The following is a 56,167-nucleotide window of genomic DNA, read 5'->3' on the forward strand; positions in this document are numbered from 1 at the left end:
GAGCGGTGACCACCGAGAGGATGACGTTCTGCTCGTGCAGCACCTTGTAATGCTTCAGGCTGTGCATCAGCGCGGTCGGTGCGCTCAAGGGATCGCTGGTTAGGAACACGGCGGTGCCCGAGACCAGCTGCGGCTTCTTCTTCAACAGATTGCCGGCGAGGAAATCGAGCGGGATCTCGTTGCGGCGGGTCTTGTCGAAGAGATAGCGGCTGCCGCGCACCCAGGTCCACATGCCCAGCACGATGGTGAAGGCCACGACCAGCGACGCCCAGCCGCCTTCGAACACCTTGACGATGTTGGAGGCGAAGAAGCCGACGTCGATGAAGGCAAACAGCACGGTCAGCGGGATCGCCACCGAGAGCTTCCACTTCCAGATCCGGGTCATGACGACATAGAGCAGCACCGTCGTCACCAGCATGTTGCCGGTCACCGAGATGCCGTAGGCGGAAGCCAGCTTGCTGGATTCGCCGAAGCCGACCACCAGCATCATGACCACCAGGGCCAGCAGCAGGTTGACGCGCGGCATGTAGATCTGGCCGGACTGCTTTTCCGACGTGTGCAGGATTTCCAGCCGCGGCAGCATGTTGAGCTGCACCGCCTGCCTGGTCAGCGAGAAGGCACCCGAAATCACCGCCTGGCTGGCGATAACCGTCGCGGCGGTCGCCAGCACGACCATGGGAATCAGAGCCCAACCCTCGTTCATCTCGAAGAACGGATGGCCGACGATGCCATTCTTGGCCAGCACGAAGGCGCCCTGTCCGGCATAATTGAGCAGCAGACAGGGAAACACGATCGCCAGCCAGGCAAGTACGATCGGCTTGCGGCCGAAATGACCGAGATCGGCATAGAGCGCTTCTGCACCGGTCACGGCAAGGAAGACGGCGCCGACCGTGACGAAGGCCACGTCCGGCGAATGAATCAGGAAGGCGACGATGTAGTGCGGGCTGATTGCCAGCAGGATTTCTGGATCGTTGATGATGTGTTTCAGGCCGGAAAGGCCGATCGCCAGGAACCAGACCGCGGTCACCGGCCCGAACACCAATCCCACCCCGCCCGTGCCAAAGCGCTGCACCGCGAACACCATGGCGAGGATGACCAGGGTCAGCGGCACCACATAAGGCTGGAAAGCAGGCGTGACGACGTTCATGCCCTCGACCGCCGAAAGCACCGAAATCGCCGGCGTGATGACCGCATCGCCAAAAAACAGCGAGGCGCCGACGATGCCAATGCCCAGAATCACCGCCGAGCGCTTCGGGAAACTGCCGCGTGCCAGCGCCATCAGCGACAGCACGCCGCCTTCGCCGCGGTTGTCGGCGCGCAGCACGAACATGATGTATTTTATCGTAACCGTAATCGTCAGCGACCAGATGATCAGCGACAGCACACCGAGAATATCGCCGCGATCAGCAACGGTGCCGTGTGACGACGCGACCAGCGCTTCTCGAAAGGCATAGATAGGGCTGGTGCCGATATCCCCATAGACCACACCGAGCGCGCCCAGCATCAGCACCTTGGTGCTATGCTGTTCGATTTCCGGATGGCTCGATTGGTCGACGGGTTCTGCCTCACTACCAGCATTGGCAAGGGCCATGTACGACACTCCGATAAACGCGCGGTGCTCTACGCTTGCTGCAATGCAATATCAAGTGCCGTAACGTTATGGCACTCATGTTAGCAGCGCGCGGCTCCCGGTGGGCGACGTCTTGCGATGTCGATCCATGCGACGTTTCGCATGCTCATATCCCGAACCATCGCAAAACAACCAGGCCCGGCGAACTCGTACCTATTAAATGGCGACCTGCGTGCCGATTTCAACGACGCGTCCGGTCGGGATCTGGAAATACTCCGTCGCATCGGCCGCCGTGCGCGCCAGCCCGATGAACAGCCGGTCCTGCCACACCGGCATGCCGGAATTGGGCGAGGCCTTGAGCGAGCGCCGCGACAGGAAGAAGGACGTCGTCATGATGTCGAACTTCCAGCCTTGCTTGCGGCAGATCGCCAGCGCGCGCGGGATGTTGGGCTGCTCCATGTAGCCGAAGGTCAGCGTCACCCGCATGAACAGCTCGTTGACCGTCTCCATCTTCACCCGCTCGCTGTCGGGCACCACCGGCTGCGGTGCGGTGACCACCGAGAGGATGACGTTCTGCTCGTGCAGCACCTTGTAATGCTTCAGGCTGTGCATCAGCGCGGTCGGTGCGCTCAAGGGATCGCTGGTTAGGAACACGGCGGTGCCCGAGACCAGCTGCGGCTTTTTCTTCAACAGGTTGCCGGCGAGGAAATCGAGCGGGATCTCGTTGCGGCGGGTCTTGTCGAAGAGATAGCGGCTGCCGCGTATCCACGTCCACATGATCAGCCCCATCAGGCTCGCAACGGTGATCGAGACCCAGCCGCCTTCAACGATCTTCACGACATTGGCCAGGAAGAAGCCGCTGTCGATAATGCCGAACAGCAAAGTCAGCGCCAGGGCGAGCGCCAGCTTCCATTTCCACATCTTGCGCATCACCACGAACAGCAGGATCGTCGTCATCAGCATTTCGCCGGTCACCGAGATGCCGTAGGCGGAAGCCAGCGAACTCGAACTGCCGAAACCGACCACCAGCAGCATCACGCCCATCGCGATGAGCAGGTTGACGCGCGGCATGTAGATCTGCCCGGACTGCATTTCCGAGGTATGTTGCACCTCGATGCGTGGCAGAAGGTTGAGCTGCACCGCCTGGCGGGTCAGTGAAAAAGCCCCTGAAATGACCGCCTGACTGGCAATGACGGTCGCCGCCGTTGCCAGTCCCACCATCGGCATCAGCGCCCAGTCAGGCAGCATCTGGAAGAACGGATTGGTCGGTTTTCCATCATTGGCGAGCACAAAGGCGCCCTGCCCGAAATAGTTGAGCAGCAGGCAGGGAAACACCACGGAAAACCATGCCAGCACGATCGGCTTGCGTCCGAAATGGCCGAGATCGACATAAAGCGCCTCGGCCCCGGTCACGGCCAGGAACACCGCGCCGACAGTGACGAAGGCGGCGGTGGGTGTGCTGGCCAGATAGGCAACCGCGTAATAGGGATTGATGGCCAGCAGGATCGATGGATCATCCATCAAGTGATAAATGCCCGCGACGCCGATCGCCAGGAACCACAGCGCCGTCACCGGCCCGAACACCGCCGCTACCTTTCCCGTGCCGAAGCGCTGCACCGAGAACAGGATGGCAAGGATGACCAGCGTGATCGGCACGACATAGGCGTCCAGCGCCGGGGTCACCACCGTCAGGCCTTCGACCGCCGACAGCACCGAGATGGCCGGCGTTATGATCGAATCGCCGAAAAACAGCGCCGCGCCGCAAAGTCCGATCACGAGGATCAGTCGGGCGCCTTTGGGATAGGCGCTGCGTGCCAGCGACATCAGCGACAGCGTGCCGCCTTCGCCCTTGTTGTCGGCACGAAGCACGAAGGCGACATATTTGATGGTGACGATGATCGTCAGCGCCCAGACAATCAGCGACAAAACGCCAAGCACGTGAACGCGCGTATCGATGCCGGGCGAAGCGTGAAGCGCCTCGCGAAAGGCGTAGATCGGACTTGTGCCTATATCGCCATAGACGACGCCGAGCGCGCCCAGCATCAGAACCTTGGTGCTGTGCTGCTCAACCTCGGAACGGCTCGATTGCTCGACGGTTTCAGCCTCGCTAACGCGACTGGCAAGGTCCATGGACCACTCCCCGACAAGCGCGCAGTGCCTCACGCATGCTGCGATGCGGTGTCAATTGCACGCTATGGCTGCCATACCTGCAAAGCGAAGCCCTAACCCTACCAGCCGCAGGCTCTGAGAAACCGACCCACCGTGCCGGCCATGCCATACTCCAACGCGTCGGCTGTCAACCCATGTCCGATCGACACTTCGGCCAATGCCGGAACACGCCTTGCCAGCGCGGGCAGATTGGCCACCGTCAGGTCGTGTCCGGCGTTGACCTGGAGGCCGGCGGCTAATGCCGCGTCAGCGGTTTTCCCCAATCTTTCCAATTCTTTGGCCGCCTTACCGGAGTCGGAATAGTGGCTGCCATAAGGGCCGGTATAGAGTTCAATACGATCGGCGCCCGTATCGCGAGCGGCCCCTATGCCGGTGGGATCCGCGTCGGAAAACAGCGAGACCCTGAAACCGCCCTTCTTCAGACGCTTGACAACAGGCATCAGGAACGCCGCATCGGCGATGAAGTTCCAGCCGTGATCGGAGGTTGCCTGTGCCGGATCGTCGGGAACCAGCGTCACCTGTTCGGGCTGATTCTTCTCCACAAGCGCCAGGAAATCCTCACTTGGGTAGCCCTCGATATTGAATTCCGCCTGCGGAAACTCATCGTCGATCAGCGCCCTGATCAGGGGCAGGTCGGAATGCCTTGTGTGACGTTCGTCGGGGCGCGGATGCACTGTCAGCCCATGCGCTCCGGCGGCAAGGGCAAGGCGGCCGACGCCGATCACATCGGGCCATGGCAGGTCGCGCCGGTTGCGCAGCATGGCGATGGCGTTGAGGTTGACGGAAAGCTTGGCGGGCATGGGCTTGGCGTCCGTGAAAACAGTCGATTGAGGCGCGCCACGCTCATTCGTTCCGGCACGGCGCATTTGAAACAGCGCATCTATAGCGTCTTTGACGGGAACAGATAGGGCCTTTCCGGTGTTCCAGAAGACCAACATATTCCGTGAAAGGGAGGCACCACCTTGAATTTCCTCCAATCCGTGCCGGCGATCCGCCGCATCGACACCAGCCGCGACGACCTCCTTGCCTTCGATGTGGTCGGCCATGTCTCGGCCGCCGATGCCGAGAACCTGTTCGGCCTGCTGGAGGCGGCCTATGCGCTCCATCCGAGAATCGACGTCGCCGTGCGCATAGTCGATCACGAGGGCGTCGACTGGGCCGACATCTCCGATGAGACCATCAAGAAGGGTGCCGTCCACGCATTGGAGCATATTGGCCGTTGCGCGGCGATCGGCGCGCCTGACTGGACGCCGAACGCACGACACGCCTTGCCCGCTTCGTCGCCTGTCGAATTCAGGCATTTCAAGATCGAGGAGGAAGCTGCTGCCTGGGAGTGGCTCGCGGCGCGCCCGACGGGCGAAGAGGCGACCGCCGCTCCAGAAAGAAAATGAAACGATTCTCCCGGCTGCCGCCGACCCCTTCTATCTGACGATGGTCAGCCGTTCGGCGGCCCGGGTGATGGCTGTATAAAGCCAGCGCTGGCGCGTTTCCTTGAAGGCCCAGCTTTCGTCGAACAGCACGATCTCGTTCCACTGTGAGCCCTGCGCCTTGTGCACGGTCAGCGCATAGCCGTAGTCGAAATCGTCGAAGCGCTTCTTCTGCTGCCAGGGGATATCGGCATCCGGATCCTCGAACGCCGCCTTGAGCAGCTTGATCTTGGCGACGCCGCGATCCGGATCGTCCTCTTCGGGCGACACCAGAAGGTTGATGCCGGGCTTCACCGTCTCGCGCGACGAGGTCATCACCTTCCAGAGCGAACCGTTGAGCAGGCCCTTGGCGGGATCGTTGCGCAGGCAGACCAGCTTGTCGCCCGCTTGTGGGTAATCGGCATTGAAGCCCTTCAGTTCGCGCAGGCGCTGGTTGTAGCGCCGCCGCGTGCGGTTGGTGCCGACCAGCACCTGGTCCGCTTTCAGCACCAGTTCCTGGTTGACGTCTTCCTTGCCGATCACCTGCGCGGTGCCATAGTCGCCGCGCATGAATTCGCGGCCTTCGCGCACATCGAGCGCCAGCCGCAGGATCGGATTGTCGCGCGCCTGCCGGTGGATTTCGGTCAGCAAAAAGTCCGGCTCATGGTCGGTGAAGAAGCCGCCGCCCGAGATCGGCGGCAACTGGCCGGGATCGCCCAGCACCAGGATCGGCGTGCCGAAACTCATCAGGTCGCGGCCAAGCTGCTCGTCGACCATCGAGCATTCGTCGATGACGACCAGTTTGGCGCGCGAGATCGGGCTTTGCCGGTTGAGCGAAAAGGTCGGCGACATCGAGGTCTTGCCGGTCACCTCGTCGGCCACCGATTCCTCGCCCTTGGGCCGGTAGATCAGCGAATGGATGGTGCGCGCGTTGACCGCGCCCTTGGAGCGCAGCACCTGCGCCGCCTTGCCGGTGAAGGCGGCGAACTGCACCTGGCCGTCGACATGCTCGGCGAAATAGCGCGCCAGCGTCGTCTTGCCGGTGCCGGCATAGCCGAACAGCCGGAACAATTGCGGCTTGCCGGCCTGCAGCCAACGGGCGACCGCTTGCAAGGCCTCGTCCTGTTGTGGTGAAAATTCCATCTGATCGTGTGACCGGATTCGCGAGGCAAAGACAAGATACCCGCCATCATCAACGACACAGCCGATGGCGAACTCCCCTGCGGTTCAGGCTATCAGCCGCAGCCAAGAACGTAAAGGGAACGAAAAGGGTGACCGTGCACCTCAGTTGGCAGCGCGCGGATCGTTCTCCAGCAGGATCGGCTTGCCATGTGGCGTGGCATGAGCGGCGCGTTCCCAGGCCTGCGCCATCGCATCGACATCAGGCTTGGCGGCCAGCCCCTTCGACGCCAGCAGGTTTTCCAGCGCCGCCAGCCAATGCTCGTAATAATCATGGCCGTCCGCCGCGGCACCTGGCTTCTTCACCTCGGCCGATAGGGCATCCGCCCATTCGCCCCACGAAAACAGGCCCTTGTCGTGCAGCGCCACCGTCATGGCGAAGGCTTCGGCCTGCCAGGGTTCGGCAAACACCGGTGCGTCGAGGCCAGCGGGCAAACCGGCGGCGGACCCCTTCGCTTCAGGCCGGCTCAAGATAGCTCTCCCAAGCGTCGATCGAGACGGTCAATGTCGGGTCGGCGCCCTCGCCCCAGATCTCGCTCCCGTCGAAGACCACGGTGTAGACCCATTGCGGGTTCTCGCCTTGCCCGTGAGCGTTGCTGTCGGGAAAGACGAAGCCGTCGCGCACCGCCTCGATCGTGCCCTGCTTGTCGCGCGCATAGCGCGGCAGTCTGGTATGGCCGGTCGGGTTGAAGTTTTTGGTCCGCACCGAATCACCAGCCTTGAAGCGCGGCGCGGTCTCGACCGGCCGGTCGCACGGGCCGCCCTTGGCCAGCACGGCCGGCACATTTTCCGCCTTCAGCACTCTTTTGGGCGTCGCCGCCGGATCGATCGCGTCGCCTGCCCTGAGGTCGCGCTCGCTGACGAAGCCGTGCCGCTTGAGCAGGGTCTCCAGCGCCTTGATCCAGATCTGATAGTAGCTGGAGCCGTAGTAATCGGCCGGATGGAGCGATTCCCGCGCATGCCGGCTCTCGTCGATGTTCCAGGCGCCCATGGCGCCGGCGCACAGCGTCACGCCAAGCGCGCGGCGCTCCCAGTTGGCATGGAAATAAGGCTCGTCCTTCTCCGGGGCGACCGGGCCGAACCCCATCTGTCCGCCAAGATCCTGGGGGCCGTTCATGCGGGCACCCCCTTATCCGGCCCGTGGGCCAGCGCGGTGCCGATCATCGCATCGCGGCTTACCAGCTCGGCCAGCCGCTCTTCGCTCCAGCCCTCGGTGCCTTCCGGCCGCGTCGGCACGACGAGATAGCGCAGTTCCGCCGTCGAATCCCAGACGCGTATCTTCGTCTCGGCGGGCAGGGAGAGCCCGAATTCCTCGAGCACGCCGCGCGGATCGATCACCGCGCGCGACCGATAGGGCGGCGCCTTGTACCAAACCGGCGGCAAGCCAAGCACCGACCACGGGTAACAGGAGCACAGCGTGCAGACGACGAGGTTGTGGGTGTCCCCGGTGTTGAACACCGCCTGCATGTGTTCGCCCTGCCGGCCGGTATAGCTCAGCGACTCGATCGCCGCCGTCGCATCGCGCTTCAGCCACTCGGCAAAAGCGGGATCGTTCCAGGCCTTCGCCACCACCCTGGCGCCGTTGCGTGGACCGATCTTGGTCTCGTAGGTGTCGACGATGACGTCGATCGCGGCTGGATCGATCAGCCCCTTGCGGGTCAGGATAGTTTCGAGCGCCCGAACCCGCGCGGCAAACGGATCGAGTTCGTTGTCGTGATCATGATCGTGGGACATGACGGCAAATTACGGTTCCGACCTGCCCGCCGCAAGCTCCATGGCTTGGGCCAACCGGACCGGAGCTTTGTCCGTCTGCTACTCGGCGGCCGTCTTCTGCGGCTCGCCCGGGATGTCGTCATTGGTGCCGAACAGCGAGGGCTGATCGCCATCTTCGACCACATGCAGCTCGGCTTTGCGCTTCGGCATGAGCCCGGCCAGCCAGCCCGAGAAATTCTCCATGTAGACGTAGATGACCGGCGTCACGAACAAGGTCAGCGCCTGCGATGCGAGCAAGCCGCCGACGACGGCGACGCCCAGCGGCTGGCGCAGTTCCGCGCTGGCGCCGGTGCCGAGCGCGATCGGGAACGTGCCCATGAGTGCTGCCAGCGTCGTCATCATGATCGGCCTGAACCGCATCAGGCAGGCCTTGTGGATGGAGTCCGTGGCCGACATGCCCTCGCGCCGCAGTTCGAGCGCGACATCGACCATCATGATGCCGTTCTTCTTGACGATGCCGATCAGCATCAGGATGCCGATCACCGCGATGACGGACAGATCCATGCCGGCGAAGCGCAAGGCAACGACCGCCCCGAGCACAGCCGACGGCAGGCCGGTCAAGATGGTGAGCGGGTGGATGAAGCTCTCATACAGAATGCCAAGCACGATATAGATGGTCAGGATGGCGCCGCCGACCAGCAGGCCCTGGTTGGCGAGCGAATCCTGGAAGGTCTTGGCCGTGCCGGCGAAGGTGGTCGAGATCGCCGCCGGCATGCCGATCTGCTCCTTGAGCTGGTCGATGCGTTTCACGCTGTCGCCGAGCGAGACGCCCTGCGGCAAATTGTAGGAGACGGTGACGGCCGGAAGCTGGCCGAGCTGGTTGACCGTCAGGGCGCCGGCCGTGCGGTCGACACGGGCGAAAGCGCCGAGCGGGACCAGGCTTCCACTCGCCGTCCGCATCTGGATGGCGAGCATCCTCTCCGGCGACCATTCGATCTTGGGATCAAGTTCGGTGATGACTTCGTAGCTGTCGGCCGAGCCGAAGATCGTCGAAACCTGGTCGGTGCCGAACCCGCCATAAAGCGCGGAGCGCAGCGTGTCGGTGTCGATGCCGAGTTGCGCGGCCTTGTCGCGGTCCACCACCAGCGCCGCCTGCAGAGCGTTGTTCTGCAGGTCGCTGGTGACATCGGCGAAGTTAGCGTGGTCGGCCGCCATCGCGTCATTCATCTTCTGAGCCCAGATATCGGTCAGGCCGGTATCGAGGCCCTGAACCACCAGCTGGTAGGCGCTGGCCGACGAGCGCGAACCCAGCCTCAGATTCTGCACCGGCTGCATGTAGGTTTCGATGCCCGCAACGCCGGCCAGTTGCTTGCGCAGATCCGCAAGCACCTTCTCGATATCGGGACGCTGGTCCTTGCCCTTGAGCTGGACGAAGAGCTGTCCCTGGTTGAGCGCATTGTTGCCGCTGCCCGCCGACCACGCGACATGGTCGACATAGGGTGATTTCGAGAACACGCTGGCCACCTGCCCTTGCAGCTTGGCCATGGCGTCGAACGAAATGTCCTGGCGCGCGATGGTGGTCACCGATATCTGGCCGATATCCTCCTGCGGGAAGAAGCCCTTCGGCGAGACCTCGATCAGCCACACCGAGGCTGCCGCGGTGCCGATGAAGACGAGGAACACAAGGAAGGTGTGCCGCAGGCAGAAGCTCAGGATCCGGTCATAGCCGCGCGTGATGAGATCGCGCTTGTGGCCGGCGCCATGCGCCTCGCGGTCGGCCTTGGTCACCGACAGCAGCCGCGAGCACAGCATCGGCGTCAATGTCAGCGACACGAACATGGAAGCCAGGATGGCGACGGTCACCACGACGGCGAATTCGTTGAAGATGCGACCGATCACGCCACCCATCAGGAGCACCGGGATGAACACCGCCACCAGCGAGATCGAGATCGAAATGATGGTGAAGCCGATCTCGCGTGCGCCCTTCAGCGACGCATCGAAGGCCGACAGCCCGTCCTCCTCCATGTGGCGGAAGATGTTTTCCAGCATCACGATGGCATCGTCGACGACGAGGCCGACGGCGAGCGTCAGGCCCATCAGCGAGATGTTGTCGATGGAAAAGCCGAACAGGAACATCGCTCCGAGCGTGGCGATCAGCGAGATCGGCACTGCCACGGCCGGGATGATGGTGGCCGTGACGCGGCGCAGGAACACGAAGATCACCATGACCACCAGCGCGATAGTCAACAGCAGCGTGAACTGCACGTCGTCGACGGCCTGACGGATCGAGGTCGAGCGGTCGTTGAGCAGCTTGATCTGGGCGGCGGCCGGCATCTGGTCCTGGAAGGACGGCAGCATCGCCTTGACCCTGTCGACGACGTCGACCGTGTTCGCGTCGGGTTGGCGCTGCACCGCCATGATGATGGCGCGGGTGCCGTCGTACCAGCTTGCGGTCGTGGTCGTCTGCACCGAATCGACGACGCGGGTCACCTCGCCCAGTCGCACCGGATGACCGTTCTTGGTGGCGATGATGAGGTTGGAGAAGCCGGCCGCGTTGGTAAGCTGCGTGTTGGCGGTAATGGTCAGCTGCTGCTTGTTGTTCTGCAGCACGCCGAGCGGCGTGTTGCTGTTGGCCGAAGCCACAGCCGCCTGCAGCTGATCGATCGAGATGCCCCGCGCGGCCAGCGCGGTCGGATCGATCTGGATGCGCACGGCGTATTTCTGCTGGCCGAAGATCGAGACCTGGGCCACGCCGTCGATGGTCGACAGCGACGGCGAGATGACGTTTTCGGCGAAGGCGTCGAGGTCGGTCAGCGGAACCGTATCGCTGACCAGCGACATCAGCAGGATCGGCGCGTCGGCCGGATTGACCTTGCGATAGCTCGGCGGCGACGTCATCTGCGGCGGCAGCGATTTCTGCGTGCGCGCGATCGCGGCCTGCACGTCGGCCGCCGCCGCGTCGATGTCGCGGTTGAGGACGAACTGGATGGCGATCGAGGTCTGGCCGAGCGAGTTGGTGGTCGAAATGGAATCGATGCCGGCGATGGTCGCGAACTGCTTGATCAGCGGCGTCGCCACCGATGTCGCCATGGTCTCCGGCGAGGCGCCGGGCAGCGATGCCGAGACGTTGACGACAGGGAATTCGGCGCTCGGCAGTGCCGCGACCGGCAGGAATTTGTAGGCGAACAGCCCGCCCAGCACGAGGGCGAACGACATCAGGAGCGTGGCGACGGGCCTGCGAATGCAGAATTCGGAGATCATTGGGCCGCCCCGCCGGCATTGGTCGCCTGGGCCACTTTGGGCGCGGCCTCCTTGCCTTCATGCACCGCGGCGCCGTCCTTCAGCCGTGTCTGGCCTTCGGTGACAACCTTCTCGCCGCTTTTCAGCCCTTGGCTGATGGCGCTGTTTTCGCCCTCGGTCAGCGCCACCTGCACTGGCCGCATCTGGACGGTGTTGTCCGGCTTGACCACATAGACGAACGGCCCCTTCTGGCTGGGCTGGACCGCGACGGTGGGAACCGAGGTCATCTGCGGCATGATGCCGGCGTCAAGCACGACGTTCACATATTGGCCCGGCCACAAGGAAAGATCCGCATTGGGAATGCTGGCCCGCGTGGCGATCGTGCCCGACGCGGTGTCGACGCTGGAATCGACGAAATCGAGCGTGCCCTTGCCGATCGGCCTCGGGTCGCCGTTTTGGGTCAGCGTCACCGCATTCTGCTGCGGATTGGCAAGCGCCTTGTGCAGCAGCGCGAGGTCGCGTTCCGGCAGATTGAAGTTGACCTGCAGCGGATCCATCTGGGTGATGGTCACCAGCGGCGTCGCCGTGCTGCTGTTGCCATTGCTGACCGTGACGAGATCGCCGACGGCGACGTTGACCGCGCCCAACCTGCCCGAGATTGGCGCGGCAATGGTGGCAAAGCCAAGCTGGACATTGTCGGCGTCGATCGTCGCCTTGTCGGCATCGACGGTCGCCGCCGCCGCCTTCTGCGCGGCAACGGCCTGGTCGTAGGTCTGCTGCGTCCCGGCCTGCTTGGCGACAAGATCCTTGGCGCGCTGAAGATCGGAATTCGAACTGGCAAGCAGCGCCTGGTCCTTGGCAAGCGTGGCCTGGTCCTTGGCCAGCTGCGCTTTCAGGGCGCGGTCATCCAGTGAAAACAGCACGTCACCGGTCTTCACCATCTGTCCGTCCTTGACGTCGATCGACACGATCTGGCTGGAGACGCGGGCGTTGATGTTGACCACGGCCGGAGAGGAAACGAAGCCGATGGCATAGCGGCGGATCGGAAAGTCAGCTGTCGTTGCAGTCGCCGAAACGATAGAGGCCGAACGGGCGCCGCCATTGCCGCCGCTGGCCTGTTTGCCGCCTGCCGGCTTGTCGGCCGCTGGCTTGTCTGTCGCGGCGACCTGCTTTGTGCCGATGAGCTGCTGAGCCTTGTTCAGCGCTTCCGGCGACAAATAGAGCCAGGCCGCGCCCGCACAGGCAATCGCCAGCAATGAAAGAAGGACTTTTCCACGCATCGACAAAAGACCTCTCCGTCCGACACGCCATAGCCAGGTGGTCGTATTCTAGCGCAATTCACGGCTCACTGCCGCGATTTCGCCGAATAGATAGGACGGGCGTTTGTCGGAAAAGGGCCAAAACATGGCATTACGAAGATTTAATGTGCACTGCACAATAGCTGTGCAGCCGGCTATCGTTTAGGGCCGAAGGCCCGATTGGCCCCGAAAATAGCCTCCGAAAGGGTGGAGCGGGCCGTAGCCTAGCGCAGCATCGGCCAAAGCGTCGCCGCCAGCAGCACGCCCATGGCGATGTTGAACCATTTCAGCCGCACCGCATCCGACAGGAAACCACGCAGCGCCGTGCCGAACCCCGCCCACACCGAGACGCTGGGAAGATTGACCACGGTAAAAGCCACGCCAATCAGAATGACGGACAGGAACGGCCGTTCCGGATTGGTGTAGACGGCCATCGCGGTGATGGCCATCACCCAGGCCTTGGGGTTGACCCATTGGAAAGCCGCCGCATCGACGAAGCGCATCGGCCGCGCATTGGTCTCACCCTTGCCGCTGAGCGAGCGCGACATGGCGATCTTCCAGGCCAAGTAGAGTAGGTAGACGGCACCGGCGATCTTCAGCCCGGTGTGCAATGCCGGAAACGCGGTCAGCACCGCGCCCAGGCCGAAGCCGACGGCGAGCAACAGGACGAGAAAGCCGATGCTGATGCCCAGCATGTGCGGCACTGTCCTGGCGATGCCGAAATTGACGCCGGAGGCCAGCAGCATGAGGTTGTTCGGCCCTGGCGTGATCGAGGTCACCAAGGCGTAGACAAGCAGGGCGAGGAATGCGTCGAGGGACATGATATCCTCCCAGATACGTCAGTACTCTTGTCTCTTTCCGACGGCTGCACAAAGGCCAGTGCCGGCCGTTGGTCACGCCAGTCCTGCATTCGTGGAAAATTCGGCTGGGTTACGTCGGTCTACATGCCTTGCGGGCCGCGGTTCATCGCCGCCACGCCGGTGCGGCAGATCTCGACCAGGCCGAGCGGCTTCATGATGGCGATGAACTGGTCGAGCTTGGAGCCCTTGCCGGTGATCTCGAAGATGAAATGCTCGGTATTGGCGTCGATGACGCTGGCGCGGAAAGCGTCGGCGAGTCTCAGCGCCTCGACCCGGGCCTCGCCGGTGCCGGCAACCTTGACCAGCGCGAGTTCCCGCTCCAGCGGCCGCTCCTGGCCGAGCTCGTGCGAGCGGACAGTCAGATCGACCACGCGGTGCACCGGCACGATGCGTTCGAGCTGATGCTTGATCTGCTCCATCACATGCGGCGTGCCGCGCGTCACGATGGTGATGCGCGAGAGATGTTTTTCATGCTCGGTCTCGGAGACGGTCAGGCTTTCGATGTTGTAGCCGCGGCCCGAAAACAGGCCGATGACCCGGGCGAGCACGCCCGGCTCGTTGTCGACCAGCACGGAAAGCGTGTGCGTTTCCGGCTTCTCGGTTTCCTTGGCGATGAAGTAGGCGGAGCCGGTGGGCTGAAGCTGTGCGTTCATGACGTGAATCTCGATTTCAAACTTTTGAGCTAATTCTCTGTTTTAACACGGCTTCCGCCTGCGGTTAAACCAGTTCCCTGCCCTTGGCGTCGATGGCGTTGGCCACCGCTTCATCCGTCGCCTCGTCGGGCAACAGCATCTCGTTATGCGCCTTGCCCGAAGGGATCATCGGGAAGCAGTTGGCGAGTGTCGCCACGCGGCAGTCGAACAGCACCGGCTTCCTGACCGAGATCATCTCCTTGATCGCATCGTCGAGCTCGTCCGGTTTGTCGCAGCGTATGCCGTGGCCGCCATAGGCTTCGGCCAGCTTGACGAAGTCCGGCATCGCCTCGGTATAGGAATGCGACAGCCGGTTGCCGTGCAGCAGCTGCTGCCACTGCCGCACCATGCCCATATACTGGTTGTTGAGGATGAAGATCTTGATCGGCGCGTCATACTGCACCGCCGCACTCATCTCCTGCATCGTCATCTGCACCGAGGCGTCGCCGGCGATATCGACCACCAGCGCGTTCGGATGCGCGATCTGCACGCCGAGCGCGGCCGGCAGGCCGTAGCCCATCGTGCCGAGACCACCCGATGTCATCCAGCGGTTCGGCTTGTCGAAATGATAGTGCTGCGCCGCCCACATCTGGTGCTGGCCGACCTCGGTGGTGATGTAGGTGTCCATGTCCTTGGTCAGCGCGTAAAGCCGCTGGATGGCGTATTGCGGCATGATCACGTCGTTGTTCATCTTGTAGGCGAGTGAATCGCGCGCCCGCCATTTGGCGATCTGCTCCCACCAGGGATAGAGCGCCTTCTTGTCGGCCTTGGCGCTCGCCCGCCACAGCCGCACCAGATCCTCCAGCACCCGGCCGACATCGCCAATGATCGGCACGTCGGTGTGGACGTTCTTGTTGATCGAGGACGGATCGATGTCGATGTGAATCTTCTTCGAATTCGGCGAAAACGCGGTCAGCCGGCCGGTGATGCGGTCGTCGAAGCGCGCGCCGATGCAGATCATCACGTCGCAATCATGCATCGCCATGTTGGCTTCATAGGTACCGTGCATGCCGAGCATGCCCATCCAGTTCTTGCCCGAGGCCGGATAGGCGCCGAGTCCCATCAGCGTCGAGGTGATCGGGAAACCGGTGAGGTCGACCAGTTCGCGCAGCAGGTGGCTCGCTTCCGGACCGGAATTGATGACGCCGCCGCCCGAATAGATGATCGGCTTCTTGGCGCTCGCCATCAGTTCGACCGCGGCCTTGACCTTCTCCAGGTCGCCCTGGACCTTCGGCTGGTAGGAGGTGCGCGGTGCGATCTGCGGCGGGACATAAAAGCCCTTGGCGAACTGCACGTCCTTCGGGATGTCGACCACGACCGGACCGGGACGGCCGGTCGTGGCGACATGGAAGGCCTCGTGGATGGTCGCGGCGAGCTCGTTGACGTCCTTCACAAGCCAGTTGTGCTTGGTGCAGGGCCGCGTGATGCCGACAGTATCGCATTCCTGGAACGCGTCTGAACCGATCAGCGAGGTCGGCACTTGCCCCGTCAGACAGACCAGCGGGATCGAGTCCATCAGTGCGTCCTGCAGCGGCGTCACCGCATTGGTGGCGCCGGGGCCCGATGTCACCAGCATGACGCCGGCCTTGCCGGTCGACCGCGCATAACCCTCGGCGGCGTGGCCGGCGCCCTGCTCGTGGCGCACGAGAATATGTTCGACCTCGTCCTGCTGGAATATCTCGTCATAGATCGGGAGAACCGCGCCGCCCGGATAGCCGAAGACATGCTTGACGCCATTGTCCTTCAGCGCCTGCACCACCATTTCGGCGCCAGTCATTTCCCTGCTGCTTGGCATTTCGCGCCGCTCACTCTGTCCGTTGCTCATCGGTCTGGTCCCGTACTGTCGCCATTTGGGCGTTTGCTGGTCGTTTAGTCGTGTTTCAGACAATAAAAAAGGCCCCCGAGGGAGCCTGTGTGGTGCGCATGGGAGGTTTTCGCCCGGCGGTTACACCGCCTTGCCCACGCGCCTTCCTACGAGAATGAGTGCCGTTTTCATGGGGGCGGACCATAAAGGCGAACTCGCGGGGTCGTCAATGGGGGATAATGCGAATTCACTCGCCTGTGAGATCGGCCCGTCTCGCGACACTGCGATAAAGCCACGCGCTACCATAGTACAGTTGAGCCCATGCCGCCGGCGCACCACTATGCCAGGCTAGGACGTTGCCTTGGGAGGAGGACGCGTGGCTGGTGAACGGGAGCATATCCGGGAGATAGAGCAGGTCCTGTCCGGCAGGACATCGGCCCGCGACGATGTCGTGGTCAAGTCCTGGCTGCGCTGTGTCGACACCCACCGGCTCGACCCGGCCCGGCCGACGGAAGCCTATATCGTCCCCGATACCCAGTTGCGCGAACATCGCGAACAGTCCGAGCGGCTGATCGCGATCGCCCGCAGCGGCCTGGAAACCCTCTTCAAGCAGGTGGCGGGCCAGAACTATGTTTTGCTGCTGGCAAACGCCAAGGGCGTCACCGTCGACTTCCTCGGCGATCCGCTGTTCATGGACCAGTTGCGCACGGCAGGGCTTTATCTCGGCTCCGAATGGTCGGAAAGCCGCACCGGAACCTGCGGTGTCGGCTCCTGCATCGTCACCGGCGAGGCGATGACGATCCACCAGACCGACCATTTCGACACCACCCACACGCCGCTCTCCTGCACCGCCGCGCCGATCTTCGACACCAATGGCGAGCTCGCCGCCGTGCTCGACATTTCCCTGCTGCGCTCCCCGCAACCGAAAATCAGCCAGAATCTGGCGCTGCATCTGGTGACGGCTTCCGCGCGGCGCATCGAGCTCGCCAATCTGATGGCACAGATGCACTCCGAATGGGTGCTGCGTTTTTCCCGTTCGCCGGAATTCCTCGACGTCGACCCCGAGGCCGCCATCGCCCTCGATGCCTCGGGCCGCATCCTTGGCACGACGCGCGGCGGAGCGCTGCTGTTGGCGCAAGCCGGAGGCGTCGACTGGCGGCACTCGCCCTCCCCCATTGGCCAGTCGATCTCGCGCTATCTCGATGTCAGCGTCGACGATTTGCCGAGCCTGACACGCGGCCGCCCGACCGAAGAGCGGCTGGTGTTCGGCCGCAGCGGCAGCGCGCTGTTCGCGCATGCCATCGAACCGCAGCCGACGACCGGACGCCGAGCGCCGGCCGAGGCGGTACCGAAGCCGATCGGCGACCTTTCCGGCGGCGATCCGGCGATGGCCGCCACGCAATTGCGTGCCGCCAAGCTGGCGCGCACGACCATTCCCATCCTGATCCATGGCGAGACCGGCTCCGGCAAGGAGTATCTTGCCCGCGCGATCCACGATTGCGCGCGGCGGCCCGGCCCGTTTGTCGCCATCAACTGCGCGGCCATTCCCGAGCATCTGATCGAGAGCGAACTCTTTGGCCATGTCGCCGGTGCTTTTACCGGAGCCGCCGCCAAGGGGCGCAAGGGACTGATCGAGGGGGCGAACGGCGGCACGCTGTTCCTCGATGAGATCGGCGACATGCCCTACCCCCTGCAATCGCGGCTGCTGCGCGTGATCGCCGAACGCGAACTGATCCCGGTCGGCGCCACCGAGCCGCGACAGGTCGACATCAAGATCATTTCGGCCTCGCACCATGATCTGCGCAAGCTGGTCGAAGAGGGACGTTTCCGCGAAGACCTATTCTACCGGCTGAACGCGGCCTCGCTGACCTTGCCGGCGCTGCGCGAACGCACCGATTTCGAATGGCTGCTGGACCGGCTGGTGGATCAGCGCGCCCACCTAGCCGGCCGGACAGCCAAGCTCTCGCCCGCTGCGCGTCTGGCGCTGATCCGTCACCGCTGGCCCGGCAACATCCGCGAACTCGCAAACGCCATCGATCTGGCGGTGACGCTTTGCGAGGGTGGGATGATCGAGCCCGCCGACCTGCCCGACTTCGCATTGCCATACCTGACGCCGCTTGCTTCGCCCGCCAGGCTGGTCGCCCTGCGTGCTCCGTCGCCCGAGGACGAGCGTGCGGCATTGCTGGACGCTCTCGTGGCCGCGGGCTGGAACATCTCCGAGGCCGCGCGGCGTCTGGGTGTCGACCGCACGACCGTGCATCGCCGCATGAAGCGGCTGCGGCTGGACGCGCCCAATTAGTGTTGCGTCGGCTGTGGCGCGCCATGGCTCGCGCAACACCGCCGCAGCAGCCTATGACAGCAGAAGCCGCTAGATGATGCTGATTTTATTACGATTTCTGATTCAGCAGTATGGTTGGCATGCTGCTTGCTCCTTGTTCCGGGTACCCACATGGAACTTGGAGGAGAAGCCATGACACAGAACGCGGTCAATCTCGCAGCCACGGCGCGGAGCATGCAGGCCCTGCGCTTTCATGCCGCCAGGGATTTGCGCATCGAGGACATTCCCAGGCCGGCAAAGCCGGGGCCGGGACAGGTTGTTCTCCGCAACAGGTTTGCCGGAATCTGCGGCACCGACCTGCATGAATACAGTTACGGGCCAATCTTCATACCGACGCAGCCGCATCCGTTCACCGGCGCCAGCGGTGTGCAGGTGCTTGGACATGAATTCGGCGGCGTGATCGAGGCCGTCGGCGATGGCGTGACGTCGGTCTCGGTTGGCGACCGCGTGGCCGTGCAGCCGCTGATCATGCCGCGCTCGGGAGACTATTATGCCGCGCGCGGCCTGTATCATCTGTCCGACAAGCTTGCCCTGGCGGGTTTGAGCTGGATCGGCGGCGGCATGGCGGAAGCCGCCTTGCTCAACGACTACAATGTCGAGCGCATTCCAGACGAAATGTCCGATGAGGAAGCTGCATTGGTCGAGCCGACCGCGGTCGCCGTCTATGCCTGCGACCGTGGTGGGGTAAGCGCCGGGAGCTCGGTGCTGATCACCGGCGCCGGCCCGATCGGCATTCTGACGATGCTGGCCGCGCGCGCCGCGGGCGCAACGCAACTGTTCATCTCGGACCTGAACGACACCAGGCTGGAGATGGCGCGTTCGATCCTGCCTGGCGTGGTGACCCTCAATCCGAAGCGGGACAAAGTGGATGAGGCAGTGCGCGCCGCGACCGAAGGTGGCGTCGGTTGCGATATCGCCATCGAATGCGTCGGCAATGAGCATGCGCTGAAGGCCTGCCTCGCGGCTGTGCGCAAGCAAGGTGTCGTCGTGCAAACCGGCCTGCATCCGCACGAGAACCCGCTCGACTGGTTCCAGGTCACATTCAAGGACGTCGATATCCGCGGCTCCTGGGCCTATCCGACGCATCTGTGGCCGCGTGTCATCCGTCTCATCAGTTCGGGACAGCTGCCTGCCTCCAAGGTGGTCACCAGGCGCATACGTCTTGCGGAGGCGGTGTCGGACGGTTTCGAAGCTCTGCTCGATCCAGCCGGGACCCAGCTGAAAATCCTGATCGACCTGTCCTGATCAATTTGACAACCGGAGGAGAAAACATGCTCGAGAGAACCCCCACCACGAAGGCGCAGGCGCTGCTCGACAAGTTCGGCAAGGCGCTTGCGGACGGCGACATCGACGCGGCCGTCAACTGTTTCCAGGCGGATTGCTACTGGCGCGACCTTGTCACCTTTACCTGGAACCTGAAGACGATGGAGGGCCAGGACCAGGTGCGCGACATGCTGACGGCAACCCTGGCGGAGACCCGGCCGAGCGACTGGAAAGTGGCCGAAGGCGAGGAGGCGACCGAGGCGGACGGCGTCACCACCGCCTGGATCACCTTCGAGACGAGGGCGGCGCGCGGCTTCGGCCTGGTGCGCTTCAAGGGCGACTTCATCTGGACCTTGCTCACCACCATGGCTGAACTGAAGGGACACGAGGAGAAGTCCGGCTTCACTCGACCGCTCGGTGCCAAGCATGGTCACGGCAAGGACAGGAAATCCTGGCGCGAGGAGCGTGACGACGAGATCGCCGAACTCGGCCGCAGCAGACAGCCCTATGTCGTGATCATCGGCGGCGGTCAGGGCGGCATTGCGCTGGGGGCACGTCTGCGCCAGCTCGGCGTGTCGGCCATCATCATCGAAAAGAACGAGCGCCCCGGCGATTCCTGGCGCAAGCGCTACAAGTCGCTCTGCCTGCACGATCCGGTCTGGTACGACCATCTGCCCTATATCGACTTCCCCAAGAATTGGCCGGTCTTCGCGCCGAAGGACAAGATCGGCGACTGGCTCGAGATGTACACCAAGGTGATGGAGCTGAATTACTGGTCCTCCACGTCGGCGAAATCCGCGAAATACGACGAGAAGGCCAAGGAGTGGACTGTCGTGGTCGAACGCGACGGCGAAGAGATCGTCCTCAAGCCCAAGCAATTGGTGCTGGCCACCGGCATGTCCGGCAAGGCGAACTGGCCGAAATACAAGGGCCAGGACATCTTCAAGGGCGAGCAGCAGCATTCCTCGACCCATCCCGGCCCGGACAAATACCGCGGCAAGAAGGTCGTGGTCATCGGCTCCAACAACTCCGCCCACGACATCTGCGCGGCTCTGTGGGAGGGTGACGCGGACGTCACCATGGTGCAGCGTTCCTCCACGCACATCGTCAAGTCCGACACGCTGATGGATATCGGGCTGGGCTCGCTCTATTCCGAGCAGGCGGTCGAGAACGGCATGACGACACGCAAGGCCGACCTGATCTTCGCTTCCCTGCCCTACCGCATCCTGCACGAATTCCAGATCCCGCTTTACCAACAGATGAAGGAACGCGACGCCAAGTTCTACGCGGACCTGGAAAAGGCCGGCTTCCTGCTCGACTGGGGCGATGACGGCTCGGGCCTCTTCATGAAATACCTTCGCCGCGGTTCGGGATACTACATCGATGTCGGCGCTTGCGACCTCGTCATCGACGGTTCGATCAAGCTCAAGAGCGGACCAGGTGCCGCGGTGGAAGAGCTGACGCGAACCGGTGTCAAATTCGCCGATGGAACCGAATTGCCGGCCGATCTCGTAATCTACGCCACCGGCTACGGCTCGATGAACGGCTGGGCCGCGGACCTCATCTCTCAGGAGGTGGCGGACAAGGTCGGCAAGGTCTGGGGCCTTGGCTCCGACACCGCGAAAGACCCCGGCCCCTGGGAAGGCGAGCAGCGCAACATGTGGAAGCCGACCCAGCAAGAGGCGCTGTGGTTCCACGGCGGCAACCTCCATCAGTCGCGCCACTATTCGCAATATCTGGCGCTGCAGCTGAAAGCGCGGCAGGTTGGCTTGCCGACCCCGGTCTACGGGCTGCAGGAGGTCCATCACAAGGGCTAGTCGGCTTCCCTCGCATCAAGGCGGGACTGCCCGGCTTCGGGGACTTCGACCGGCGGCGGCGCGCCCGCCGGTCTCGCCGCTTGGGGTGGTCGGCGATGGCGTGAAAACGCCCTCGCCGGCCAAACGCTCGCGGCAGGTCTCCATCCGGTATGCGGCCACCGCGTTTTCGCCGTCGAAGCGGAAACACATGGGCTGTCTCTTCCCCGTGATTGGTTGCGTCAGGGCCGATTGGCGAAGTCGTGCACGACGCGCTGCAGCAACGGCACATAGTCGCGAAACGCCCGCGTCCGCATATTGGCGACCTTGCCGCCCTCGTCCCAGATGCGAACCCGCACCGCTTCCTCATGGAACGGGTTCTCGCGGAACTCGGCGACCTCCTCGGCACTCATCGGTCCGCCCTGTAGCGACAGCGTATGAACCGAAGCCGGCGACAGCCTGGAGAAATAGGTCGGGTCCGTGGCGCAGAGATAGCGCTTGGCGGCGACGTGCAGCCGGACGCATTCGACGATGACCGGTGGGAAGAACGGCGCCAGCACCTCGCCGCCGGCCTCGTCATGGTGCTTGTCCTCGACATCGTCGGGCGAATAGGTGCCGAACTCGCTGGTGTAGTGGCCGATATCGTGCAGCAGCGCGGCCGCCACCAGCACCTCGGGCGCTCCATCCTGCTCCGCCAACCAAGCACCCTGCAGCATGTGCTCGGACATCGTAACCGGCTCGCCGAGATAGGATTCGGCGCCCCGGCGCTCGAAAATGTCGGCGATGAACTCGACGATGGTGTCCGCGTTCAGATCCTGGCCGCTCATTCCGCGGCCTCCTTGAAGCCGTGTTCAATCGCCGCGAGCGTCGACAACAGGCCGTCCTTGTCCGCATAGCATCCCTGCAGCCAGCGCTTGCCGGTGCCGGAAAACGCCTTGCGGGCATGCATGACGCGGGTGTTGTCGACGATGAAGGCCTGGCCGGGCTCAAGCTTGAAGGTCACTTCGAAGGATGGATCCTCGATCAGTTCGGCGAAGCGGCGGTAGGCGCCATAGTAGCGATCCATGTCGGCGAACGGCACATCGACGGTCGGCGCCAGCGAGCGGTTGTTGAAGCGGATGCAGATCAGTTCGCCGTCGGGGCCAAGCTCGATCATCGGCCGTTTGGATTGCAGCCGCACGCCCGATGACCCTGCATATTCGAATCGCGCCGCGTGGGAGCTCAACAGCCGAAAACCTTCGGGGTTTTCCGCCTGCAGGGCTGCGGCGACGGCAAAACCGTCGACGACGCTCGATTCGCCGCCCTCCACCGTGTTCTCGATGCAGGACAGGATCTGCAGTGTCGGCACCGGATCGCGATAGGGATTGTCGGTATGCGCCTGCAGGCCCAGATTGGTGTAGGCGAGATTGTTCGGATTGACCTCGGCGCGCACTTCGAACCAGCGCCCGTAATTGGTCTCCCTGACGTAGCCGAACAGGTCGGACACCTTGCACAGCGCCCCGGATTCGGCCGGCAGCCCATTCATCACCGCAAAGCCATAAGTCCTCACCGCCGAAAGCCATTCGCGCAGCACGCTGCGGTCATGGAAGGCCGCCTTGTAGCTGGCGCGCGGCACGCAGTTCTGCATCGTCGCCTTGGTCCAGCGCTGGATGACATCGCCTGTCCAACCGGGCTGGCGTGTCTCGTCGCGATCATAGGCGTTTGCACGCAGCCATTGGGCGGGAAAGCTGACCGTCTTTCCCTCCGGTTCGAAGCTGATCTCCAGCGCCCCGGCCTTGATGGAAGCGGCGCCAATTCTCGTGCCAGCGGGAATGTCGAGGATGGTGACGAGCCGCTGGCCGTTGCCGGCGCTGCGCGTCTTGTCGTCGAGCGCATTGTCGCGCAGCCAGATGGCGTGAAAGCGGGTGCGCCTCCCGTCTGCCCAGCCAAGTTCGATTGTTCTGCCTTCGTCGCCAACCAGCGCGTGGGTAAGCATTGAGATCCATCCCGTCCGCTACGCCCCACGGTCCGATCCGCAGGGTTTCGATTGCATGTTGATCGCGCCATAGGCATAATTCAAATTATCATTTTTTGGCCAATGACCCCGATTTACTAATGGCACGACGAACCATCCCCGCCTTGCCTCCGCTCGACTGGCTGCGCAGTTTCGAAGCCGCGGCGCGGCTGTCGAATTTCACGGCGGCAGCGGCCGAACTCGGCCTGACACAGGCGGCGGTCAGCCAGCACATCCGGCTGCTCGAGGAACGGCTGAAGACGCGGCTGTTCTCGCGGCTGGCGCGTGGGGTCGCGCTGTCGCCGGAGGGTGCCGCCTACCTGCCCCACATCCAGTCGGCCTTCGCAACCATTGCCAGCAGCACCACGGAATTGTTCGAACCACGCGCCGTCCGGACCGTCTCTATCCGGGTGCCGATCTCGTTTGCCTTGCTGGCGCTGGTGCCGGCGCTGCCCGATCTCGCCGAGGCGCTGCCGCGCGTCCAGCTCGATCTGGTGACGATCCATCGGCCGACCGACTACGATCTGCCGGGCTCGGCGCTCGACATCCGTTTCGGCAACGGATCCTTTCCCGGACGCGAGGCCGAGAGGCTGACCGCCGAGCGGCTTGTGCCGGTGGCAAGTCCGGCGCTCGCCAGTGCCGCCGACTGGACATCCCTGCCGCTGCTTCTGGTGGCCGGCGCGCGCGAGATGTGGTCGGAATGGTTCGCGGCGGCCGGATTGGCCGGCCATCCCCAGCGGTCGCACCGCTTCGACAGTTTCGTCGCCGCCATGGAGGCGGCGAGCGCCGGCGCCGGCGTGCTGCTGGGGTCGCGACCGCTTGTCGACGCGGCGCTCGACAGCAGGACGCTGGTCCCGCTCTCCGATTTTGAACTCTCCAGCACGTCAGGGCATTTTCTGACCAGGCCGTCGACCGCGCAACTGACAAGTGCCGAGCAGGATTTCCGGCACTGGCTGATAAAGCGCCTTGCCGGCGGGGCCCGGACCTGACTGGCGCGCTACCGCGAAGCTATGCCGATACGCTTCCAGTAGATCAGCGTGCCCGTCAGCCCGCCATGCGGTTTCAGCGCATAGTCAGGAATTTCGCCGGTGAGGATGAAGCCGAGCTTTTCGTAGAGGCCCGAAGCCCCCTCCTCCGCCGCCGTGTCCAGAACCAGCAACGTGCGCCCCTTCTCCGCCGCGAGGCGTTCGGCGGCCCGCATCAGGCGTGTCCCCACACCCCGGCCCCGGTATTCGACTGATGTCATCAGCTTGGCGATCTCGGCCCGATGCGGCTGGTTGGGCGGGCAGTCGAGCAGCAAGGTGACCGTCCCGACCAGAGCCCCGCCGTCCCAGGCCCCGAGCACCATTCTTTCTCCTCGTGCCGCCGCGGCCAGCGACGTCTCCCAGAATGCCCTTGCCGCTTTCGCCGCCAGCGGATGCATGAAGCTGACAGATCCGCCGGCGGCAACCGTTTCGACCAGCAGATCGGTCAGCATTGCAAGAGTTTCCCGGCTGGCGGTCAACGGCCCGATTTCGATGGTATTCATACCTGGTCCTCTGGAAACGATTGCCGGGGTCGATGGCGCCGGCGTCATTCGAGATAGCGCGCCCGCCGGCGCTTGCGCGCGGCCTTGATGGCGCTAATGCGTTCGGTGTCTTCTTCACTGAGATGTCGCCCGCGCTCCAGGATTTCGAGCGTGTATTCCTCATAGGTCAGGCCCAGCCGCACAGCCTTGTCCATGCGCATCAGCATGACGTCGCGGCTTGGCGCCTTCCACGCCTTGGCGTGCGCCGCCTGCCAGGCCAGGAAGATGTAAGGGTCGCCCTTGCCCCATGGCGGCCCCTTGTACTCGTCAAGAGGCGGCCCCCCATTGTGGGAGCGCGTTGGCCGTCTTGCCATGACGTCAGCCCCTGACCAGAGCGACGAGATAGTCGGCGCCAGGCTCCAGGGCATGGAAGGTGCAATCCGACGGCGCCCCGAGCGCCAGGCAGTCGCCCGGTTCGAGCCTGTGCACCTGATCGCCTTCGGTGAATTCGAGTTTTCCTGAGATCAGCCAGATCTGCTGCTTGATGAAGGCGTAGGAAGCCGCGGGCAAGCTGACCTTCGCGCCCGCAGGCAGATGGACCTTGATCAGTTCGAGCGGCATGTCGCAGGCCGGCGACAGATGCCGCCTGACATAGCCTGTATCGGGGTCGCGCCATACCGGCTGGTCGGCCGCGCGCAGCAGTCCCCCGCTCTGCAGTTCCGCGCGCGCGATGAGGGTCGAGAGCGTCATGCCGAAGGCCGCCGCAATGCGCACCAGAAGTGCGGCCGTCGGGCTGGTCATGCCGCGCTCGATCGTGCTCAGCATTGCCTTGGAAACGCCGGACCGTTCGGCGAGTTCGGCCAGCGACCAGTCCCGCATGATCCTCTCGGCGTGAATCCTCTTGCCGATGGTCGAGGAAATATCGTTCGCTATATCATCCATTCGTCCATTATAGTGAAACAATAAGACAGGTGAAGAGCCATCTCACGATAATTTTCACCGGGTCCTTAATCCTCTCTACACCATCCGACCTCATCCGACCTTAACCCCGTTCCTGTAGGCTCCGTCTCCAGGGAAATGGGGATTGGCCTGTCCATGTATGTCGAACGCGAAGCTTCCGTCGGAGAACCGACATCGCAGGAGCGCCGCAACGCAGAGCAGAACGACCGGCGCATCCTCGGCAACGTCGTGCAATGCGACGGCGCGCGCGCCACCATCAGCGCCTATGCCGACGATGTCGACGGCGCGATCACCGGCCTGTGGACGGTCGGCAAGATGATCTCCATCAATCTGGGCACGACGCGCACCGTTGGCCTGGTCTATGCGATCGGCAAGTCGGATCGGGCCTGGAGCAATGAAGGCCAGAACGCCATCGAGGTCAGCATCGAACTGATCGGCGAAGTGCGCGACGGCGCCGAACCCGGCGCCAAGCCGATCTTCGACCGCGGCATCACCAGCTATCCGCATATCGGCGCCGTCGCGCACCGTATCCGCACCCGCGACCTGCAGGCCGTCTATGACCTGGCCGGCCGCCATTCCATCACCATCGGCTCGCTGGCGCAGGACGAGGCCATCGCCGCCAACATCGCCATCGACGATACGCTGGCGCGCCATTTCGCCATTGTCGGCACGACCGGCGTCGGCAAGTCGACCGCCGTGTCGCTGCTGCTGCGCAAGTCGATCGCCGCGCGACCCGACCTGCGCATCCTGATCCTCGATCCGCACAACGAGTTCGCCGCCTCGCTGCCCGAATATTGCGTCCGGGTCGATTCCAAGACGCTCGACCTGCCGTTCTGGATGTTCACGCTGGAGGAATTCGCCGAAGTGCTGTTTCGTGGACGCGAAACGGTGCCGGAAGAGATCGACGCCCTTCGCGACCTCGTTCCGCTGGCCAAGAACCTCTACCGCAACCCCAATTCAGGCGCCTACCTCAGGCGCGGCAACGATGCGCTGACCGCCGATACGCCGGTGCCTTACCGCATCGCCGACCTGCTCAAGCAGATCGACGAGCGCATGGGCATGCTCGAAAGCAAGAACGATCGCCCGACGCTCAAATCGCTGAAGACGCGCATCGAATCCGCGGCTGCCGATCCGCGCTACCGCTTCATGTTCAATTCGCGCCTGATCGAGGACACCATACACGAGACGATCGGCAACATCTTCCGCGTGCCGCATCACGGCCGCCCGGTAACCTGCTTCGAGATGGCCGGAATGCCCTCCGAAGTGGTCAATTCCGTCTGCTCCGTGCTGGCGCGCCTGGCCTTCGACCTCGCTTTGTGGAGCGAAGGCAAGCTGCAGCTCCTGTTCTTGTGCGAGGAAGCGCATCGCTATATGCCGGCCGATTCGCGCCTCGGCTTCGCGCCGACAAGGCATGCGCTGTCGCGCATCGCCAAGGAAGGCCGCAAATATGGCTGCTATCTCGGCGTCGTCACCCAGCGCCCGGGCGAGCTGGACCCGACCATCCTGTCGCAATGCTCGACCTTCTTCGCCATGCGGCTTGCCAACGAGCAGGACCAGGCGATCATCCGCTCGGCAATCGCCGACTCGTCCGCCTCGACGCTCGCCTTCCTGTCTTCCATGGGGCAGCGCGAGGCGATCGCCTTCGGCGAAGGCGTGGCGACGACCATGCGGCTGAAATTCGAAAGACTGCCCGCTCACCTGCTGCCTGGCACGGCCAAGCACGAGGAAGAAGTGACGAAAGCCGGCGAGGTCGACCTGGTGGCGATCGTGGAGCGGCTGCGCAACGTGCCGAAGCCACAGAGCCAGGCGATACCATTCGCCGAGGTGGTCGATTCCGGCCGCCAGGCCGGCGATCCCGACTACCGCAAACCGCCGGCGACGGCGCGCGTGCAGTCGGACGAAGATTTCGACACACGCTACGGCCTCAAACCCGCGACCTTCGGCCTGCGCCCACAGAACGATTGAACCTAACAGGTCTCTGATCTCATCGGCATTCACGCTTGGCCAAATCCCGAAAGGGAATTCGTCAGGTCGAATTGAATGACGTGGCTTTCGAGAAGCCGGAGCGGAGCGGACATTCAGTCCGTGAGCTCAGTTCTACTGCGACGCAGTAGAACGGGGAAGTCGAGAAAGCCGCGTCAGGCAACCGGCCTCATGAATTCTTCTTCGGGATTTTAGGCGCAGACGCGGTTGCGGCCTTGCCTCTTCGCTTCATAGAGCTGGCGGTCGGCACGGCGATAGAATTCTTCGGCGGTTTCCTTGCGGTCCCAGACGGCGAGGCCGACGCTGGTCGTGATCTTGAGCCGGACATTGTTGCCGGAGAGGATCGACATGTTGGCGATCGCCTTGCGGATGCGCTCGGCGAATTTGGCCAGAAGGTCCGCCTCCATGTTGGGCGTGACCACGGCGAATTCCTCACCGCCCAGGCGCGCCACCACGTCGTGATAGCGGGTCATGTCCTTGAGGCATCTGGCGACAGCCTTGAGCACCTCGTCGCCGACATCGTGGCCGTGGCTGTCGTTGACCTGCTTGAAATGGTCGAGATCGAGGATCATCAGCCCGACCGGTTTTTCGATGCGCCGGAACTCCTCGAGATATTCCTTCAGCGCGTCGTCGAAATAACGTCGGTTCTGCATGCCGGTCAGGCCGTCTGTCAGGGCGGCGTGCTCGAGCGTTTCGGAGCGGGCGCTGAGCGAAACCGTCATGGCGCGCAGCTTGCCTTCTTCCGTCGCCTGTTTGCGGATCAGCGGGTAGATGAAGAAGATGCCGAAAAACAGCGCGGTTGCAAGCAGCACGCCCGTCGCGAACAACAGCTTGTTGAGGTAGATGACCTTGTCCAGGCCGGACTGTGTATGGAGTTCCGTGGCGAAGGATTGCAAGAGCCCATAGGCGTGCAGCGTCACCAGGCCAGCGGCCAGGATCACGAAGATAAAGACGAAAAAAGCGGATTCCGCCTTATGGAAACGCATCTGCTGCCCGATGAAAAGTGCCCTCGATCTTATGGCACGGGCCGCCTTACGGAGCGTTAATCCCGGCAACTTCGGCGGGAACCCTGTCCTCAAGGTCAACTTTTTAAGTTGCATTAGCAACAAGTGTTTGGATCGTGGTTTCGAGATCGTCATCGGGACGCAATCTCTGCCATTCCGGCCCCAGCTGATGTCGAAACCAGGTCGCTTGCCGCTTGGCATATTGCCTGGTTGCGATCTTGGCGCGCTCGATCGCCTCGGGAAAGCTCGATTGCCCGGCCATTGCGGCCTGCAGCTCGCGAACCCCGATCGCCTTCATCGCCGGCAGGTCCGGATCGAGACGAAGCGCGGCAAGCTGCCTGACTTCCTCCAGCGCGCCCTTGTCCAGCATCCGGTCGAAACGCCTTTCGATGCGGTCGACCAGCGCCGCCCGATCCGGCTCGATGACCAGGAAATGCGCGCTTTGCCTGTCGATCAGAGGCCGGCCGCGCTCGGCCTGCCAGTCCAGGATCGACCGGCCGGAGGCGTCGAGCACTTCGAGCGCCCGCACGATGCGCTGGCTGTCGGTCGGCTTCAGCTGCATGGCGACTTTCGAATCCTCGCGCAGCAGGATGCCGTGCAATTTGACCGCGCCGTGCTCCTTCAACTCATAGCGCCAGCGATCGCGGATCCGCTGCGGAATATCGGGCATTTCCGAAATGCCCTCGGCCAGCGCACGAAAATAAAGGCCGGTGCCGCCGACGAAGATTGGCCGCCGCGAGAGTGTTCCGTCGTCGATGAGTCTCATCACGTCGCGCAGCCAGGCGCCGGTCGAGTAGGCGGAGCCGGGATGGACATGCCCATAGAGAAAATGCTGCGCTCGTGTGAGCTCGGCCGCCTCCGGCCGGGCGGTCAGAACGTCGAGAACCGAATAGCCCTGCATCGAATCGGTGTTGACGATGACGCCGCCGGTGCGCTCGGCCAGCTCAAGCGCCAGCGCCGACTTGCCGCTGGCGGTCGGCCCGGCTATCAGGATCGCGTTCTTCACGCGGCCTTCGCCCGCATCCGCGCCGGAATTCTCTATGCCGCTCATTGCCACGCTTGTTTCCCGTCCCGCTGACCGCGCTCTGTCGCCGTCGCTTGCGAATATGGCCTCACGGTCGGTGGGCGCAAGCGCCGTCGTCTGGTTGGCCGAAGGCATTGCCTGTGATCTTGCCCTGCCACCAGCGGCGCAGGCTGATGAAACGACTGCAAAGCTTCGTGCCGCATTGGCCGTTGAGCCCATCGACGTGATCGTCCAGCAGGCTGAAACACGCCGCAAGAAAATCCTTCTCGCCGACATGGATTCGACCATGATCGACCAGGAATGCATCGACGAGCTGGCCGACGAGATCGGCGTCAAGGATCGCGTCGCGGCCATCACCGCGCGGTCGATGAATGGCGAGATCGCATTCGAGCCCGCGCTGCGCGAGCGCGTGGCGCTGCTCAAGGGGCTTGATGCCGCCGTGGTCGACCGAATCGTCGCCAATCGGCTGACGCTGGCTTCGGGCGGCCGCGCACTGGTCCAGACCATGCGCGCCAACGGCGCCTGGACGGCGCTCGTTTCGGGTGGATTCGAGGTCTTCACCACGCGCATCGCCGAGATGCTCGGCTTTCAGGAGAACCGCGCCAACCGCCTGCTCGACCTGGGCGGACGCTTCACCGGACTGGTCGGCGAGCCGATCCTCGGCCGCGCCGCCAAGGCCGAGGCGCTGCTCGAAATCTGCGCGCGCCTTGGCCTGGCGCCGGCCGATGCCATCGCCGTCGGCGACGGCGCCAACGATCTCGACATGATCCGCCTGGCCGGAACCGGTGTCGCGCTGCACGCCAAGCCGACAGTGGCGGCACAGGCAAAAGTCCGGATCGACCATGCCGACCTTACAGCATTGCTCTATCTGCAGGGCTACCGGAAGGAAGAGATTGTGCAATGAAACCGATGCGTACCGAACGCCTGATCCTGCGCAACTGGGAAGATCGCGACCGGGAATTGTTCCATCGCATCAATTCCGATGAACGCGTGATGGAATTCTTTCCGTTCCGCCGCGACCGCGCTACCGCCGACGACAAGATGGATGAGTTCCGATCCTGGATCGCCGAGGACGGCTATGGTTTTGCCGCCGCCGAGATTGCTGCCACCGGCGAGTGCATCGGCTTCGTCGGGCTCCTCAAGACCGATCATGTGCCCTCCCTGCCGGCCGGTACTATCGAGATCGGCTGGCGGCTGGCGCCGGAATACTGGGGCAAGGGCTATGTCACCGAGGCGGCGGAGGCCTGGCTCGCCTACGGCTTCCAGACGCTGGGCGTCAACGAGATCGTCTCCTTCGCCGTAACCGGCAATCATCGCTCGACCGCCGTGATGAAACGCCTCGGCATGAGCGCCGACCCGGCCAACGACTTCGACCATCCCGACATTCCGGACAGCCATCCCGCGCTCAAGCGGCATGTGCTCTACCGGTTGCCTCGCCAAGACTGGCAGGCAAGAAAAAGGGCGGCTCTCTAACCGCCCTTTCCATCAAAATCAGATTTTTGCAGTCCTGCCGACTTCAATCCATCCGGATCGTGACAAACCTCAGCTCACCGGTCTTCGACGCCAGCATCAGCAGCGCGTTCTTGCGCCCCTGCTCCTTCAGCGCGCCGATCCGGTCCATGACATCCTTGGGCGTGGCGACCGATTCCTGCGCGATCTCGGTGATCACCTCGCCCGGCTGAATGCCGCGCTCGGCGGCGGCCGAATCCTTGGCCACATCGGTGACGACGACACCCGAGACATCGCCGGCGATGCTGAACTTCTTGCGCGTCTCGTCGTTGAGTTCGCCGACGGTCATGCCGAGCACCGAGGCGGTCGAGACGGCCGGAGCTTTGTCGCCGCCCTTGTTCTGGTCGGTGTTGCCATTCTCGCCGCTGGCGAGCTTCTCGCCATCCTCGAGCCGGCCGAGCGTCACCTTCACCGTCTGCTCGACACCCTTGCGCACGATCAGCACGTCGACGGCCTTGCCCACGGGGCTTTCGGCGACGACGCGCGGCAGGTCGCGCATTTCATGGATGTCCTTGCCGTCGAACTTGATGATGACGTCGCCGGCCTGGATGGTGCCGTTGTCGACAGGCCCGCCCTTGATGACGCCGGCCACCAGCGCGCCCTTGGCGGTCGCCATCCCCAGGCTTTCCGCGATGTCGTCCGTCACCGGCTGGATGCGAACGCCAAGCCAGCCGCGCCGAGTCTCGCCATACTGGCGCAACTGGTCGACGACGCCCGAGGCGAGCTGCGAGGGAATGGAGAAGCCGATGCCGATCGAGCCGCCGGACGGCGAAATGATCGCGGTGTTCATGCCGATGACCTCGCCGGCGCTGTTGAACAGCGGTCCGCCCGAATTGCCGCGGTTGATCGCCGCATCGGTCTGGATGAAGTCGTCATAGGGGCCTGAATTGATGTCGCGGTTGCGCGCCGAGACGATACCGACCGTGACCGTACCGCCGAGGCCGAACGGATTGCCGACCGCCATCACCCAGTCGCCGACGCGCATCTTGGTGGAATCGCCGAATTTCACCGCCGTCAGCTTGTGGCCTTTCGGATCGACCTTCAGCACCGCGACGTCGGTCTTGGTATCGGTGCCGACCAGCGTCGCCTTCAAGGTCACGCCATCGGAAAAATTGACCTCGATGTCGTCGGCATCGGCGATCACGTGGTTGTTGGTTACGACGATGCCCTGCTCGGCGTCGATGACGAAGCCCGAGCCGAGCGACTGCACCTTCTGCGAGCCGCCATCCTTTTCGCCACCGCGGTTCTTGAAGAAGTCGTCGAAGAAGTCCTGGAACGGCGAGCCTTCGGGCAGTTGCGGCATCGGCACGGCGCCCGGCCCTTCGGTGCCCTTCACCGTCTGCGAGGTCGAGATGTTGACCACCGCGCCGAGCACGCGTTCCGCCAGATCGGCGACCGAGGCAGGCCCGTCGGCGGCGAATGTCGGCGTCACGAACGACGGAACGGCGGCGGTACCCAGGACAAGCGCTGCCGCGCCGGCGACCAACGTCCGTCGAGCGGCGCGCAAAAGGGTGTTGGATGTCATCGAGAAACCTCCCGGCATTTCTGAAAGAGAAAAGCGCTTCGACGAAAACGCCGTGTCGCGCCATGATGGCAAGAAATACGGCACGTTTGCGGCTATGGCTATCGGCAGAGCGTAAATCGAGCGTTATTCCGCAAACCGGATGCCTTTACCCGCTCCGCACCAGCCAGACGATGCCGACACCGATGGCGATCGCCACCAGGCCGCCGATCCGCAATGCATTCTCCGGCATCGACAGCACTTCGCCCGCGAGCTTCCTGGCAAAGCCTGGGAAGCCGCCATAGACCAGGCCCTCTATGACGAGGACCAGGCCTATCGCCGCGAAGAAATCCTGCACCGCCCGTTACTGGCCGGTGCTGGGTTGTGTCGTCGGCGCGGCAGGTGCCGTAGCCGGCGCGGGTGCTGGCGCGGCCGGTTTCGCCGGCCCTTCCTTGCCGTCGGGATCGCGAAAGAAGCGGAAGAACTCCGAGCCCGGCGACAGCACCATCGTCGTCCCGGTGTTGTCGAGCGCGGTGCCATAGGCATTCATCGACCGGTAGAAATCGAAGAACGCCGGATCACGCTGATAGGCTCCCGCGAAGGTGGCGCTGCGCTGGGCTTCGCCCTCGCCGCGCAGGATCTCGGACTCCTTGCGTGCTTCGGCAACGATCTCGACCACTTCACGATCGGCGCGTGCCGTGATGCGCTGTGCGGCTTCGTTGCCGCGTGCTCTCAGCCGCGCTGCCTCCGCCAGGCGTTCCGCCTTCATGCGGTCGTAAGTCTGCTGGGAGACTTCGGCCGTCAGATCGGTGCGGCGGATGCGAACGTCCTCGATCTGCAAGCCGAGCGAGGTGGCGTCGGGCCTGAGCTGATCGCGGACTTCGCGCATCATCACGGCACGCTCTTCGGAGAGCGCGGCTTCGAAATCGCGCAGACCGTAGACGCGGCGCAAGGCAGCGTCGAGACGCGTCCTGAGCCGGGCCTCGGCCAGTTCGATCTGACCGGACACTGCCGCACGGAAGACACGCGGATCCGAGATGCGGTAGGCGATGAAGGCATCGACCTCATAGAATTTGCCGCCCGACACCTGGACGCGGATGTTGTCGAGGTCGAAGCGCAGCACCCTGTTTTCGATCAGCTGCACCGTGTCGGCGTCGAAGAACGAGAACGGCGCCTTGAAGTAGATCCCTGGCTCGCTCTTGACGTCGACGATCTCGCCGAAGCGGAGCACCAGCGCCTGCTGGCGCGCATTGACCACGAAGACCGAGGAATAGATCAGGAACAGGATGACCGCCGCTACGACGGCGAAGATGGGAAGACGGTTGGCCATCACTGGGTACCTCCCGTGTTCGCAGCCGGCGCGGCCGGTGCCGGTGGTTTCGGCTGCAATGCGGGCAGCGGCAGATAGGGCACGACACCTTGTCCGTTGCCCTGCTCGACGATGACCTTGCTCGAGTCCTTCAGAACCCTCTCCATGGTTTCCAGATAAAGGCGTTTGCGGGTCACATCGGGGGCTTTGACATATTCGTCGTAGACCGAGATGAAGCGCTGGGCCTCACCTTCGGCTTCCTGCACCACACGGTTCTTGTAAGCGGCCGCGTCTTCGCGGACCTGGGCGGCCTCGCCGCGTGCTTGGCCGAGCTTCTGGTTGGAATACTGATTGGCCTGCTCGACGAACTTGTCCTCGTCCTGCTCGGCGCGCTGCACCTCGTCGAACGCATCCGCCACCTCGCGTGGCGGCGCCGCGTCCTCGATGGAGACGGCGTTGACGTTGAGACCGGCCTTGTAGCCGTCCAGCGTCGTCTGGATGATCTCGCGCACCGAGGCGGCAATGCCCTGCCGGTCGTCGCGGAAAATGTCCTGCGCCGGCCGGCGGCCGACCGCTTCGCGCATGGCACTCTCGGCAACCTGCCGCAGCATGCCGTCGGGGTCGGAGACGTCGAACAGGTAGGCGCGCGGGTCGGAGACCTGGTAGGCCACCGAAAACTGCACATTGACGATGTTCTGGTCGCCCGACAGCATCAGGCCGTTGCCGCTGGTGTTGCCGCCGCCAATGTCGACGAGCTGCTCTGAAATCTTGGCCGTCTCGACGGTCTCGAGCGGCCACCAGTGGAAGTGCAGGCCTGGCTGGGAAAGCTCGGCCTTCGGCTTGCCGAAGCGCAGTTCGACCGCGACCTCGTCGGGCTGCACGGTATAGACCGCCTGGAAGGCCCACAGAACGACCAGCACCGCGGCGATCAGCCCGAACACGGCCGGACTGGCGCCCCCGCCGCCGGGCAGCGCGCGCCTCAGCCGATCCTGGCCACGGCGAATGATGTCTTCGAGGTCTGGAGGCGACCCCTGCGGGCCGCTCGGTCCCTTCGGTCCCTGCCCCCAGGGGCCCTGGTTGTTACCGCCGCCACCCCACGGGCCGCCGCCTCCGCCACCTTTGTCGTTCCAGGGCATGAATGTCCTTTCGCTTGGAATTCCCTCAAGCGCCGCGGTTACGGCGCAAATCCAGTGTCGTTCTTCTATAGGCACGCCACGGCACGCTTTCAACGCGATGCCCGCCGACTTCATCGGATTTGGGCCGGTAGCGACCCTTTGTCGTCCTACAATCGCGCTTTTGTCTTCAAACTATCTCGCGGCGGCGCTCGTAAACCGTATAGCGCGTCGCATGACTGTCCTTTTCTCCTGATGGAACCTCCTGCGAACTGACCACGTGCCATGTATCGGGGTCGATCGGCGGGAAATGCGCATCGCCGTCGACGGCGGCCAGAACATGGGTGACGTGCAGACGGTCGGCCAGCGGCAGCGCCTGGGCATAGATCTCGCCGCCGCCGATGACACAGACCTCGTCGACGCCGCTCATGCAGCGGCCGCGCACGGTCGCCAGCTGGATCGCGGCTTCCAGCGTATGCGCCACCTCGACGCCCTCGGCGCGCCAGGCCTTGTCGCGGGTGACAACGATGTTCAGCCTGCCCGGCAGCGGGCGGCCGATGCCTTCATAGGTCTTGCGGCCCATGATGATGGGCTTGCCCATCGTGTCTGCCTTGAAGCGCTTGAGGTCGGTGGAGAGCCGCCAGGGCAACCCGCCTTCCCGCCCGATCACACCGTTCTCGGCAATGGCGACGTAGATCGTGACATGCATCAGTTTGCGTCCCCGCCATTGCTGTCCGACGGTTCGAGCAGGAGGATATCGATATCATGCTCGGGATAGAAATCCTTCGCTGTCATTTCGAAGCTCGTCGGCCCGACCTTTTTGACATTGTCGCCGCAGAACGAGACCATCGCTTTGGGATTGCCCTTATCGATGGTCAGCTTGAACTTGCCGATGGTGCCCGCCGCCCAGTTGCCGCCAGTGGTCAGGATATAGGCGATGCGGCTTTCGTAGAATTTGGGATAGCCGTCCGGATTGTCCTTTGCCGCCTTGCGCACCGCGTTCTCGAATGCATCGTCCATGCAATAGCGGGTCTTGTACGTCGCATACTGCCCCTGGAACTGGCCATCGTAGAAGAAGCTGACCGAGGACGTGCCGCCGACGCTCGGCTTGTAGCGGTGCGAGACATGAACGTCTTTGTTGGCCGGAAAGGTTGAGCGCCACCAATAGGTCGAGCGCAGCTGCCACCATGGCGCGTAGGACGGAGTGGCGTTTTGGTCGCTGTCGCCTTCCGGATCCTCGATGATGATACCGCGGTTGACCCAGTCGTCCGCCACCGCCTTTGGCAGCTTGGCCAATGCCGCCTTGGCGGCATCGGCGAACGGATTGAACGGCACATTCTGTGCCTTGAGGTCGGCGCTGATGTCGATGCCGAGCGCGAACACCTTCTGCTCGAGCTCAGGCTTTGCCGGCGCGCCGTCGATCGTCACCTCGAAGCCGAGGAAATTGTCACTCTGGTTTTCGGGGATCGCCGGCATCTCCTCGGGATCGCCCGAAATGTCGGGCATCGGGAAGGCGACGATCGCCTCGACATCCTTGTCGGTGTTGTTGTGGAACACGTAGTCGACCGTCACCTTTTGCGGCGAGATGAAGAGGTCCTCGCTTTGCATCGCCACGGCATCGCTGCGCGACAGGATCAGGCCGCCGGTGCCAAGTTCGGCAACCGAATCATTGGCCAATGCAGGCGCCGCCGACAGGGCCAGCACGGTGGTCAAAACATATCGCAGCATGAAAGCCCCCCAGGCGAGAATGCCCGGATGACCCTAGCGGTTTCAGTCCGGCGTTTCAAAGCCCTTCCGCTTCCTGGCCGCGCGTGACCGGTCTGGACACGCGCGCGGTCTGGACACGCAAGCGGTCTGGACACGCAAGCGGTCTGGACTAACAGGTTCCGATCGGGCAGGAGTTCGCGCCATGCGCAAGCTTCTCGTCATCGGCATCGGCGCCGGCAATCCCGACCACATGACGGTTCAGGCCATATCGGGCCTGAACCGGGCGGACGTCCTGTTTATTCCCGACAAGGGGGCTGACAAGACAGACCTCGCCGACCTGCGGCGCGGTATCTGCGACCGCTTCGTCACCAACCCGACCTCACGCCGGGTCGAGTTCGACGTGCCGGTGCGCGCCGAACCAACGTCTTCCTACCGCTCGACCGTCGACGACTGGCACGAGGCGATCGCGGTCATCTACGAGGGACTGATCCGCGACGAGATCGCCGGGGATGGCTGCGGCGCCTTCCTGATCTGGGGTGATCCCTCGCTCTACGACAGCGCATTGCGCATCCTCGAGCGCGTGCGCCTGAGGGGCAATGTCGCTTTCGAACTGGAAGTCATCCCCGGCATAACGGCCATCCAGGCTCTGGCCGCCAGCCACAAAACGGCGCTGAACCGCATCGGCGATCCCGTGCTGATCACCACCGGCCGCCGCCTGACCGAGGAAGGCATGCCGGACAATGCCGGCAGCGCCGTCGTCATGCTCGACGGCAAATGCGCCTTCAACACGCTGGCCGACCAGGACCTTTTCATCCAATGGGGCGCCTATCTCGGCACACCGGACGAGATCATCATCTCCGGCCGCCTCGGTGATGTCGGCGCGGAGATCGAAAAGCGCCGCGACGAAGCGCGTAGGGAAAAGGGCTGGATCATGGACACGTATTTCCTGCGGAAGCAGGAGTGGTGAGTAGTGAAGCTGTCCTAGTCCCTACTGACTACTGACTATCCCCCTACCCCGCTTCAATCTCCGCCTGCAGCGCATCCATATGCGTCGCCGCCGCAGCGGACGCCGCGCGCTCGATGGCGCGAAAGCGGCTGACCACCGCCAGGCCCACCGTCGTCAGCTGCGCGCCGCCGCCCTTGCGGCCTCCGGTCTGCGCCGAGACCAGCGGCTTGCCGAACACCCGGTTCATGTCCTCGACCAGATCCCAGGCGTGCTTGTAGGACATCTCCATACCGCGCGCGGCGGCCGAGATCGAACCGAACGTGGCGATGTGCTCCAGAAGCTCGATCTTGCCAGGACCGATCCGTCCATCCGGATCGAGATTTATCCGCAAGCTCAGCGACGGCATTTTTGCTCCTCCGCGATCGCTTCAGCTTCAGCGACCGTTATTCCAAAACAATATAGCGGCGATCACCGCCCCTGTCAGCCGTCGACCTCGAGCGGCAAGCCGGCGCCGGTATTCGCCCGGTCGAAGCTCACGGTCTTGACCACCGCGAAAACCTTGCCGCCGAGCCGCAGCTGCAGCGCCTGCCGCGACTGTTCGGTGATGCGGGCGAGCACCGCTGCGCCATTGCAGTCGATGCCGACTTCGACCGTCGGCCCCTCGCCCGGGCTGATCGCGACAATCGTGCCGGGCAGGATGTTGAGCGCGCTGAGGCCCGTCGGTTTCTCCGTGGCGACCATCACGTCGCGAGCGCGAATGCGGATCCGCACGGAAGCCCCGGGCTTCATTTCAAGACGTGGCACACGGATCTCGCCGGCGGCCGAGCCCAGCACGGTCATGCCGAAAGTCTCGTCGTGACGCAGCACCTTCGTGTCCAGCACGGCGCCACCCTCGCCGCGCTCTTCGGCCGGCAACAGGTCAAGCCTTTGCATGACGGCCTCGGTCGGGCCGCTGGCGGTGACCTTGCCCTGCGCCAGCATCACCACGTCGCTGGCCAGCCGCGCCACCTCGGCGACCGAATGGCTGACATAGACGATCGGGATCTTGGTTTCGTCGCGCAGCCGCTCGATATAGGGCAGGATCTCGGCCTTGCGCGCTTCGTCGAGCGAGGCCAGCGGCTCGTCCATAAGCAGCAGCCTCGGGCTGGCAAGCAGCGCCCGGCCGATCGCCACCCGCTGTTTCTCACCGCCCGAGAGCTTTGCCGGTCGCCGCCCGAGCAACGGCCCGATGCCGAGCAGTTCGACGACACTGTCCATATCCGCGTAGCGTTCCGCCGCCGGCGTGAACCAACGGCCGTAGCGCAGATTGCTCATCACGCTCATATGCGGAAACAGGCGCGCATCCTGGAACACCATGCCGATACGGCGCTTGTGCCTTGGCACGAAAATGCCGGCACCGGTGTCGACCAGAACGCGGCCGTCGATCTCGATGCGCCCCTTGTCCGGCCGGATCAGCCCAGCGATCATGTTGATCAGCGTCGTCTTGCCGGAGCCCGACGGCCCGAACAGCGCCGTCAGCCGCCCGGCGCTCTCGAAGCGAGCATCGATGGCGAAATCGCCAAGCCGGTGGCTGATGTCGACAAGGACGCTCATTCGATGTCCATCCGCCGCCCGACGCGCCGCGCCAGCACTTCCGAGGCGACCAGCGCCGCCATCGAGATGACGATGGAAATCAGCGTCAGCCGCAGCGCCCCTTCATCGCCGCCCGGCACCTGGGTAAAGGTGTAGATCGCCGATGGCAGCGTCTGCGTCTCGCCAGGGATGTTGGAGACAAAAGTGATCGTCGCGCCGAACTCGCCCATCGCCTTGGCGAAGGACAGGATGGCGCCGGCGATCAGCCCGGGCAGGATCAGCGGCAGCGTGATGGTGCCGAACACCCACACAGGATTGGCGCCGAGCGTCCCCGCGGCCGCTTCCATCTTGCGGTCCACCGCCTCGATCGACAGCCGGATCGCCCGCACCATCAGGGGGAAGCCCATGACGCCGCAGGCAAGGGCGGCACCCGTCCAGCGAAACGAGAAGACGATGCCGAAATGCTCGGCCAGGAATGCGCCGGCCGGGCCGCGCCTTCCGAAAGTCAAAAGCAAGAGATAGCCGGTCACCACGGGTGGCAGGATCAGCGGCAGATGCACCAGCCCGTTGAACAGTGTCTTGCCCCAGAATTTCCCCCGGGCAAGCAGCAGCGCAATCGCTATGCCCGGCGGCAAACTCGCGAGCATCGCGACCGTTGCCACCTTGATGGACAGCCGGACCGCATTCCATTCGTCGGGAGTGAGGTCCAGCAGCCAGTTCATCGCGCGGTATCGGGGCCTTTTCGAAGTCAGTTGCTCGGCGTGAGCACGGTGAAGCCCTGTTCCTTGAAGAGCGCGCCGGCCTTGGCGGATTGCAGGCACTTCAGGAAGGCCATCGTATCCTTGTCCTTCGAATCGGTGGTCTGGGCAACCGGATAGATGATCGGCGGATGTGAATCCTCCGGGAAGGTGCCGACCACCTTGACGCCCTTTTCGGCGTACGCGTCGGTGGCATAGACGATACCGAGGGCCGCCTCGCCGGTCGAAACCAGCTTGAGCGCCGCACGGACATTCTCGGCCTGCGCCACCTTGCCCTCGACCGAGGACCAGACGCCGAGCGATTGAAGCGCCGCCTTGCCGTATTTGCCGGCCGGCACGGCCTTGAAGTCGCCCATGGCGAGCTTGCCGTCGCCAACCAGCTTGGCGAGGTCAAAGCCCTTCTCGATCTTGGTTTCAACCGTCGAATCCTTCGGCGCCACCAGCACGATCTGGTTGCCGAGCAACTTCACTTCGGTATCGGGCTTGGTCAGCTTCTTGTCGGAGAGATATTTCATCCAGTCGAGATCGGCCGAGATGAAGACGTCGGCCGGTGCCCCGCCCTCGATCTGCTTGGCCAATGCCGAACTCGCGGCATAGGAAACGGTCGCGGCCTCGCCGACATCGGCTTCGCAGGCCTTGTTCACCGCGTCGAGCGCATCCTTGAGGCTTGCCGCCGCAAACACCACGACCTTGTCTTCCGCGCGCGCTGTCGGCATTGCCGCCATCAACGCAGCCGCAAAACCGCCAATGGCGATCGCCCTCAACCCGAAACCTTTGCGCGTCATCGAAAACTCTCCCTGGGTTCAAAATCCGATCGGCTCGAAGCCTGCAGACCGATATATCCGCATGGATATAACAAGGGAAGGCCTGGTCTGCCGAAACGCCATCTGGTCTTGTGATTGGTACTGCCTGATTGTTCTGATAAGACGACCGGGGATAAACAGCGAACGGGACGCCAATGAAGATCAGCGCCCGCAACGTTCTCAAGGGAACGATCACCGAAATCGTCAAAGGGGCCACCACCTCGCATGTCCGCATCCAACGAAGCCGTCGCCGATCTCAAGCTCGAAAAGGGCAAGCAGGCCTATGCCGTGGTCAAGGCCTCGGACGTGATGGTCGGCATCGACTGAAAAAACGCGGCTCAGACCGCGATGGGCGCCTTGATCGACGCATCGGCGACATAGTTCTCCAGCCGGAAATCCTCGAAGCGGAAGGCGAACAGGTCCTTCACGTCCGGATTGATCCACATCGTCGGCAGTGCCCTTGGCGTGCGCTGCAACTGTTCGCGCGCCTGCTCGAAATGGTTGGAGTAGAGATGCGCGTCGCCGAGCGTGTGGACGAAATCGCCCGGCTTCAGCCCGGTCACCTGCGCCACCATGAGCGTCAGCAATGCGTAGGACGCGATGTTGAACGGCACGCCGAGGAAGATGTCGGCGGAGCGCTGGTAGAGCTGGCAGGAAAGCCGGCCCTCGGACACGTAGAACTGGAACAGGCAGTGGCAAGGCGGCAGCGCCATGGCTTCCACCTCGGCGGGATTCCAGGCCGAGACGATCAGCCGCCGCGATTGAGGATTGCGGCGGATCTCCTTGAGAAGATTGGCGATCTGGTCGATCGAGCCGCCATGGCCATCCGGCCAGGAACGCCATTGCTTGCCGTAGACCGGGCCGAGATCGCCATTCTCGTCGGCCCATTCGTCCCAGATCGAAACGTCATGGTCGGTCAGGTACTTGATGTTGGTGTCGCCGGCCAGGAACCACAGGAGTTCATGGATGATCGACTTCAGATGCAGCTTCTTGGTGGTGGTGACCGGAAAGCCGCGCGCCAGATCGAAGCGCATCTGGTAGCCGAAGACGGAGCGTGTGCCGGTGCCGGTGCGGTCGCCGCGATCGGCGCCGTTTTCAAGCACATGCTGCAAGAGGTCGAGATACTGGCGCATCGGTTCCGGCTCGATTCGAGTGTTTGGGCATTATAGCGGCCAGACCGGCGGCCGAACACAGCAAAACGGTACAAACGACGCTTGCCCCACCACTCTTTTCCAGAGTCGGCGCTGCCCCTCATTGTCCTGCCGGACATTTCTTCCCGTATAGTGACGGGGAGAAAGAAGCTGGCCGCTACGCTGACGCCCTTTTTGCAACGTTGGTCATTGGCGAAATCATCGATGGCAGATCCCCTCTCCCCGTCACTATACGGGGAGAGGATGCCGGCAGGCAGGTGAGGGGCGGCGCAAACCCCCGACAAAGCGAAAATAAAAGTTGGAGCGGCTATTCTGCCGTACCAGCCCTCGCAAACTGATGCGCGAGCGTCACAGAGAGCCGAGCTTGCCCAGATCCTTGGCCACCAGATAGTAGAAGGTCACGCGGTTCTTGGTGTTGTCGGCGTGCATCGCCTTGCAGGTCTTCTCGATCGCAGCGTCGGCCTTCGCCCCGTCGGTGACGCCGAGCTTCTTGGCCACCCAGCTCTCCTTGACCCGCCCCAATTCCTTCGGGTCCGTGCAGGATACCAGCGAGGAGTCGCGGTTCCTCAGCGCAATGCCCAGATGCTTGACGATCTTTTCGACCGCATCGGCGTTTGCCGCGGCGTCATACTTCTTCACATCCGCAAGATAGTCGGCCATCAAAATTCCCCTCGTCGGCGCCACGGATCCGATCGATGAGGACTGTGGCGCGCTTCGCAACTTGTGCGCTAGGTCGCTAACTCCTCACCGCTCGCAAAGCTTCGGTTGAGACCGCGCCCAAGTCAACCCTTGGCGTCGCGATTTGACACAGGGACAAAGCATCATTGCGGCCTTTCATTTCCGCCAAACGCCCCCTATATTCGTTTTGTCGGCTTGACCGACTATGGCGATAAATGGGCGATGAAATAAGCCGTTCGGACCCGGGGGCGGTACCCGGCGCCTCCACCAAAAGCCGCTGTTGACGACAGAGCGGTTTTTGCTGGGGGCGAAATAGGATCGACGAAGGTGTAAAGATCGTACTTTTGCCCGGCATTGTACCACCGTCATCGGGCTAAACTTATAGTTGCCAACGACAACTATGCGGAAGCACGTCTCGCTGCTTAATGCAGTGCGATAGCTTCAAATCAAGCCCTAGGGGTTCGCACTTCTAGGCGGGGTTCGGAGGTACCTGGCAACAGAAACCTCCACTTCTCCCCCTTCAATTTGCATCACGCGCAACGGCTCCTGCCGTCAAGACTTCGCACGGCCTAATGCATGTCGCCCGGAAGTGTCCTCGGTTCCGGGATAACGACATGCATAAATCAGAAGCTTACAGCAGGTCGGGCGAATCCTATTCGCCGCGACATGCTGTAGAAGCCACGAAGCCGCTGCGTCGCGTGCCCTTTCTCCATGGACAAAAAATGCAAAACGATTCCGATCGATTTTTCGTGCTGACCGGCGGCCCCGGCTCCGGCAAGACCACCTTGATCGAAGCCTTGCGGCAGGCGGGCTTTGCGACGTCTGTCGAGGCCGGACGCGGCATCATCCGCGACCAATCCGCCATTGGCGGAACCGCCCTGCCCTGGAGCGATCGCGCATTGTTCGCCGAACTGATGCTGTCCTGAGAGATGCGCTCGTATCGTGCGGCCGCCGAGCTGGCCGGGCCGGTCTTCTTTGACCGCGGCGTGCCGGACACGATCGGCTATCTCAGGCTCTGCGGCCTGCCGGCGCCGGATCACCTCACCAGCGCCGCCATGGAATTCCGCTATGCGCGCCGCGTCTTCATTGCCCCGCCATGGCCGGAAATCTTCACCCAGGACGAACAACGCAAGCAAACGCTCGACGAAGCCGAGCGCACTTGCCAATCAGTGGCAGGCGTCTATGCCGAACTCGGCTATGAATTGGTGACCTTGCCGCTTGCTCCAGTCGAGGAGCGCGTGCGCTTCCTCCTCGACGCTGCTGGATTGCCGCCGACATTGCGGACATAAAGCGGCCGGCCCGGTCCGGCCCTTCATGCGCGTTGTCGGAACCAGGCTACACCTTGTAGATTGAACCGGCATCTTGGAGGTTGAAAACATGGCGCTCAAGCGGATGGACAATGTAGGAATCGTGGTCGAGGACCTCGGAGGGGCGATCGATTTCTTTCGCGAACTCGGCCTCGAGTTCGAGGGGCGGGCCACGATCGAGGGAGAATGGGCCGGGCGTGTCACCGGACTGGGCGATCAGCATGTCGAGATTGCCATGATGCGCACACCGGACGGCCACAGCCGGCTGGAGCTCTCCCGCTTCCTCACGCCGCCTGTCGTCGCGGATCACCGGAAAGCCCCGGTCAACGCGCTGGGCTACCTCCGCGTCATGTTCACCGTGGACGACATCGACGATACGCTTGAAAGGCTCCGCACGCGCGGCGCGCAGCTCGTGGGCGAAGTGGTCGACTACAAGGACGTGTATCGGCTCTGCTACATCCGTGGGCCTGAAGGACTTCTCATCGGACTCGCCCAGGAACTCAACTGAGCGCGGTCGTGAACCCAGGCAAACGTTGGGCCGGTGCAAAGAAACATTGCTGGTAGCGCGTCTTGCGCCGGGTAAACGACCGCAGCTTGTCGCCCGCACTGCCTTCGACATTAAAAAGGCCGGGATTGACCCGGCCTTTCGGTTCATTTGAGGATTGCCTATTCCGCCGGCGCTTCGACGGCTTGCCGCGAACGGCCAAGCGTGACCTTCGCCAGTGCGAACGATATCACCGCGCAGAGCGTGATGCCGGCGACCATCGGCAGCGGCGTGCCGTCGAAGAACACGCCGGCAACGCCCATGGCGAGCGCGCCGATGGCAAAATGCAGCGTGCCCATCAGTGCCGACGCCGTGCCGGCGATCTCGCCATGCTCTTCCATGGCCAGCACCGAGGTGGTCGGAATGACAAGCCCGAGGAAGCCGTAGCCGACGAACAGCAGGGCCGCCATCACATCGAGCCGGTCGACCCCCGTCGCCATGATGGCGAACAGCGCCACCATCGTCGTGGCATAGCCGGTCACCGCCACCCACACCACGCGCTTCAGTCCGAACCGTTCGGAAAGCAGGCCGGTCAGCTGCGACATGCCGATGAAGGCAACGGCGTTGATCGAGAAGAACACGCTGTAGACCGAAGGCGACAGCCCGTAATGGTCGATCAGGATGAAGGACGAACTCGACAGATAGACAAAGAAGCTCGCAATGCCGAAGCCGGCGATTGCCACCAGGCCAAGGAAATTACGGTCGCCCATCAGGAAACGGTAGCCGGCAAGCGCGGTGCCGAAGGAGGACCCGACGCGCTCTTCCGCCGGCCGCGTCTCCTTGAGCGAGGTCGCGAGCAGGATGGTGGCAAGCACCGCCGCGCCGGTCACCGTCCAGAACACGGCGCGCCAGCCGAAATTCTCGATGATCTGGCTGCCGGTCAGCGGCGCCAGGATCGGCGACACCGAGAACACCAGCATCAGCAGCGACATCAGCTTGGCGGCCTCGTTGCCGGTGTGCAGGTCGCGCACGATGGCGCGCGGAATGGCCATGCCGGCACTGGCGCCAAGCCCCTGCAGGAAGCGGAAAGCGATCAGCCATTCGATGGTCGGCGCCATTGCCGAGCCGATACCGCCGGCCATGAACAGCGCCAGTCCGCCATAGAGCGGCAGCTTGCGGCCGACCATGTCGGAGATCGGCCCGACGACGATCTGGCCGAAGCCCATCGACAGGAAGAAGATCAAAAGGCTCATCTGCACGGCGGCGGTGCCGGCATGAAGATCGGTGCCGATCGACGGCAGCGCGGGCAGATACATGTCGATGGCGAACGGGCCGATGGCGGACAACAGGCCGAGCACGACCGCGATGCGGAGGAATTTGGGACTCATGATATTGGCTTCTTTCGAATCTGGTTGCCGCCGCCAGGCGACGTCTGACCCCAGGACGTTCCATCCCGAGGGATTCCTACTCCCAGAGCGAATTTATTCGTCCCTCTGGAGTGAAATCCCCTTATATCGTGTCCACAAATTTAGACACTCTTGTCCAAATCGTCAATCACCTCTATATAGATTTTCATGAGACCGGGCGTTTCTCCTGACACTTTCCCGCCACGTGGCCATGAGGCCAAGCGCATGTCGATCGTCGACGCCGCTGCCGGCGTGTTTTGCCGCGAGGGTTTCGCCGGCGCCAACATCGACCTGATCGCGGCAGAGGCCGGCGTCTCACGCCAGACCGTCTACAATCACCATCGCGACAAGGAAAAGCTGTTCATCGCCGTGGTACGCGACCTGACCGAGCGCTGCAACGCCGGCATTTTCGCCACCATCGCCACCTTCCCTGATCAGCCCGGCGACCTCGAAGCAGACCTGATCGGTTTTGCCGTGCGCCTGAACCAGAACTGCATCTGCAACCGCGACGGAAAGTTCCTGCGCAAGCTGATCCAGACCGAGGGCGAGCGCTATCCCGAGCTCTTTGCCGAATGGCGCGAACAGGGCCCGGGCCGGACATGGCCGGCAATCGCCGCCCGCTTCGCCCGCCTAGCTTACGGCGGCCATCTCACGATCGACGATCCCGACGTGGCGGCACGCCAGTTCCTCGGCCTCGTCAATGCCGAATTGCAGACCACCTTCATGCTTGGCGGCACGCCGCGCGAGGACGAGGTGGTGCAATCGGCGACGAACGGCGTGCGCACTTTCCTGCGCGCTTTCGGCAAGCGCCCTTCCGCGATCGGCGCGAAAAAACACACTGCGCTGGCTAACGCATAACATTTGCGGTTGCGGCGAAGCCGCCTTGCCGATCAAATCGTTGGCAATAGTCCTCGCTTCGGCGCGGCGGCGGTCTATATCAGGTTTACGCCGCCCTCAAGCTTGATTACAGCTATGCGGACGATTCAACGGAACCCGACCAACTCATGGCCGACGACCACATCCGCTACGACATTCTGGCCCAGGAGGCGTTGCGCGGCGTCATGCGCAAGGTCCTGGCCGAGGTCGCGCGCACCGGCCTTCCCGGCAACCATCATTTCTTCATCACCTTCCTGACCGGTGCGCCGGGTGTGCGCGTCTCGTCGCGCCTGCGCGAGCGCTATCCCGAGCAGATGACCATCGTCATCCAGTTCCAGTATTGGGACCTGAAGGTCACCGACACCGGATTCGAGGTTGGGCTCTCCTTCTCCGACGTGCCGGAGAAACTCGAGATCCCGTTCTCGGCCGTGCGCGGCTTCTACGATCCCTCGGTCAATTTCGAACTCGAGTTCGACGTCAAGACCGATGCGCAGCCCGACGAGGAACCGGCGGCACCAGCGCCCGAACCGCTGGCCATCGTCTCCGAGAAGAAGCCGAAGGCCGAGAAGAAGGCCGCCGCCGAAGCGGAGAAAAAGCCCGCCGCCGCCGATGCTGGTACCAAGGGCGCCGAAGTGGTCTCGCTCGACGCCTTTCGCAAGAAATAGGCTCGCGGCTCCCGCCATGGCCGAAATCGTCAACCTTCGTCAGTTCCGCAAACAGAAGGCGCGGGCCGATAGAGAACAGGCGGCCGGCCAGAATCGCGCCTTGCACGGCCGCACCAAGGCCGAAAAGCAACGCGACCGCATGATTGCCGACAACAGCGAAAGGTTCGTAGCGGGCCATCACCGTGAAAAGCCCGGAGAACCGGGCGATCCCAGTGGCGATCAATGAGCGCCGTCGAAAAACGCTCGGTGACCATACGCGGCCATCGCACCAGCTATTCCCTCGAAAAGCCTTTCCATGACGATCTCGTCGCGATGGCGGCGGCAAGGAAGCTGACGCTCGCCGCCCTTGTCGCCGAAGTCGACGAAACGCGGCCCCGCGACACCAACCTGTCCTCCGCGCTCAGGCTGCATGTCCTGGAGTGGGCGAAGCGCGGCGTCGCCGGCGAGACTTAAGAAGAAGCCGTGCGTTCCTCTTTCGTGCGTCTGGTGCCGAAGCCAAGCAAGGTCGAGCGCTCACGCTCCTCGGCCTGCTTGCGTGAGCGCACGCGCATCAGATCCTTCCAGCCGACATAGCCGACCAGCCTTCCATCCTCGCGCGCCACGACCGGCAGATGCGATACATTGGCCGTCAACAATTTGTCCGACAGACCTTCCAGATATTCGTCGGGATAGGCCAGCGTCACCTTGCTTCCGGCCAACAGCTCGCCGAGCGTCGTCGTCCGGTGCTTGCCGGCACGGCGCCAGCGCAGGATTGCCGGCGGATCGATGAGGCCGAGCACCTGCCTGTTTTCATCGACCACGGGAAAACTCGGATGCCGGGTTTCTGGCGCCGTCAGTAAGGCGGCCGCGCCATGCAGCGTCATCGTCGCCGGCACGCTCTCGACCTCTGACGTCATCACCTCACGCACCCTGGTGAGCGCGAATGGATCGATACGATATTCGCGCACCAGGTGGTGCCCTCGCCTGGCGATCTTCTCGGTCAGGATCGAACGCTTCATCAACAGCACGGTGACGGCATGCGCCGCCGCACAGGCCGCGATCAGCGGCACCAGCACATGCGTGTTGCCGGTCAGCTCGACGGCGAAGAAAGTGGCTGTCAGCGGCGCGCGCATCGTGCCGCCCATGGTGGCGGCCATGGCCAGCAGCGCCCAGAAGCCCGGGTCCGCCGCCGGCAGGACCCCGGCAAGCACCGCGCCCATCGCGCCACCCATGATCAACAGCGGCGCCAGCACGCCGCCCGAGGTTCCCGAGCCGAGCGCCACCGACCAGATGACGGCCTTGACCACCAGCAGCAGGAGCGCAGCCGTGGCGATCGTGCGGCCGTCCAGCATGTCGGCGATGTTGTCATAGCCGACGCCGAGCGCCCGTGGGTCGATCAGGCCGCCCATGCCGACCACCAGGCCGCCGAGCATCGGCCACCACATCCAGTGGATCGGCAGCTTCTGGAAGCCGTCCTCGCAGGCGTAGACCATCTGCGTCAGCAGCCCGGACAACAGACCCGCGCAGATGCCGATCAGCACCCAGCCACCAAGGCCGAGGAAGGAAACCGCCATGCTGCCCTGGAACGGAAAGATCGGCCCCGGCATGTGCAGCATCGTGCGCCCCACCTCCGCCACGATGGCCGCCACCGCCACGGGAATGAAGCTGCGCGGCGTCCATTCGAACAAAAGCAGTTCCACCGCCAGCATGATGGCCGCGATCGGCGTGCCGAACACGGTGGTCATGCCGGCGGCCGCACCCGCCACCAGCAGCGTCTTGCGCTCGGTATCGCTGACCGGCAGCATCTGCGCGATCAGCGAGCCAATGGCGCCGCCGGTCATGATGATCGGACCCTCGGCGCCGAACGGCCCGCCGGAGCCGATCGAGATCGCCGACGACAAGGGCTTCAGGATCGCCACCTTGGCATCGAGCCTGGAGCGCCCGAGCAGGATCGCCTCGATGGCCTCGGGAATGCCGTGGCCGCGGATCTTCTCGCTGCCATAGCGCGCCATCAGGCCGACGATCAGCGCGCCGATGACGGGAACGAAGACGGCGGCAAGTCCGAGCGGCGTATCCTGCAGCTTCAGCTCGGCAAGCGAGAACTGGCCGAAATAGGCGATGTTGGTGGCCAGGCGGATCAGCTTCAGCAGCACGATGCCGGCAAACAGCCCGGCGGTCGCCACCACCACCGCTATCGCGGCGACGAGCAGCACCCTGGCGTCGGTGGTGAAATCCCTGAGATGACCGGGATTGGAATTGTGGGTCTTCATGGTGGCTTTGCTTCCTGGCGGCGGCCGTGTCTGGTTTTGCGGCACGGTCGAAGTGGCCAGCCGGTTGTCGGTCGGCTATGTATCGTAACACGATATATCTGTTCAAGCTGGTTTCGTTCGAAATTTCGTTTGAGCTTTCACCGGAAAACGAAGACATCTGCGATATGACGCAGCCGCCCAAGACCCCACGCCCCGCCATCAGGCAATCCGACTACCAGCGGCTGTCCGAGTTCCGCTACCTGATCCGCCGCTTCCTCGAATTCAGCCAGGTGCAGGCCGAGGACGCCGGCCTGACCCCGCGCCAGCATCAGGCGCTGCTGGCGATCAAGGGATATCCGGGCGGCGGGCCGGTGACGGTCGGCGACCTTGCGGAACGCCTGCGCATCCGCCACCACAGCGCCGTCGAACTGGTCAACCGCCTCGGTGAGGCAGGACTGGTCGCACGCGATCAGGACAAGGACGACCACCGCCGCGTGCTGCTGCGGCTGACCGAACGCGCCGACGATTGCCTGGCCGAACTCTCTGCCGCGCATCTCGACGAGCTCTCGCGCATCGAACCCATGCTGCGGCGCCTGCTCGACCGGGGCCAGGACTGACACCAGGCGTCTGCGCGGGCCGGTACCGAACTATTTTTTTGAAATCCGAATCCTTCGGCCTGGCTGAGGCGTCTTGGACAGACGACAGCCAAGGGAGCCGATGCGATGAAACATCATTTGATACGCTACAAAACGAAGCCGGACCGGGCGGACGAGCGCCTGGTCAAGGCTGTGTTCGAGGAACTGCGCGGCAAATCGCCGGAAGGCGTTCGCTACATGACCTGGCGCTCCGGCGACGGCACTTTCGTCCATCTCGTCGAGATCGAAACCGACGAGCATGCTGACATCATCCCCGGGCTTGCCGCTTTCGAGGCCTTCCAAAACGGCATCAGGGATCGCTGCATCGACCCTCCGCATCGTGACGTGATGACAGTGGTGGGCCATTATCGGATGCTGGACGAGTAGCCTGAATAGAACCATGGCAAGAACGGCCGGTGCATGAACAGTCCAGGCGAGATCCCAAGGCCTTTCGACCGCTTGTTCGGCGAATTGCGTCCCAAACTGCATCGCTATTGCGCCCGCATGACAGGCTCGGTCGTCGATGGCGAGGATGTCTTGCAAGAGGCGCTGGCCAAGGCATTCGAGGCCTTGCCCAACGCCGGCCTGATCGCCAATCCCGAAGGCTGGCTGTTTCGCATCGCGCACAATACCGCGCTCGACTTTTTGCGCCGCCGCGCCCGTGAGAAGACGTTCTACGAGGAGGAGCCGGACATGATCGCCGACCCGGCAAATTCGATCGCCGAACGGCAGGCCGCGGTAGCCGGATTGCACAGTTTCATGCGCCTTCCCGTCGCGCAACGAAGCAGCGTCATCATGATGGATGTCCTGGGCTATTCGCTGCGGGAGATCAGCACCATGCTCGACACCAGCGTCCCCGCGGTCAAGGCCGCGCTGCATCGTGGCCGCGGCCGGCTGCGTGAGATCGCCGACGAACAGGACGATCGTCCTGTTCCCAGGCTGAGTGCATCGGAGCGCCTGTTACTCGACGCCTATGTCGATCGCTTCAACGCCCGCGATTTCGACGCCGTGCGGGACATGCTGGCCGATGAGGTACGCTTGGAACTGGTGGCCAGGGCAAGGCTCAGCGGCCGCAAGGAGGTGGCAACCTATTTCGGCAATTATTCCCGGGTGCGGGACTGGCATTTCCAGCCTGGTTTCGTCGAAGATCGTCCGGCAATCCTCGTGCGCGATCCCAACGATCCCACGGCAGCGCCGGCATACTTCATCCTGCTGGGTTGGCAGGGCGGCAAGCTCGCCGCCATCCGCGATTTCCGCCACGCCAGATACGTCGCTGACGGCGCTGAAACATTCGTTCTTTGAGGCGATTGCCAGTCGGGCGGGCAGCCGGAATGCCTAGTCCTACCGCAGCGACTTCAACAGATTGTCGACCGTGAATGGGTTGGCTTTCGGCTTGGCCGGAGGCGGATTGTCGTTGGCGGGCGACTGCTCGGCCTTGGGCGCCTGTTGCGCCGCCTTGCGCTCCGCCTCGAGCCTGGCTTTTTCCTGGGAGGCAATGCGCATCGCCTCCTCCGCCTTCTGGCGCTCCTGCTCTGCCTGCGCCCTGGCCGCCTCGTCGGCTGCCTGCTGTTCCGCCGCCGCCTTGGCCTCCGCATCGGCCTTGGCTTTCGCTTTCGCGTCTGCCTCCGCCTTGGCTTTCGCTTCCGCGTCGGCCTTTGCCTTGGCATCCGCTTCAGCCTGGGCCTGAGCGTCGGCTTCCGCTTTCGCCTTGGCGTCGGCCTCCGCTTTCAGGCGCGCCGCTTCCTCCTGTTGGCGCAGTTCCTCGGCGGCCTTGTCGCGGGCATCCTGAAGTGCCGCGTAGTAGCGCACCTCGCGCCGCAGCCGCTGTTTCTCGAGCAGCGCGGCCTGCATCGCCTCGACGCGCTGCTGTTCCTTTTCCAGCGCGCGCTGGGTCAGGAACTGCGCCAGCGGCTGGCTGTCGAACTGCCGTTTCACCGCGCCGAACGGCCCCTCGGCGGTGAAATTCACGGCCGGCTCGGAGCCGACCAGCGCTTCGTCGCCGGGCCGATAGGTGACCGCGCCCTTGGCCGAAACCGTGCTGGCGTTGAGGTCGGCCGTGATGTCGGCCGACAAGGTCGCCGCCGGATTTTCAAGGCTGATCGGCGGCGCCCTGAGCGTGCCGCCGGCAATCGTGAAGGCGACCTCGGCGTCCTTTGCGGCGAAGCTGCCGCCGGCGGCGATGTCAGGCGCGAAGCCGGCGGTCTTGGCCGCGTCGATATCGCGGCCGATCGCATCCGCCTTGGCGAGGAATGCGCTGAAGGCATCAGGATTGACGCCGGCGATCTGCAAATCCTTCAGCGCCGCCGTGCCGGAACCAGACAGGGCGGCGATCATTGCGTCGACCGACTTGCCGCTGGTCGACAGCGTCGTCGAGAAATCGCCGGTGCCGCCGATGCCCGCGTCCGGCAAGACGCTTGCCAGATCGGCGCCCGCCAGTTTCATCTGTCCGGTGAAAAGCCCAGTGCCCTCATTGTTCTTCAACTCGAACAGGCCGGTCAGCGCCCCGCCGAGGAATTTGGCCTTGAGATCGGCCACGCGGATGCCGTCCGGGTCGAGCTTGAGCGAGAAGGCCGCGTCATAGGCGGTGGCGAGCGGGCCGGCGGCCAGCGAAGCCGTGGTCAGGTCGAGATCGGCCGTGAACGGCAAGCTGGACTTCTGGCTGAACGGCGCCGACGGCCACGCACTGGCCCTGTTACTCTTGCCGGCCTTGTCACTCTTGCCGGCCTTGTCACTCTTGCCGGCATTGTCACTTTTGTCGGCCCCGTTCTTGTCCACGAGAAAAGCGGAATCGCCGAACAGCGCCACCGCCATCGGATCAAGGTCGAGTTCGTCGAGCGCCAGGGCGCCGGCCAGATGCGGCACGCCGTCTTTGCCGTCCACGCCCTGCTTCACATCGAGGTTGATGTCGCCGGACACGGCCGCCTCGTTGATGGCGCCGCTGAGCCCGGAGAGCACCAGCAGGCCGTTGCCATAATCGGCCTGCGCGGCCAGCGATGTCGACATGCCGGCGCCCATGCCGGGGAGGCCGATGCCCGTCGTCATCAGCCATGGCTCGATGTCGGAGGCGTCGAGGTTGACCTTGCCCTTCGCCGTCGGACCTTGCGGCGTGTCGGCGACCGTTCCCTCGAAGCCGGCCTTGAAGTCGTTGCCGGCAAGGCTGAAGCTCGTCGTCAGGCCGCCGCCGAACGTGCCCTTGGCCTGGATATCGGTGCTTGCCTCGCCCAGCATGCCGAGCGGTAGCGCCGGCAAGCCGTAGAGCGCCAGCAAGGCGGTTGCGTCCGGGTTCCTGGCATTGAACGTCAGTGTCACGGGGGCGTCAGAAAGCTTGCCCACCGCGCCCTTCCCCGACAGCGACGCCGAAAACGCCGAGCCGCCGGCCTTGCCTTGCCCGCTCATCGCCAGGCCCGTGGAGCCGTCGCCATTGTCGGCGGCACTGGCCACGAGGTCGATGCGCGCATCCTGGAACAGGTCGGGATAAGCGGCGGCGCGGCCCGCGAGCCCCTTCAGCACGGCATTATCAGGATAATGCTGCGCGGCGACATCGATCAGCGGTTTCAGGTCGACAGCGACCACCGAGGCGTCGAGCTTGCCGGTCGGGCTCGCCGGAAAATCCTTGATCCGGCCGGTGGCGCTGATCGAGGCGCCAGCCAGTCCGCCCACCGACAGCCGGTCGATTTCGAGCAGCCCATCCCGCAGCCTTAGTGCGGTATCGACCGTGTCGGCGGTCAAGCCGCCGGCGCTGACCGGGCCGGCCTTGATCTGGAAATCGAGGTCGCTGCTGGCAAAGCGGTTGGCGCCCTTGTCGCTGACGAAGATCGAGGCGAAGGCCGCCAGCCCGTCCACATCGAGTTCGCCGCCCTCGAGCCGCATCAGCACCGAGGGCTTTGCGTCGTCGGGCTGGCTGGAATCGATGCGGCCGGAAAACTTCGCCTTGCCCAGGATCAATTCGAGATCGCTAAAGGATTGATGGTTTTGCGAGAGATCGACCTTGGCCTTGAAACCGGCGGCAGGCAGACGGCGGATCGCCTCGTCGACATCCTTCGACAGCCACGCCGCAAAACCTGAAGGTTGCGCCACCGCCAGCAGCAACGAGCCGGTGAAGCCGAAATGGCCCTGCACGTTGAGCATGACCTTGCCATCGGCTTCCAGCTTGGTGCGGCCCGGCAAGGTCGCGGCGAGCGATTTCACCGACCAACCGTCATCGACCGGCTCGGCGGAAAGATGAACATCGCGCACCGTCGTGTCGCCGGCCACCACCGCCGGCAGCTTGACCTCGACCGTGCCGGGAATTGTCGGCTTCGGCAGATCGAGCAGCGCCTGTTCCAGCCCCGCGATACGCTGGTCCAGCGTCAGGCCCGCGCCGGCCGGCGCACCCACCGCCTCGTCGAGTTGCACCTGCGCGCCATTGGCCTCGATGGCGAAACTCGGTTTCTGGCCGAGATCGACCGAGGCCTTGCCGTCGGCGGTATAGGGATTGTCCAGCGGACCGGTCTCGAAACGGAATTCGTCGACGCCAAGCTTCTGGTGATCGAGCGAGAACTTGCCGTTCAGCCGAAAGCCCGGATCGGGCTTGCCGGCGCTGACCTTCACCGTTGCGCCATCCGTGCCGCGCAGCTCGGCTGAATTCTTGTCGGCGCCCGAAATCTTGAACTGGCCGGAATAGACGGCCGCACTGTTGACGATGCCCGCATTGCCGTCGGTCTCGATGACCAGCGGATAGGCATCGGGGTCCGCCTTCAGCCGAAGCCGCAGCTGCCCGGAAGGTTCGGCCTTGCCGGTCGAGGCCGCAACCGTGGCGCGCAAGCCGTCGAGACGCAACGTGCCGTCCATGCGCCACGGACCGGCCAGCGATTTGGCCGAAATGGTCGAGTTGATCTCGGAGAAGATGTGGCTGCGGCCGCCAGCGGCATGGCGCAGTTCGATCTGCCCTTCCGTCACCGTCAGTTTCTCGATCGAGACCTGTCCGGGGTCGAAGGGCGAAGACGGCCGCATCGCCCAGTCGACGGTACCATTGGCGGCGATGTCTATGATTGCCTTCGGCCGCACCAGCCGCATGTCGAAAATCAGCACCTCGCCGCGCAGGAAGGGCGCGAGTTCCGCATCCATCGAAAACGTCTCGACGGTCATGGCCGGCTGGCCGTTGGGGCCGCCGGCGACGGCGACGTTGGAAAACGTCACCGAGGGAAACGGCAACAGCCTTGCCGTGGCGTCGCCCTGCACGGTCACCTTGCGGCCCAGGATGGCGCTTGCCTCGCGCTCGAACTCGGCGCGGTAGCCGGTCCAGTCGACAAAATACGGCACCACCAGCGCCGCGCACAGCACCAGCACGAACAAGCCACCGAAGATCACGAACAGGCGTGCGAGCATCAGCTCCGAACAGGTTGATTGAAATTCTGCCGCACTCTACCCGCATCCGCGTGTCGATAAAGAGGCAAATCATCCCGTGTTGCGTCCTGCCGGACGATCTGAAACAAATCCTGGAAAAAGCGGAGATTCTCGGATGTCGGGCAAGAACTGGGACCGTGTGCCGATCGATGCGCAGAGCGTCGATGCCCCGCTTTCGCAATCGGCGATTTTTCTTGTCGTCACCGTCGCCGGCGAACAGCCGGCCCTGGCCAGGGTGTGCTCCGTGCTTGGCGAACTCGACGATCTGGTCAAGACTGTCGGATTCCGCGACCTTGGTGGCCGCCTGTCCTGCATCGCCGGCATCGGCAGCGATCTCTG

Annotated in this window: 53 protein-coding genes, 1 other RNA gene and 2 pseudogenes (1 of these 56 only partly in view); 22 read left to right on the forward strand and 34 right to left on the reverse strand. The window is 63.7% G+C overall.

Annotated elements, in window-relative coordinates; all coding sequences use genetic code 11:
- The 3 genes from EN804_RS09285 to EN804_RS09295 all read right to left on the reverse strand — a co-directional run.
- Positions 1-1,591, reverse strand: a 1,591-nt coding sequence (locus EN804_RS09285) for a potassium transporter Kup (protein ID WP_135919438.1), incomplete at its 3' end; no start/stop codon positions are given.
- A 195-nt stretch (positions 1,592-1,786) separates the two neighbouring features.
- Positions 1,787-3,700, reverse strand: coding sequence for a potassium transporter Kup (locus EN804_RS09290; protein ID WP_135919235.1), 1,914 nt, complete (start codon positions 3,698-3,700; stop codon positions 1,787-1,789).
- Positions 3,701-3,798: 98 nt separating this feature from the next.
- Entirely contained in the window at positions 3,799-4,539 is a 741-nt protein-coding gene (locus EN804_RS09295) for a pyridoxine 5'-phosphate synthase (protein ID WP_135919236.1), read from the reverse strand.
- 162 nt (positions 4,540-4,701) lie between these two features.
- Between EN804_RS09295 and EN804_RS09300 the strand changes: the two genes are divergently transcribed.
- A complete protein-coding gene (locus EN804_RS09300) occupies positions 4,702-5,130 on the forward strand; it encodes an STAS/SEC14 domain-containing protein (RefSeq protein WP_127280159.1) in 429 nt (142 codons plus the stop codon).
- A gap of 30 nt (positions 5,131-5,160) precedes the next feature.
- Here EN804_RS09300 and EN804_RS09305 read toward each other — a convergent pair whose 3' ends face one another.
- The 9 genes from EN804_RS09305 to EN804_RS09345 all read right to left on the reverse strand — a co-directional run bounded on the left by EN804_RS09305 (position 5,161) and on the right by EN804_RS09345 (position 15,952).
- Positions 5,161-6,288 (reverse strand): ATP-dependent RecD-like DNA helicase, encoded by a 1,128-nt coding sequence (locus tag EN804_RS09305; protein WP_135866514.1) that lies wholly within the window; start codon positions 6,286-6,288, stop codon positions 5,161-5,163.
- Between the two features lie 141 nt (positions 6,289-6,429).
- Positions 6,430-6,795: a nitrile hydratase accessory protein gene (locus EN804_RS09310; RefSeq protein ID WP_189343737.1), complete on the reverse strand. Its 366-nt coding sequence runs from the start codon at positions 6,793-6,795 to the stop codon at positions 6,430-6,432.
- Positions 6,782-7,441, reverse strand: a complete 660-nt coding sequence (gene nthB, locus EN804_RS09315; RefSeq protein ID WP_135919237.1) for a nitrile hydratase subunit beta — start codon at positions 7,439-7,441, stop codon at positions 6,782-6,784. The genes EN804_RS09310 and nthB overlap by 14 nt, the downstream gene beginning before the upstream one ends.
- Positions 7,438-8,058, reverse strand: a complete 621-nt coding sequence (gene nthA / locus EN804_RS09320) for a nitrile hydratase subunit alpha (protein ID WP_127871620.1) — start codon at positions 8,056-8,058, stop codon at positions 7,438-7,440. The genes nthB and nthA overlap by 4 nt, the downstream gene beginning before the upstream one ends.
- Positions 8,059-8,136: 78 nt before the next feature.
- The gene (locus EN804_RS09325) at positions 8,137-11,298 is read right to left on the reverse strand and encodes an efflux RND transporter permease subunit (RefSeq protein WP_135919238.1); all 3,162 of its coding nucleotides are present in this window, start codon (positions 11,296-11,298) and stop codon (positions 8,137-8,139) included.
- Positions 11,295-12,557 (reverse strand): efflux RND transporter periplasmic adaptor subunit, encoded by a 1,263-nt coding sequence (locus EN804_RS09330; protein WP_135866508.1) that lies wholly within the window; start codon positions 12,555-12,557, stop codon positions 11,295-11,297. The genes EN804_RS09325 and EN804_RS09330 overlap by 4 nt, the downstream gene beginning before the upstream one ends.
- Positions 12,558-12,799: 242 nt before the next feature.
- Positions 12,800-13,396 (reverse strand): LysE family translocator, encoded by a 597-nt coding sequence (locus EN804_RS09335; protein ID WP_135866506.1) that lies wholly within the window; start codon positions 13,394-13,396, stop codon positions 12,800-12,802.
- A 119-nt stretch (positions 13,397-13,515) separates the two neighbouring features.
- A complete protein-coding gene (ilvN, locus tag EN804_RS09340) occupies positions 13,516-14,088 on the reverse strand; it encodes an acetolactate synthase small subunit (protein WP_027051201.1) in 573 nt (190 codons plus the stop codon).
- 64 nt (positions 14,089-14,152) lie between these two features.
- Positions 14,153-15,952, reverse strand: coding sequence for an acetolactate synthase 3 large subunit (locus tag EN804_RS09345; RefSeq protein ID WP_127278511.1), 1,800 nt, complete (start codon positions 15,950-15,952; stop codon positions 14,153-14,155).
- A 355-nt stretch (positions 15,953-16,307) separates the two neighbouring features.
- Here EN804_RS09345 and EN804_RS09350 point away from each other — a divergent pair, with 355 nt between their 5' ends.
- The 3 genes from EN804_RS09350 (at position 16,308) to EN804_RS09360 (ending at position 21,349) form a co-directional block, all read left to right on the forward strand.
- The gene (locus tag EN804_RS09350) at positions 16,308-18,230 is read left to right on the forward strand and encodes a sigma-54-dependent Fis family transcriptional regulator (protein ID WP_135919239.1); all 1,923 of its coding nucleotides are present in this window, start codon (positions 16,308-16,310) and stop codon (positions 18,228-18,230) included.
- A 213-nt stretch (positions 18,231-18,443) separates the two neighbouring features.
- Positions 18,444-19,514: a 2,3-butanediol dehydrogenase gene (locus EN804_RS09355; RefSeq protein WP_135919439.1), complete on the forward strand. Its 1,071-nt coding sequence runs from the start codon at positions 18,444-18,446 to the stop codon at positions 19,512-19,514.
- A gap of 26 nt (positions 19,515-19,540) precedes the next feature.
- The gene (locus EN804_RS09360) at positions 19,541-21,349 is read left to right on the forward strand and encodes an NAD(P)/FAD-dependent oxidoreductase (protein ID WP_135919240.1); all 1,809 of its coding nucleotides are present in this window, start codon (positions 19,541-19,543) and stop codon (positions 21,347-21,349) included.
- Between the two features lie 218 nt (positions 21,350-21,567).
- Here the strand turns inward: EN804_RS09360 and EN804_RS09365 are convergent, their stop codons facing one another.
- A complete protein-coding gene (locus EN804_RS09365) occupies positions 21,568-22,152 on the reverse strand; it encodes an HD domain-containing protein (RefSeq protein WP_127278514.1) in 585 nt (194 codons plus the stop codon).
- A complete protein-coding gene (locus EN804_RS09370) occupies positions 22,149-23,300 on the reverse strand; it encodes a gamma-butyrobetaine dioxygenase (RefSeq protein WP_135866499.1) in 1,152 nt (383 codons plus the stop codon). Before EN804_RS09370 ends, EN804_RS09365 begins: the two co-directional genes overlap by 4 nt.
- Positions 23,301-23,419: 119 nt before the next feature.
- Between EN804_RS09370 and EN804_RS09375 the strand changes: the two genes are divergently transcribed.
- A complete protein-coding gene (locus EN804_RS09375) occupies positions 23,420-24,307 on the forward strand; it encodes a LysR family transcriptional regulator (RefSeq protein WP_135866497.1) in 888 nt (295 codons plus the stop codon).
- An 8-nt stretch (positions 24,308-24,315) separates the two neighbouring features.
- On the opposite strand, the gene EN804_RS09380 is transcribed toward EN804_RS09375, so the two are convergent.
- The 3 genes from EN804_RS09380 to EN804_RS09390 are packed head-to-tail and all read right to left on the reverse strand — an operon-like array spanning position 24,316 to position 25,767.
- Positions 24,316-24,846 (reverse strand): GNAT family N-acetyltransferase, encoded by a 531-nt coding sequence (locus EN804_RS09380; RefSeq protein ID WP_135919241.1) that lies wholly within the window; start codon positions 24,844-24,846, stop codon positions 24,316-24,318.
- Between the two features lie 44 nt (positions 24,847-24,890).
- Positions 24,891-25,199, reverse strand: a complete 309-nt coding sequence (locus EN804_RS09385) for a hypothetical protein (protein ID WP_135919242.1) — start codon at positions 25,197-25,199, stop codon at positions 24,891-24,893.
- 4 nt (positions 25,200-25,203) lie between these two features.
- Positions 25,204-25,767: an XRE family transcriptional regulator gene (locus EN804_RS09390; RefSeq protein WP_127280696.1), complete on the reverse strand. Its 564-nt coding sequence runs from the start codon at positions 25,765-25,767 to the stop codon at positions 25,204-25,206.
- Between the two features lie 153 nt (positions 25,768-25,920).
- Between EN804_RS09390 and EN804_RS09395 the strand changes: the two genes are divergently transcribed.
- Entirely contained in the window at positions 25,921-27,750 is a 1,830-nt protein-coding gene (locus EN804_RS09395) for an ATP-binding protein (protein ID WP_127280695.1), read from the forward strand.
- Between the two features lie 209 nt (positions 27,751-27,959).
- On the opposite strand, the gene EN804_RS09400 is transcribed toward EN804_RS09395, so the two are convergent.
- A complete protein-coding gene (locus EN804_RS09400; protein ID WP_135915643.1) occupies positions 27,960-28,754 on the reverse strand; it encodes a GGDEF domain-containing protein in 795 nt (264 codons plus the stop codon).
- Positions 28,755-28,857: 103 nt separating this feature from the next.
- On the reverse strand, positions 28,858-29,823 hold the full coding sequence (gene miaA, locus EN804_RS09405; RefSeq protein ID WP_135919243.1) for a tRNA (adenosine(37)-N6)-dimethylallyltransferase MiaA: 966 nt from the start codon (positions 29,821-29,823) through the stop codon (positions 28,858-28,860).
- On the opposite strand from miaA, the gene serB reads away from it, so the two are divergent.
- Positions 29,813-30,700: a phosphoserine phosphatase SerB gene (serB, locus tag EN804_RS09410; protein ID WP_135919244.1), complete on the forward strand. Its 888-nt coding sequence runs from the start codon at positions 29,813-29,815 to the stop codon at positions 30,698-30,700. The two genes, miaA and serB, sit on opposite strands and share 11 nt — an antisense overlap.
- Positions 30,697-31,269, forward strand: a complete 573-nt coding sequence (locus EN804_RS09415; RefSeq protein WP_135919245.1) for a GNAT family N-acetyltransferase — start codon at positions 30,697-30,699, stop codon at positions 31,267-31,269. The genes serB and EN804_RS09415 overlap by 4 nt, the downstream gene beginning before the upstream one ends.
- 43 nt (positions 31,270-31,312) lie before the next feature.
- Here the strand turns inward: EN804_RS09415 and EN804_RS09420 are convergent, their stop codons facing one another.
- Positions 31,313-32,830 (reverse strand): DegQ family serine endoprotease, encoded by a 1,518-nt coding sequence (locus EN804_RS09420; RefSeq protein WP_135919246.1) that lies wholly within the window; start codon positions 32,828-32,830, stop codon positions 31,313-31,315.
- Between EN804_RS09420 and EN804_RS38645 the strand changes: the two genes are divergently transcribed.
- Complete coding sequence (locus EN804_RS38645; protein ID WP_281407916.1) at positions 32,820-32,945, forward strand: hypothetical protein; 126 nt, start codon at positions 32,820-32,822, stop codon at positions 32,943-32,945. The two genes, EN804_RS09420 and EN804_RS38645, sit on opposite strands and share 11 nt — an antisense overlap.
- A gap of 30 nt (positions 32,946-32,975) precedes the next feature.
- On the opposite strand, the gene EN804_RS09425 is transcribed toward EN804_RS38645, so the two are convergent.
- The 5 genes from EN804_RS09425 to EN804_RS09445 all read right to left on the reverse strand — a co-directional run bounded on the left by EN804_RS09425 (position 32,976) and on the right by EN804_RS09445 (position 36,955).
- A complete protein-coding gene (locus EN804_RS09425; protein ID WP_135919247.1) occupies positions 32,976-33,164 on the reverse strand; it encodes a DUF2065 domain-containing protein in 189 nt (62 codons plus the stop codon).
- Positions 33,165-33,170: 6 nt separating this feature from the next.
- Positions 33,171-34,136: a protease modulator HflC gene (locus EN804_RS09430; protein ID WP_135919248.1), complete on the reverse strand. Its 966-nt coding sequence runs from the start codon at positions 34,134-34,136 to the stop codon at positions 33,171-33,173.
- The gene (hflK, locus tag EN804_RS09435) at positions 34,136-35,251 is read right to left on the reverse strand and encodes an FtsH protease activity modulator HflK (protein ID WP_127871641.1); all 1,116 of its coding nucleotides are present in this window, start codon (positions 35,249-35,251) and stop codon (positions 34,136-34,138) included. Before hflK ends, EN804_RS09430 begins: the two co-directional genes overlap by 1 nt.
- A 166-nt stretch (positions 35,252-35,417) precedes the next feature.
- Positions 35,418-35,936, reverse strand: a complete 519-nt coding sequence (locus tag EN804_RS09440) for a dihydrofolate reductase (RefSeq protein ID WP_127279687.1) — start codon at positions 35,934-35,936, stop codon at positions 35,418-35,420.
- Entirely contained in the window at positions 35,936-36,955 is a 1,020-nt protein-coding gene (locus EN804_RS09445; protein WP_135919249.1) for a DUF4424 domain-containing protein, read from the reverse strand. The genes EN804_RS09440 and EN804_RS09445 overlap by 1 nt, the downstream gene beginning before the upstream one ends.
- Positions 36,956-37,136: 181 nt before the next feature.
- Between EN804_RS09445 and cobF the strand changes: the two genes are divergently transcribed.
- Entirely contained in the window at positions 37,137-37,901 is a 765-nt protein-coding gene (cobF, locus tag EN804_RS09450; RefSeq protein ID WP_135919250.1) for a precorrin-6A synthase (deacetylating), read from the forward strand.
- 43 nt (positions 37,902-37,944) lie between these two features.
- On the opposite strand, the gene EN804_RS09455 is transcribed toward cobF, so the two are convergent.
- From EN804_RS09455 to modA, 4 genes are all read right to left on the reverse strand, one after another.
- Positions 37,945-38,286, reverse strand: a complete 342-nt coding sequence (locus tag EN804_RS09455) for a winged helix-turn-helix domain-containing protein (RefSeq protein WP_127279684.1) — start codon at positions 38,284-38,286, stop codon at positions 37,945-37,947.
- Positions 38,287-38,360: 74 nt separating this feature from the next.
- On the reverse strand, positions 38,361-39,473 hold the full coding sequence (gene modC, locus EN804_RS09460) for a molybdenum ABC transporter ATP-binding protein (protein ID WP_135919251.1): 1,113 nt from the start codon (positions 39,471-39,473) through the stop codon (positions 38,361-38,363).
- Positions 39,470-40,174 carry a molybdate ABC transporter permease subunit gene (gene modB / locus EN804_RS09465; protein WP_135881880.1) on the reverse strand — a complete coding sequence of 235 codons (705 nt, stop codon included), beginning with the start codon at positions 40,172-40,174 and terminating at the stop codon, positions 39,470-39,472. The genes modC and modB overlap by 4 nt, the downstream gene beginning before the upstream one ends.
- 26 nt (positions 40,175-40,200) lie before the next feature.
- Entirely contained in the window at positions 40,201-40,995 is a 795-nt protein-coding gene (gene modA, locus EN804_RS09470) for a molybdate ABC transporter substrate-binding protein (RefSeq protein ID WP_135919252.1), read from the reverse strand.
- 173 nt (positions 40,996-41,168) lie between these two features.
- Here modA and EN804_RS09475 point away from each other — a divergent pair.
- Positions 41,169-41,340 (forward strand): annotated as a pseudogene (locus EN804_RS09475) (TOBE domain-containing protein).
- Positions 41,341-41,351: 11 nt separating this feature from the next.
- Here the strand turns inward: EN804_RS09475 and EN804_RS09480 are convergent.
- Both EN804_RS09480 and EN804_RS09490 read right to left on the reverse strand, forming a co-directional pair.
- Entirely contained in the window at positions 41,352-42,146 is a 795-nt protein-coding gene (locus EN804_RS09480) for a thymidylate synthase (protein ID WP_127871648.1), read from the reverse strand.
- 366 nt (positions 42,147-42,512) lie between these two features.
- On the reverse strand, positions 42,513-42,824 hold the full coding sequence (locus tag EN804_RS09490) for a DUF2853 family protein (protein WP_127281000.1): 312 nt from the start codon (positions 42,822-42,824) through the stop codon (positions 42,513-42,515).
- Between the two features lie 168 nt (positions 42,825-42,992).
- Between EN804_RS09490 and ssrA the strand changes: the two genes are divergently transcribed.
- From ssrA to EN804_RS09505, 3 genes and pseudogenes are all read left to right on the forward strand, one after another.
- Positions 42,993-43,353: a transfer-messenger RNA gene (gene ssrA, locus EN804_RS09495) on the forward strand.
- 211 nt (positions 43,354-43,564) lie between these two features.
- Positions 43,565-44,131: pseudogene (locus EN804_RS09500) on the forward strand (AAA family ATPase).
- Between the two features lie 88 nt (positions 44,132-44,219).
- Positions 44,220-44,657 carry a VOC family protein gene (locus tag EN804_RS09505; protein WP_135881883.1) on the forward strand — a complete coding sequence of 146 codons (438 nt, stop codon included), beginning with the start codon at positions 44,220-44,222 and terminating at the stop codon, positions 44,655-44,657.
- A 158-nt stretch (positions 44,658-44,815) separates the two neighbouring features.
- Here EN804_RS09505 and EN804_RS09510 read toward each other — a convergent pair whose 3' ends face one another.
- Positions 44,816-46,021, reverse strand: coding sequence for a multidrug effflux MFS transporter (locus EN804_RS09510; RefSeq protein WP_127279265.1), 1,206 nt, complete (start codon positions 46,019-46,021; stop codon positions 44,816-44,818).
- A 186-nt stretch (positions 46,022-46,207) separates the two neighbouring features.
- Between EN804_RS09510 and EN804_RS09515 the strand changes: the two genes are divergently transcribed.
- The 4 genes from EN804_RS09515 to EN804_RS09530 all read left to right on the forward strand — a co-directional run bounded on the left by EN804_RS09515 (position 46,208) and on the right by EN804_RS09530 (position 48,033).
- The gene (locus EN804_RS09515; protein ID WP_135881884.1) at positions 46,208-46,897 is read left to right on the forward strand and encodes a TetR/AcrR family transcriptional regulator; all 690 of its coding nucleotides are present in this window, start codon (positions 46,208-46,210) and stop codon (positions 46,895-46,897) included.
- A gap of 146 nt (positions 46,898-47,043) precedes the next feature.
- Positions 47,044-47,580 carry an SspB family protein gene (locus tag EN804_RS09520; RefSeq protein ID WP_127279263.1) on the forward strand — a complete coding sequence of 179 codons (537 nt, stop codon included), beginning with the start codon at positions 47,044-47,046 and terminating at the stop codon, positions 47,578-47,580.
- Between the two features lie 16 nt (positions 47,581-47,596).
- Positions 47,597-47,806: a DUF4169 family protein gene (locus tag EN804_RS09525; RefSeq protein ID WP_127863134.1), complete on the forward strand. Its 210-nt coding sequence runs from the start codon at positions 47,597-47,599 to the stop codon at positions 47,804-47,806.
- Positions 47,803-48,033: a ribbon-helix-helix domain-containing protein gene (locus EN804_RS09530; RefSeq protein WP_127279261.1), complete on the forward strand. Its 231-nt coding sequence runs from the start codon at positions 47,803-47,805 to the stop codon at positions 48,031-48,033. Before EN804_RS09525 ends, EN804_RS09530 begins: the two co-directional genes overlap by 4 nt.
- Here EN804_RS09530 and EN804_RS09535 read toward each other — a convergent pair.
- Positions 48,030-49,829, reverse strand: coding sequence for a chloride channel protein (locus tag EN804_RS09535; RefSeq protein ID WP_135919253.1), 1,800 nt, complete (start codon positions 49,827-49,829; stop codon positions 48,030-48,032). The genes EN804_RS09530 and EN804_RS09535 overlap by 4 nt on opposite strands.
- A 164-nt stretch (positions 49,830-49,993) precedes the next feature.
- Here EN804_RS09535 and EN804_RS09540 point away from each other — a divergent pair, with 164 nt between their 5' ends.
- The 3 genes from EN804_RS09540 (at position 49,994) to EN804_RS09550 (ending at position 51,745) form a co-directional block, all read left to right on the forward strand.
- Positions 49,994-50,425 (forward strand): MarR family winged helix-turn-helix transcriptional regulator, encoded by a 432-nt coding sequence (locus EN804_RS09540; protein WP_189521740.1) that lies wholly within the window; start codon positions 49,994-49,996, stop codon positions 50,423-50,425.
- A gap of 105 nt (positions 50,426-50,530) precedes the next feature.
- Positions 50,531-50,830: a hypothetical protein gene (locus EN804_RS09545; RefSeq protein ID WP_135919254.1), complete on the forward strand. Its 300-nt coding sequence runs from the start codon at positions 50,531-50,533 to the stop codon at positions 50,828-50,830.
- A 33-nt stretch (positions 50,831-50,863) separates the two neighbouring features.
- Positions 50,864-51,745 (forward strand): sigma-70 family RNA polymerase sigma factor, encoded by an 882-nt coding sequence (locus EN804_RS09550; RefSeq protein ID WP_135915634.1) that lies wholly within the window; start codon positions 50,864-50,866, stop codon positions 51,743-51,745.
- Between the two features lie 39 nt (positions 51,746-51,784).
- Here the strand turns inward: EN804_RS09550 and EN804_RS09555 are convergent, their stop codons facing one another.
- The gene (locus EN804_RS09555; RefSeq protein WP_135919255.1) at positions 51,785-55,810 is read right to left on the reverse strand and encodes an AsmA-like C-terminal region-containing protein; all 4,026 of its coding nucleotides are present in this window, start codon (positions 55,808-55,810) and stop codon (positions 51,785-51,787) included.
- Positions 55,811-55,943: 133 nt separating this feature from the next.
- Here EN804_RS09555 and EN804_RS09560 point away from each other — a divergent pair, with 133 nt between their 5' ends.
- Positions 55,944-56,167, forward strand: the 5' end (the start) of a protein-coding gene (locus tag EN804_RS09560) for a Dyp-type peroxidase (protein WP_135915632.1). It continues 739 nt past the right edge of the window; 224 of the gene's 963 nt are visible here — the first part of the coding sequence; it begins with the start codon at positions 55,944-55,946; the stop codon falls past the right edge of the window.

The organism is Mesorhizobium sp. M8A.F.Ca.ET.161.01.1.1 (genome assembly GCF_004792105.1).
Lineage (GTDB): Bacteria > Pseudomonadota > Alphaproteobacteria > Rhizobiales > Rhizobiaceae > Mesorhizobium.

Bases quoted from the DNA above. Each gene is read 5' to 3' on its own strand.
- EN804_RS09290 (WP_135919235.1), bottom strand. From the start codon at position 3,700: ATGGACCTTGCCAGTCGCGTTAGCGAGGCTGAAACCGTCGAGCAATCG.
- EN804_RS09295 (WP_135919236.1), bottom strand. From the start codon at position 4,539: ATGCCCGCCAAGCTTTCCGTCAACCTCAACGCCATCGCCATGCTGCGC.
- EN804_RS09305 (WP_135866514.1), bottom strand. From the start codon at position 6,288: ATGGAATTTTCACCACAACAGGACGAGGCCTTGCAAGCGGTCGCCCGT.
- nthB (WP_135919237.1), bottom strand. From the start codon at position 7,441: ATGAACGGCCCCCAGGATCTTGGCGGACAGATGGGGTTCGGCCCGGTC.
- nthA (WP_127871620.1), bottom strand. From the start codon at position 8,058: ATGTCCCACGATCATGATCACGACAACGAACTCGATCCGTTTGCCGCG.
- EN804_RS09325 (WP_135919238.1), bottom strand. From the start codon at position 11,298: ATGATCTCCGAATTCTGCATTCGCAGGCCCGTCGCCACGCTCCTGATG.
- EN804_RS09330 (WP_135866508.1), bottom strand. From the start codon at position 12,557: ATGCGTGGAAAAGTCCTTCTTTCATTGCTGGCGATTGCCTGTGCGGGC.
- EN804_RS09335 (WP_135866506.1), bottom strand. From the start codon at position 13,396: ATGTCCCTCGACGCATTCCTCGCCCTGCTTGTCTACGCCTTGGTGACC.
- ilvN (WP_027051201.1), bottom strand. From the start codon at position 14,088: ATGAACGCACAGCTTCAGCCCACCGGCTCCGCCTACTTCATCGCCAAG.
- EN804_RS09345 (WP_127278511.1), bottom strand. From the start codon at position 15,952: ATGAGCAACGGACAGAGTGAGCGGCGCGAAATGCCAAGCAGCAGGGAA.
- EN804_RS09355 (WP_135919439.1), top strand. From the start codon at position 18,444: ATGCAGGCCCTGCGCTTTCATGCCGCCAGGGATTTGCGCATCGAGGAC.
- EN804_RS09360 (WP_135919240.1), top strand. From the start codon at position 19,541: ATGCTCGAGAGAACCCCCACCACGAAGGCGCAGGCGCTGCTCGACAAG.
- EN804_RS09365 (WP_127278514.1), bottom strand. From the start codon at position 22,152: ATGAGCGGCCAGGATCTGAACGCGGACACCATCGTCGAGTTCATCGCC.
- EN804_RS09370 (WP_135866499.1), bottom strand. From the start codon at position 23,300: ATGCTTACCCACGCGCTGGTTGGCGACGAAGGCAGAACAATCGAACTT.
- EN804_RS09375 (WP_135866497.1), top strand. From the start codon at position 23,420: ATGGCACGACGAACCATCCCCGCCTTGCCTCCGCTCGACTGGCTGCGC.
- EN804_RS09380 (WP_135919241.1), bottom strand. From the start codon at position 24,846: ATGAATACCATCGAAATCGGGCCGTTGACCGCCAGCCGGGAAACTCTT.
- EN804_RS09385 (WP_135919242.1), bottom strand. From the start codon at position 25,199: ATGGCAAGACGGCCAACGCGCTCCCACAATGGGGGGCCGCCTCTTGAC.
- EN804_RS09390 (WP_127280696.1), bottom strand. From the start codon at position 25,767: ATGGATGATATAGCGAACGATATTTCCTCGACCATCGGCAAGAGGATT.
- EN804_RS09395 (WP_127280695.1), top strand. From the start codon at position 25,921: ATGTATGTCGAACGCGAAGCTTCCGTCGGAGAACCGACATCGCAGGAG.
- EN804_RS09400 (WP_135915643.1), bottom strand. From the start codon at position 28,754: ATGCGTTTCCATAAGGCGGAATCCGCTTTTTTCGTCTTTATCTTCGTG.
- serB (WP_135919244.1), top strand. From the start codon at position 29,813: ATGCCGCTCATTGCCACGCTTGTTTCCCGTCCCGCTGACCGCGCTCTG.
- miaA (WP_135919243.1), bottom strand. From the start codon at position 29,823: ATGAGCGGCATAGAGAATTCCGGCGCGGATGCGGGCGAAGGCCGCGTG.
- EN804_RS09415 (WP_135919245.1), top strand. From the start codon at position 30,697: ATGAAACCGATGCGTACCGAACGCCTGATCCTGCGCAACTGGGAAGAT.
- EN804_RS09420 (WP_135919246.1), bottom strand. From the start codon at position 32,830: ATGACATCCAACACCCTTTTGCGCGCCGCTCGACGGACGTTGGTCGCC.
- EN804_RS09430 (WP_135919248.1), bottom strand. From the start codon at position 34,136: ATGGCCAACCGTCTTCCCATCTTCGCCGTCGTAGCGGCGGTCATCCTG.
- hflK (WP_127871641.1), bottom strand. From the start codon at position 35,251: ATGCCCTGGAACGACAAAGGTGGCGGAGGCGGCGGCCCGTGGGGTGGC.
- EN804_RS09440 (WP_127279687.1), bottom strand. From the start codon at position 35,936: ATGCATGTCACGATCTACGTCGCCATTGCCGAGAACGGTGTGATCGGG.
- EN804_RS09445 (WP_135919249.1), bottom strand. From the start codon at position 36,955: ATGCTGCGATATGTTTTGACCACCGTGCTGGCCCTGTCGGCGGCGCCT.
- cobF (WP_135919250.1), top strand. From the start codon at position 37,137: ATGCGCAAGCTTCTCGTCATCGGCATCGGCGCCGGCAATCCCGACCAC.
- EN804_RS09455 (WP_127279684.1), bottom strand. From the start codon at position 38,286: ATGCCGTCGCTGAGCTTGCGGATAAATCTCGATCCGGATGGACGGATC.
- modC (WP_135919251.1), bottom strand. From the start codon at position 39,473: ATGAGCGTCCTTGTCGACATCAGCCACCGGCTTGGCGATTTCGCCATC.
- modB (WP_135881880.1), bottom strand. From the start codon at position 40,174: ATGAACTGGCTGCTGGACCTCACTCCCGACGAATGGAATGCGGTCCGG.
- modA (WP_135919252.1), bottom strand. From the start codon at position 40,995: ATGACGCGCAAAGGTTTCGGGTTGAGGGCGATCGCCATTGGCGGTTTT.
- EN804_RS09480 (WP_127871648.1), bottom strand. From the start codon at position 42,146: ATGCGCCAGTATCTCGACCTCTTGCAGCATGTGCTTGAAAACGGCGCC.
- EN804_RS09490 (WP_127281000.1), bottom strand. From the start codon at position 42,824: ATGGCCGACTATCTTGCGGATGTGAAGAAGTATGACGCCGCGGCAAAC.
- EN804_RS09505 (WP_135881883.1), top strand. From the start codon at position 44,220: ATGGCGCTCAAGCGGATGGACAATGTAGGAATCGTGGTCGAGGACCTC.
- EN804_RS09510 (WP_127279265.1), bottom strand. From the start codon at position 46,021: ATGAGTCCCAAATTCCTCCGCATCGCGGTCGTGCTCGGCCTGTTGTCC.
- EN804_RS09515 (WP_135881884.1), top strand. From the start codon at position 46,208: ATGAGACCGGGCGTTTCTCCTGACACTTTCCCGCCACGTGGCCATGAG.
- EN804_RS09520 (WP_127279263.1), top strand. From the start codon at position 47,044: ATGGCCGACGACCACATCCGCTACGACATTCTGGCCCAGGAGGCGTTG.
- EN804_RS09525 (WP_127863134.1), top strand. From the start codon at position 47,597: ATGGCCGAAATCGTCAACCTTCGTCAGTTCCGCAAACAGAAGGCGCGG.
- EN804_RS09530 (WP_127279261.1), top strand. From the start codon at position 47,803: ATGAGCGCCGTCGAAAAACGCTCGGTGACCATACGCGGCCATCGCACC.
- EN804_RS09535 (WP_135919253.1), bottom strand. From the start codon at position 49,829: ATGAAGACCCACAATTCCAATCCCGGTCATCTCAGGGATTTCACCACC.
- EN804_RS09540 (WP_189521740.1), top strand. From the start codon at position 49,994: ATGACGCAGCCGCCCAAGACCCCACGCCCCGCCATCAGGCAATCCGAC.
- EN804_RS09545 (WP_135919254.1), top strand. From the start codon at position 50,531: ATGAAACATCATTTGATACGCTACAAAACGAAGCCGGACCGGGCGGAC.
- EN804_RS09550 (WP_135915634.1), top strand. From the start codon at position 50,864: ATGAACAGTCCAGGCGAGATCCCAAGGCCTTTCGACCGCTTGTTCGGC.
- EN804_RS09555 (WP_135919255.1), bottom strand. From the start codon at position 55,810: ATGCTCGCACGCCTGTTCGTGATCTTCGGTGGCTTGTTCGTGCTGGTG.